The following is a 57,671-nucleotide window of genomic DNA, read 5'->3' on the forward strand; positions in this document are numbered from 1 at the left end:
AGCACAGTTGGACTGAACGAAGCCACTATCAAAAAATATATCCAAGAACAAGAAAAACATGACCTCGCCCTAGATAAATTGAGCGTAAAAGAATACGAAGATCCCTTTAGGGATGATGGCAAGTAATACCAACGCCTCTTTAAGAGGCAAGTGACGAGTCAAAAGCAGTGAGGCTTGAACAAAGTGAAAGCCAGCGTCTTTAGGCGCTGGCTGGNGATGTGGGCTTATAGCCCCTGTTCAAACCACCCGTTAGACGGGTGGTCATGATTAGCGGCATTATTGCGAGCTCATCAGAGTGCAACCAATTGATCAACTGATTTTGACTAGGTCTTGTTAGCTTGAAATTGTTTATAAAAAGGGAAGAGCACTTGATTGTTACCAAGTGCTCAGGAGATTTATGAAAAGGGAAAATAATTTTAGGAGAGATTATTTTCCCAACGGTTTGAGATAAACCGTTGTTTTAGGATGGTTTAAGTATAGTAAAGGAAGCTTAAAAAATTCTTAAATATATTCAGGGATTTTTCTAAAAGTAGCAGCTTTAAAATTTTAGCAATAAATAGGCTTTCATGATATGATAGTAGCATGGAAAAACGAGAATTAAGACAAACGGTTATCGGGGAGCTCAAGGCTCAAGACTCTGATTTGAAAAAGAAAAAGGATAAGCAATTGCTGCAAGAATTGGTGGCGACAAAAGCTTATCAAGATAGTCAGGTCATTGCGACTTACCTGGCTTTTGATTTTGAGTATGATACCAGTCTCTTGATAGAGCAGGCAAAAAGGGATGGTAAGCTAATCGTGGTGCCCAAGACTTATCCCAAGGGGCGAATGATTTTTGGTCTTTATGATGAAAAGGAATTAGCTCCAACACGTTTTGGTTTGAGGGAGCCAGTCAGTGATGAAGCTTTTGACAAAAATCAAATTGATTTGATCCATGTGCCTGGTGTGGTTTTCAATGGTCAGGGCTTTCGAGTTGGCTATGGCGCAGGTTATTATGACCGTTATTTGTCAGACTACAGGGGGACGACGATTAGCACTATTTATGATTTTCAAATGGCTGATTTCAAAGCGGGTACACATGACATTGCTGTTAAGGAGGTGTTAGTCAAATGAAAGAGTTGAAGAAAAGCCCAGTAACCCTATTCTTACTTTCCATGACGACCTTGATTTTTCTTGGCATGCAAATCCTTTATTTTGGACGTGCTAGCTCTAGTCAGGCGGTTTTTGAGTTTGGTGGCATGTTTGGTAATTATGTAAAAGCCTATCCAAGTCAGCTGTGGCGCCTAATTACACCGATTTTTGTCCATATTGGCTGGGAGCATTTTTTCTTTAATGCTTTAGCGCTTTATTTTGTAGGGCAAATGGCAGAGCAGCTCTGGGGGTCAATTAATTTCTTTTTGCTCTATATATTGTCAGGCGTGATGGGAAATGTCTTTACCCTATTTTTCACGCCAGATGTTGTAGCGGCTGGGGCTTCGACTTCCTTGTTTGGCACCTTTGCGGCTATTGCTGTATTGGGTTATTTTGGCAGAAATCATTACCTACGAGAAGTTGGTAGATCGTATCAAGCCCTGATTCTCATCAATCTCCTCTTCAATCTCTTTAGCCCAAGTATCAGCCTTGTTGGCCATTTGGGAGGATTGGTCGGAGGCATCTTATGTGCCATTTTTTTACCAACGGTAGTTGACAAAAGACTTTTTGCTCCTTCAAAACGTTTTTTGAGTTTTCTTGTTTATTTGGCCTTGTTAGGTGGTTTGTTGATTTTCAGCTTGTTAATAAAATAAAAAGATTTAGGAAGCCTAACTTCCTAAATCTTTTTATTTTTCAGATTTACCTTCAAGGGTTTTACCAAGCTGGATGATGTACTGTTTCAAATCATCCTTGACTTGTGGGTGTTGAAGGGCATAGTCAATAGACGTTTTCATGAAGCCAAATTTATCGCCAACGTCATAACGTTTTCCAGTAAATTCACGAGCAAAAACACGCTGTGTTTTATTTAGAGTGTCGATAGCGTCGGTCAATTGAATTTCGTTACCGGCACCAGGCTCTTGTGTTTCAAGAATATCAAAAATTTCAGGCGTCAGCAAATAACGGCCAATAATAGCTAGGTCACTCGGCGCTTCTTCAGGAGCTGGTTTTTCGACAAATGTACTCACACTGTAGCGGCCATCAATACCGTCACCATGAGGGGCAATAACGCCATAAGCTGAAACTTCTTCGTGAGGGACTGGCATGACAGCAATAGTCGAAGCATGGGTTGCTTCATAGTCATCCATTAATTGTTTTGTCAAAGGAACAGCTTTTGGATTAGTGATGTCCATAAGGTCATCGCCAAGCATAACAACAAAAGGTTCGTTACCGACAAAAGCTTTGGCCTGAAGAACTGCATCTCCCAGTCCACGAGGATGACTTTGACGGATAAAGTGGAGGCGAATACCAGTCGTTTCATCTACCAGTTTTAAGAGGTCCGTTTTGCCTTTTGCTTTTAGGTTATATTCTAACTCGAAGTTTGAATCAAAGTGATCTTCGATGGAACGTTTAGACTTACCAGTGACTACCAAGATATCTTCAATGCCAGATTTTAGCGCTTCTTCAACGATAAATTGAATAGTTGGTTTATCAACGATAGGAAGCATTTCTTTAGCCAATGCTTTAGTTGCTGGTAAGAAACGAGTTCCAAGACCTGCTGCAGGAATAACAGCTTTTCTAACTTTTTTCATGACAATCTCCCTTTGTTTATTAGCTACATTATATCATAATTGGCCAAATCATTGCCACTCATTTTCTGACTTAAACTCATTGGACATCATGCCTAGGATGCTTTCTTTAATATCTGCTCCTTCGTAAATCGTTTGGTAAATAGCAGTCGTGATAGGCATGTAAACACCGAGTTCCTTGGATAATTCGTAGGCTACTTTGGTTGTTGAAATACCTTCAATAACCATCCCCATGTTCTTCTCAATATCTTCTAATTTTTCACCACGACCAAGAGCATCACCAGCGCGCCAATTTCGGGAATGAACAGAGGTTCCTGTGACAATTAAGTCTCCAACCCCAGAAAGGCCGCTGTAAGTGAGTGGATTAGCGCCTAGTTTAACACCTAGACGGGTAATTTCAGCCAAACCACGCGTGATAACAGCCGCTTTTGCATTGTCTCCGTAACCTAGTCCGTGTAGAGCTCCGGCACCGACCGCGATGATATTTTTCAGAGCACCAGCTGTTTCTACGCCAATAACATCTGTATTGGTATAGAGGCGAAAGTAGCTATTGCTGAATAATTCTTGAACGTATTTTGCGGCCGTCAAATCTTTAGAAGCTGCAGTGATGAGGGTGATATCGCGAACAATGGTTTCCTCAGCATGGCTTGGTCCTGAGACGACAACAATTTCAGAGCGGAGGTCAGCGGGAATTTCCTCTTCCAAGATAGTAGATAAGCGTTCATGAGTACCAGGCTCAAGTCCTTTAGAAGCATGCATGATGATCACTTTGTGATCTAAGATTTCAGCAACTTGTTTGGCAACCAAACGTGTGACCTTAGTTGGGACTACAAAGAGTACAGCATCAACGCCAGATAGGGCTTCACTTAAATCCAGCGTTGCCTTGATTTTGCTATCAATGACCACATCTTTGAAGTAATGCTTGTTGGTGTGGTCGGTATTTAATTCTTCGATTTGTGCTGGGATGTTGCCCCAAAGGGTGACATCGTGACCATTGTCGTTGAGTACTTGAGCAAGGGCAGTTCCCCATGAGCCAGGCCCTAAAACTGCAATTTTTTGTTTTGTCATCGGCTTTCCTCTTTCTAAACGAGTAAACTGTAATCACTTTATTATAACATACGGACTTTAGAATGTCTTTGACCGGCTGGGAAATAGTTTTGAGCTGAATTTTGCTTTTGCTTGACGAATATTTTATAATAAAGAGACTAAAATCAAGGAGAAAGTCATGTCAAAAATTCGAGGATTTGAGCTGGTTTCCAGCTTTACAGATGAAAAGTTACTTCCCAAACGCGAGACAGCTCACGCAGCTGGCTATGATTTGAAGGTGGCAGAGCGTACTGAAATCGCAGCAGGGCAGATTGTACTTGTCCCCACTGGAGTCAAAGCCTACATGCAGCCTGGCGAAGTACTTTACCTTTATGACCGTTCGTCAAATCCACGCAAGAAAGGTCTGGTTTTGATCAATTCAGTTGGTGTCATTGATGGTGACTATTATGGTAACCCAACTAACGAGGGTCATATCTTTGCCCAAATGCAAAATATCACAGATAAAACAGTCGTATTGGAAGCTGGGGAACGCATTGTCCAGGGAGTTTTCGCACCATTTTTGATTGCTGATGGCGATGAAGCTGATGGCGTAAGGACAGGTGGCTTTGGCAGTACGGGGAAATAGGAAATGGGAGATTGTTTGCTGTCATTGATATGCAGACAGATTATGTTGGCATAGAAAAAGATATATGCCAATGCTATCCCAGTTAAAAAGATTAATGCCAAAATTCAAGGCTACCCAAAAGATAGGGCTAATTCTATCGTCAACTGCTTTTTCTGGAAGCTAACAAGGAAGCCAAAAACTTTTGCTCAAGGGTTGTCCTTGGTCTCCAATCATATTTTTGGAAAGCGGCGAGCATTTTGCTTTACAAATCCAAATTTTTTACAGTTTCTACAAGAAAAAGGTACCACTCTCTTGAATTTGTCGGTGTTGATGGGATGCCCGTGTCAAGTATTACGTTCTTGCTTCCAGCAAGTTGGGCTTTCTAACTAGTGTAGAGTTATCTGCCATTGGTGTTGTCAGAAAGAGAATTTTCCAAAAACTAGGAAAAAGTGGTAAGCAGCAATTGTTAGCATTAAAGGAGAATTATCATAGCTAAGAAAAAATCAACCTTTGTCTGTCAGGAATGTGGCTACAATTCACCAAAGTATTTAGGGCGTTGTCCTAACTGTTCTTCTTGGTCTTCCTTTGTGGAAGAAGTTGAAGTTCAGGAGGTCAAAAACGCACGTGTCAGCTTGACAGGTGAGAAAAGTAAGCCAACCAAGCTCAAAGATGTTTCTTCGATCAATTATGCCCGTGTTAAAACAGACATGGACGAATTCAACCGTGTGCTGGGTGGAGGTGTAGTGCCGGGGTCTCTAGTTCTTATTGGTGGTGATCCAGGTATTGGAAAATCGACGCTCTTGTTGCAGGTCTCTACTCAGTTGGCTGATAAAGGAACTGTACTTTATGTATCTGGTGAAGAATCGGCTGAGCAAATCAAATTGCGCAGTGAGCGTCTGGGTGATATTGACAATGAATTTTACCTCTATGCTGAAACCAATATGCAGGCGGTGCGCAGTCAGATTGAGCAAATCAAGCCTGATTTTCTCATCATTGACTCAATCCAAACTATCATGAGTCCGGAGATTTCTGGAGTTCAAGGGTCTGTTTCTCAGGTTCGTGAGGTGACAGCTGAGCTTATGCAGTTGGCTAAGACCAACAATATTGCTACCTTTATCGTAGGGCATGTGACCAAGGAAGGTCAGTTGGCTGGACCTCGGATGCTGGAGCATATGGTGGACACCGTGCTTTATTTTGAAGGGGAGCGCCACCATACTTTCCGTATTCTACGTGCGGTTAAAAACCGCTTTGGCTCAACCAATGAAATTGGCATTTTTGAGATGCGCTCAGGTGGTTTGATGGAGGTTCTCAACCCAAGTCAGGTCTTTCTGGAAGAGCGCCTAGACGGGGCAACGGGTTCTGCTATTGTCGTGACTATGGAAGGAAGTCGCCCAATCCTGGCTGAGGTACAGGCTCTGGTGACGCCGACTGTTTTTGGCAATGCTAAGCGCACCACAACAGGATTAGACTTCAACCGTGTCAGCCTGATTATGGCGGTTTTGGAGAAACGCTGCGGACTGCTTCTACAAAATCAAGATGCTTACCTCAAATCAGCTGGCGGTGTTAAACTGGATGAACCTGCTATTGACTTAGCGGTTGCGGTAGCCATTGCTTCCAGTTACAAAGAAAGACCAACCAGTCCACAAGAAGCATACATCGGTGAAATCGGTTTGACAGGTGAAATCCGTCGTGTCACTCGCATTGAGCAACGTATTTCAGAAGCTGCTAAATTAGGCTTCACTAAGATTTATGTTCCCAAAAATTCTTTGACTGGAATTGATGTTCCAAAAAGTATAGAGGTTGTTGGTGTGACAACCGTTGGAGAAGTTTTGAGGAAAGTCTTTACTTGAAGTTTTTAAACCTTATAGACGACAAGTTTTGGCTAAAATGGTAAGATAGATGAAAAGTTTGAGAATCACATGATTTTTCAAATTTAAGTAAAGGAGTTGCCATGTCATACTTTGAGAATTTTATAAATGCCAATGCTGCTTATGTGGACCTGCACGGAACAGCTCACCTTCCTATAAAACCTAAGACTAGGGTTGCCATTGTGACCTGCATGGACTCTCGTCTTCATGTAGCGCCAGCACTGGGATTGGCTTTGGGAGATGCCCATATTTTACGGAATGCAGGTGGGCGCGTTACAGACGATGTGATTCGCTCTCTAGTTATTTCTCAGCAGCAGTTGGGGACGAGAGAAATCGTTGTTTTACACCATACAGACTGTGGAGCGCAGAGTTTTACTAATGAAGACTTTGCTGCCCAACTTCAACAAGATCTAGGTGTGGATGTAGAGGGGCAAGATTTTCTGCCTTTTACAGATGTTGAAGCCAGCGTTCGTGAGGATGTTGATATATTAAGACAGTCTCCCCTCATTCCAAATGATGTGACGATTAGCGGTGCAGTTTATGACGTGGATACTGGGCGTATTACGGTGGTTGAATAAGCTTGCTATTTTATTAATGAGTGAACAGCTGTATGAAAGAGTAAGAAAGTTGGACGTTATTAATTTACCTACCTTTTATTGTGAATACAAAATTATAGTAGTTAAAAAAGAAACGCATTTGTAATAAATGTGTTTCTTTTTTAATGAAAAACGCTAGCTATGTAACATTTAATTGTTAAAATATTAAGGAATAAGAAACAAGTAATAAATGCAAATATTCTATTTTTTATCTATACTAGGCTATCTTAACATCGTTAAATTTAACAATACTATAGTATTGCTGAATGGAACTGGTGTTTCATATATGTAATTAGGAGGTTGTTGTGCAAAGATTATTAGGGAAAGCTTTTAAGATAATTAGAGAGTCGAAAGGATTATCTCAGAAAGAGGTTGCGAACGATACTATTTCTGTAGCGCAATTATCCCGCTTTGAGAGAGGGGTTAGTGGCTTATCTGTAGATGCTTTTTATGCTTGTTTAAAAAGTATGAATGTCCCTTTAGATGAGTTTCAGCATGTCTATCATAATTTCACCCAGACAAAAGACATTCAATTTTCAACGGAATTATCCGATGCTTATCTTGAAAAGAATATTTTCAAGATAAAACAAATCCTGCAGAGATGCCTTAGTTTAGAAGAGAAGTACCCGCAACAAAGAACCTATAAACTGAATACTATTGTCGTTAAAGCTATCATTTATTATTGTGATAAGACCGAGGTTGTCCCTAATAAAGATGTTCAATATTTAATGGACTATCTTTTTTCAGTTGAAGAATGGGGACGCTATGAATTGTGGCTTTTTACTAATTCTGCAGGTCTTATGACGATTGCTTCCTTAGAAACATTTGCTAGTGAAATGCTTAGCAGGACTCAGTTTTATCAAGAATTACCCGAGAATAGGAAACGCATTTTGCAGATGCTACTTAATGTTATCAGTGTTTGTATTGAACAGAACCATTTGAATGTAGCTCTTAAGTTTCTTAATTACGTTGAGTCCTTCAAAAAACCTGAAGCTGACCTATATGAACATCTTTTGATTAGATACTATAGGGGTTTTTATACTTTTCGTGCAGGAAACCCTGAGGGACTAAAGGATATGCAGCATTGTGCTGATATCATGACTTACTTAGAATGTTTTGGTACGGCACAGCAAATGAGAGAACAGATTGCCAACCTACAAAGTTAGACTAATCAGATATGTAATAATATTTTTAATTGATTAAAATCAGGTTACAATTACACATTGTAACCTATTTTTATTGGAGGAATATTATGGAAAAGAAAGTCCGTTATAAGTTACATAAGGTTAAGAAGCAGTGGGTTACCATTGCTGTAACAGCCTTATCAGTTGTTGGTCTAGGTGTCGCAGTTGATTCTCCAACTGTTTCAGCGGATACTACAGATGCTGTAACAGTTGTGGTAAATCCAGTTCAGGACCAGGCTAATAGATCTAGTGATCAAGCAGTAGTGACTGAAAAGACAGTTTCAACTGCAGATGTATCAGCTAATCAAGTAACAAATCAAGTTACAGACAATCAAAACCAAGGGGTTGTCACATCTAGTGATAAGTCAGCATCAGCACAAGATAGTGTGGCTAATGATGTCTCAGCTACACCTACAACAGATAATCAAGTCATTACAGATAACCAAGCAAGTCAGACTGATATAAACAGTCAAGTTGTGCCTTCTGATTCTGCAAAGCAGCAAGATCAGACTAATGCTCAGCAAGTAGTTTCAGCGGATGCTGCTAGCAAGGCTTCTCAAGAGCAAGCAGCAACAGCCTTAACTAACGAAGTTGAAAAAGCTAGTGTCACAGAAGATGGAGCTAAGGCCGCAGCTCTCAGTCTAGATAATGTTAAGTTGATTGGCGATTCTTACTATTATGTTGAAGAAGATGGTACGGTTAAGAAAAATTTTGCTATTACTGTTAATGGTCAATTGCTTTATTTTGATAACCAAACTGGCGCTCTGACGAGTACGTCAACTTATTCTTTCACTGAAGGGTTGACCAATCAGACGGATGACTTCACCAGCCATAACAAGGCTTATGATTCTAGTGCAAAAAGTTTTGAAACGGTTGATAATTATTTAACTGCTGATTCTTGGTACCGTCCTGCCTATATTTTGAAAAATGGGGAAACATGGGTAGAATCAACGGCAACTGACTTCCGTCCTTTATTGATGGCCTGGTGGCCTGACAAGGATACTCAGCTTAATTATGTCAACTACATGTCAAAAGCCTTAAATATTGATTCTAGCTATACAGAGAAGACTGATCAAGCGACTTTAAATCAAGCTTCTAAGAATATCCAAATTAAGTTGGAACAAAAAATCGCAGCTCAGAATTCAACGAAATGGCTTCGTGATGTGATGAGTTCTTTTGTGACTAAACAATCTGCTTGGAATAAGGACACAGAGTCTGTCGGGACTGATCACTTGCAGGGGGGAGCCTTACTTTATGTCAATAGTGATTTGACTCAGTGGGCAAACTCAGATTATCGTTTGCTTAATCGCACAGCTACTCGTCAAGATGGTACTGTTCACTATGACCAAGGTGGAGACACGACAGGTGGTTATGATTTCTTGCTAGCCAATGATGTGGATAATTCTAACCCTGTTGTTCAGGCCGAACAGCTTAACCAGTTGCACTATCTTATGAATTGGGGATCTATTGTTATGAAAGATAGCAAGGCTAATTTTGATGGTGTACGGGTAGATGCTGTAGATAACGTCAATGCGGACTTGCTACAAATTTATACCAACTACTTCGAATCTTATTATGGTGTCAACAAATCAGAAGCCCAAGCTTTAGCCCACATATCCATTTTGGAGGCTTGGAGTAATAATGACCCTGTTTATAACCAAGATACTAACGGTGCAGCGCTTGCTATTGACAACTACCTTCGTCTGTCTTATCTTTATTCACTAACCAAGGGATTGGATGAACGTTCTGGTCTAGAACCTCTGATTACCAATTCTTATGTTAATCGTTCTAAAGTAACTTCTTATGCGAATAGCAATGCTAATAATGGTAAGGCAAACTATAACGGTCAAGATACGTCTATCCCTAGTTATGTTTTTGTCCGTGCCCATGATAGTGAGGTGCAGACGATTATTGCTAAAATCATCTCAGAGCGCATCAACCCTAAGACAGACGGTTATACCTTCACTTTAGATGAATTGGCTCAAGCTTTCAAAATTTACAATGACGATATGAACAGCGCCCAGAAGGAATACACTCATTACAATATTCCCGCTGCTTATGCGCTCATGTTGTCAAATATTGAAAGTGTTCCGCGTGTGTATTATGGTGACCTTTACACTGATAACGGTCAATATATGGCAACAAAATCGCCATATTACAAGGCTATTGATGCTCTTTTACGTGCCCGTATCAAGTATGCTGCTGGTGGACAAGCTATGGCTGTAAATTACTATACTGCTGGTAAATCAATGACTGCCAAGTCCTCAACGACAGCTGGTTCAACAGGTATTTTAACTTCTGTACGTTATGGTAGTGGTGTATGGTCTACAAATGACAAAGCGAGCGCTCAAAGTCGTACGCAAGGAATGGCGACTATCATCAGTAACAATCCAAATCTAGATTTGCAAGCTGATCAAGTTATCACAGTTAACATGGGTGCTGCCCATGCTAATCAGGCTTATCGTCCATTACTCTTGACGACGGCCGACGGTCTGCAAGTTTATCCAAATGATGCAGATACAAAACAAGTTAAATATACAGATGCTAATGGTAATTTGACCTTTACAGCAGCTGAAATCAAAGGATATGCAGTTGTTGAAGTGAATGGTTATTTGGCTGTTTGGGTACCTGTCGGAGCTGCAGCTAATCAAGATGTCCGTGTGACTGCTAACCAAGCTAATTACAACAGTGGTGATAAAACTTATCAGACAACAGCTGCGCTTGACTCACAATTGATTTATGAAGGTTTCTCTAACTTCCAAGATTTTGCAACAAAAGATACTGAGTATACGAATAAGGTTATCGCTCAAAATGTCCAATTGTTTTCTGATTGGGGAATTACATCCTTTGAAATGGCTCCGCAATATGTATCTACGACGGATGGTACTTTCCTTGATTCGATTATTCAAAATGGCTATGCTTTTGATGACCGTTATGACTTGGCTATGAGTCAAAATAATAAATACGGTTCTAAGGAAGACTTGGCCAATGCTTTGAGAGCTCTTCATGCCAAGGGAATTCAAGTCATTGCTGATTGGGTTCCTGACCAAATTTATAGTTTGACTGATAAAGAAGTGGTAACAGCAACTCGTGTTAATGATTATGGAGATCCAACACCAGGAGCCGAAATCAATAAAACACTCTATGTAGCCAATTCTAAGAGTAGCGGCAAAGATTATCAAGCTCAATACGGTGGAATTTTCCTTGATGAATTAAAAGCTAAATATCCAGAAATGTTTACGGTTAATATGATTTCAACTGGGAAACCGATTGATTCATCCACTAAGATTAAGATGTGGAAGGCTGAGTATTTTAATGGAACTAACATTCTGGGACGTGGAGCTCGTTATGTTCTTAGTGATAATGCGACAGGTACCTATTTCACAGTTGCCGCAGGTGGTGAGTTCTTACCAAAACAATTATCAGGGGATAATTCAGTGACTGGTTTCTATTATGATGGGCGTGGAATGAGTTATTTTTCAACTAGCGGCTATCGCGCAAAATCAGCCTTTGTTACTGAAGGTGGATATTATTATTACTTTGATAAAGATGGTTACATGGTAACGGGAACAGTTACGATTGACGGTAAATCTTACTACTTCTTGCCAAATGGTATTCAACTTCGTGATGCTATTTACGAGGATAAAGATGGTAATCAATATTACTACGGTAGTCTCGGAAATTTATATAAAGATAATTATTATTCATTTGAAGTGACAGACAAAAATGGCAAAGATACTAAGTGGCGATATTTTGATAAGAATGGTGTGATGGCACGTGGTATCGTGACAGTTCTGGGAGTAACACAATATTTTGATAAGGATGGCTATCAAGTAAAAGCTGCACTTATTACAGATAAGGATGGGAAACTCCGCTATTTTGCACCAAACACAGGTGCAATGGTGGTCAATGATTTTGTCAAAGTTGGTGATAATACTTGGTATTATTTTGGAGCTGATGGTGTGGCAGTGACGGGTGCGCAAAATATTAAAGGTCAAGCCCTCTACTTTGATGAAAAAGGTGTCCAAGCCAAAGGTGTTTTTGTAACCAATGCAGATGGTTCAATCAGCTATTATCATGCGGATTCAGGTCAAAAAGTTCTTGCTACCTTCTTCACAACAGGTGGTAACAACTGGTACTACGCTGATGCTAACGGTAAATTAGTTACGGGTTACCAAATTATCAATGGACAACGTCTTCATTTTGATACTAAGGGCGTTCAAACAAAGGGTCAACTAATAACAGATGAGGCTGGAAATAAATATTATTATGATGCTAATTCAGGTGAACTAGTTGTTAACAAATTTGCTGAAGTTAATGGCGTTTGGTATTATTTTGGAGGAGATGGTAAGGCAGTAAAGGGTGAACAAACGATTAATGGGCAACATCTTTACTTCAATGCGGATGGCAGTCAAGTTAAGGGACAATTAGTCACGAACAATGGTCGCCTTTCTTATTATGATGCTAACTCTGGTCGAAAGGCTATTGCCACTTTCTTCACAACAGGTAATAATACTTGGTACTATGCTGATGCTAGCGGACAACCAGTGACTGGTAATCAAGTTATTAATGGACAACATCTTCATTTCGATGCCAAAGGTGTTCAAATCAAGGGACAACTAGTGACCGATGCTGCTGGCAATAAATATTACTATGATGCAGATTCAGGTGAAATGGCAGTCAATAAGTTTGTTGAAGTTAATGGCGTTTGGTATTATTTTGGAGCTGACGGTAAGGCAGTAACAGGCGAACAAACAATCAATGGACAACACCTTTACTTTAATGCGGATGGCAGTCAAGTTAAGGGACAATTAGTTACAAACAATGGCCGTCGTTCTTATTATGATGCTAATTCAGGTGAACAAGCTCGTAATAAATGGGTGACTTTGCCAGATGGTACAAGTATCTTCTTCAATGCTAGAGGATTTGCTTATTAGCAAGGCGAAGGGAGTCGAGAGACTTCCTTTTCTTGTTTAGAAATTTTTCAAAAGCTCTGCTTTTTTCTTGACTTTTTAAATTCTAATGAGTATATTTGTATTAAATAAATAGAACAAATAGGAGGCTTGTAAGATGGCTGATAATCGAATGAAGTATACAATTGATAGTAACATGCAATTTCCTTTGGTGGAAATTAGCCTAGAGGCTGGCGAGTCAGCCTTTATCCAACAGGGGAGTATGGTCTATCATACACCGAGTGTGACTTTGAACACGACGCTTAATGGCCGTGGTTCCGGTTTTGGAAAACTTATGGGCGCTATTGGCCGTTCTATGACGTCTGGCGAATCTATGTTTGTAACGCAGGCCATTTCTAATGCTGATGATGGCAAATTAGCGCTAGCACCGTCTATGCCTGGGCAGGTCATTGCTCTGGAGCTTGGTGCTAAACAATATCGTCTTAATGACGGTGCCTTTCTAGCCTTGGATGGTTCTGCCCAGTACAAGATGGAACGTCAGTCTGTTGGTCGTGCTTTTTTTGGCGGTCAGGGAGGCTTCTTTGTCATGACGACCGAAGGTCAGGGGACTTTACTTGCCAACGCTTTTGGCTCTATCAAAAAAATTGAACTTAATGGCGAAACAATCACTATTGATAATGCCCATGTAGTGGCCTGGAGTCGCGATTTGGATTACGATATTCATCTTGAGAATGGCTTCCTACAATCAATCGGTACTGGTGAAGGTGTTGTCAATACTTTCCGCGGATTTGGTGAAATCTATGTGCAAAGTCTCAATCTGCAAAGCTTTGCAGGCGTTCTCCAAAAATATATCGTGACAAGTAGCAACAATTAAAGTATTCGATTGGAATGTTAGTAGAAATCAATTACATTATTTCGCGTTTTAGAGGATAAATCAATGTCAGTCAATTATGAGCCAATTACAGAAGCTTTGTTTAATGCCTTGCTGGATAAGGAGGTTGCAGCAGATCAAGAATTGTATAGTCTTTGCTTGCAGGCTAAGCAAGATTTAGATAAGAAGAAGCCTGAAAATCTGGTTTACACCAAGTTAAGTAAAAATTTGTCTTGGTATTTGATGGTGCATGAATACAAGATGCCCAAGTCAGCGACAGCAGTTGCTCAGGCCATCCAGAAGGTTGAACAAACTTATCGCGGTCAGGCAGCCACGGCTTTGATGTTGGGTAATGCCTTTTTTGCAGGTTTGCCTCATTAAAATTATCAATCAGCTCAGAAATGGGCTGATTTTTTGCTTCCAAGTGGCTATCTTGTGCTATAATAGAAATGATTGGCGGCTGACCGTCAGAATGATAAGATATTCTATCATATAGGAGAAAACACATTGGCAAAAGATATTCGTGTGCGTTATGCACCAAGTCCAACAGGACTTTTACACATCGGAAATGCGCGGACTGCGCTCTTTAATTACCTCTATGCTCGTCATCACGGCGGAACTTTCATCATCCGTATTGAAGATACTGACCGTAAACGTCATGTCGAAGACGGTGAGCGTTCTCAGCTTGAAAACCTGCGTTGGTTAGGAATGGATTGGGATGAAAGCCCAGAAACGCATGAAAATTACCGTCAGTCAGAGCGTCTGCCTCTGTATCAAAAATACATTGACCAATTGTTGGCAGAAGGTAAAGCTTACAAATCATACGTTACTGAAGAAGAACTAGCTGCCGAACGTGAACGCCAAGAAGCAGCAGGTGAAACTCCCCGTTATATCAATGAATTTCTTGGCATGAGCGAAGATGAAAAAGCAGCCTATATTGCCGAACGTGAGGCGGCTGGTATTGTGCCAACGGTTCGCCTTGCTGTCAATGAAGCTGGTATTTACAAATGGAACGATATTGTCAAAGGTGATATCGAGTTTGAGGGCGGCAATATTGGTGGTGATTGGGTTATCCAGAAGAAAGATGGTTATCCAACTTACAACTTTGCGGTTGTTATTGATGATCACGACATGCAAATCTCTCATGTTATTCGCGGGGATGACCACATTGCCAATACGCCAAAACAACTTATGGTTTATGAAGCGCTTGGTTGGGAAGCACCAGAATTCGGTCACATGACCTTGATTATCAACTCTGAAACTGGTAAAAAATTGTCAAAACGTGACACAAATACCCTTCAATTTATCGAAGATTACCGTCAAAAGGGTTACTTGCCAGAAGCAGTCTTTAACTTTATTGCCCTTCTTGGTTGGAATCCAGGCGGTGAAGATGAAATCTTCTCACGCGAAGAACTCATCAAACTCTTTGATGAAAATCGCCTAAGCAAGTCACCAGCAGCCTTTGACCAGAAGAAACTTGACTGGATGAGTAATGAATACATCAAAAATGCAGAGCTTTCAACCATCTTTGACATGGCAAAGCCATTCTTAGAAGCAGTTGGTCGTTTGACAGATAAAGCTGAAAAAATGGTAGAACTCTACAAACCACAAATGAAATCAGTTGATGAAATTGTGCCTCTGACAGACTTATTCTTTACTGATTTCCCAGAATTGACCGACGCGGAAAAAGAATTTATGGCTGGTGATACGGTTCCAACTGTTCTTGAGGCTTTCAAAGCTAAGCTTGAAGCAATGAGTGACGAGGATTTTAAATCAGAAAACATCTTCCCACAAATCAAGGCTGTTCAAAAAGAAACAGGCATCAAAGGTAAAAACCTCTTCATGCCAATCCGTATCGCCGTTTCAGGAGAAATGCACGGACCAGAATTGCCTGACACCATTTACTTACTTGGTAAAGAAAAATCAATTGAACATATCGAAAATATGCTGAAAATTATTAAATAAGCACAAACTCACATCAGCTCTTTGCTGGTGTGAGTTTTCTTGTCTTCAGTATAGTTGATTATTTATTCAAAAAAAACGTATAATTTGGAGAAAAATATATTTTTTTGAAAAAATATTCAAAAAAGTATTGACAGACTAGATAGATGTATGTATAATTATACGTGTAAGTTGATAAAAATAAATCAACCAATAAGTTAAGAAAAGAGAAAACCTATGTCAAAAGAAAAAGTTATTTTAGCCTACTCAGGCGGTCTTGATACCTCTGTTGCCATTACCTGGCTCAAAAAAGATTACGATGTTGTTGCTGTTTGTATGGATGTCGGCGAAGGTAAAGACCTTGATTTTATTCATGATAAAGCTCTTAAAGTCGGTGCGGTTGAATCTTACGTCCTTGACGTTAAAGATGAGTTTGCTGAAGAATACGTGCTTCCAGCACTTCAAGCTCACGCTTACTATGAACAGAAATATCCGTTGGTATCAGCCCTTAGCCGTCCAGTCATTTCTAAAAAGTTGGTTGAAATTGCCCACAAAACAGGTGCTACCACAATCGCTCACGGTTGTACCGGTAAAGGAAATGACCAAGTTCGTTTTGAGGTTGCCATTGCTGCATTAGATCCGGAATTGAAAGTGCTGGCCCCAGTTCGTGAATGGAAATGGTCTCGTGAAGAAGAAATTGAATACGCTAGAGCAAACGGTGTACCAGTTCCAGCCAATCTTGACAGTCCCTACTCTGTTGACCAAAACCTTTGGGGGCGTGCTAATGAATGTGGCGTCCTTGAAAATCCATGGAACGAAGCACCAGAAGATGCCTTCGGTATCACTACAGCTGTTGAAGACGCGCCAGACACACCAGAATATGTTGAAATTGAATTTAAAGAAGGAAAACCAGTTGCACTTGATGGAAAAGAGCTGAAATTGGCTGATCTCATTCAAAAACTTAATGATCTTGCAGGGAAACACGGTGTTGGACGTATTGACCACGTTGAAAATCGTTTGGTTGGTATCAAATCACGTGAAATTTATGAATGTCCAGGCGCTATCACACTTTTGACAGCTCATAAGGAAATTGAAGATATCACCTTGGTACGCGAAGTTTCGCACTTTAAACCAATCCTTGAAAATGAACTGTCAAACTTGATTTACAATGCCATGTGGTTTAGTCCAGCCACTCAAGCCATCATTGCCTACATCAAAGAAACGCAAAAAGTGGTCAACGGAACTGCAAAGGTTAAACTCTACAAGGGTTCAGCTAAGGTTGTAGCTCGTAAATCACCAAACTCACTTTACGATGAAAACTTGGCAACTTACACATCAGCTGACAGCTTTGACCAAGACGCAGCCGTAGGCTTCATCAAACTCTGGGGATTACCAACCCAAGTTAACTCACAAGTTAACCATCCCTTTGACAAATAATAAAGACTAATGTGTCGTAAGGAAAGCTTCAGATAAAAGGAGTCAGAGAGCTCCATCTGAGACTCTTTTCTTACTACTAGTACTTAGAGAAAATCTAGATTAGATATACGGGCTATGTTTGGCATTCCAGACGGGAGTCGGTGTTCTGATCTTGATTTTCGAAGAGTATGATTTTTCGAAAAGGTGTCCAGAGAGGCACTTCGAGCTTGAATAAGGCGTCCCAGAGAGTCGCTTTTAGGAAAAACAAGTCCAGAGAGACAGTAGAAGCTAGATTAACTAGCTTTTTTTAGTCAAAAGCTAAATTTAAGAAAAGAGAAGAACTATGTCAACAACAAATCACAAACTTTGGGGCGGTCGTTTTGAGGCTGGCCTGGAAAAATGGGTGGAGGAATTTGGAGCGTCCATTTCCTTTGACCAAAAAATGGCGGAATTTGATCTTAAGGGCTCTATTGCCCATGTGACCATGTTGGGAGAAACAGGCATTATCGGCAAGGATGAAGCCAGTCAAATCAAGCTAGGTTTAGAAGAACTCTTGGCGGAATACCAAGCGGGTCAACTGACTTTTGATGTATCCAATGAAGACATTCACATGAATATGGAAAGTCTTCTGACGGAGAAGATTGGTCCCGTTGCAGGCAAGCTCCACACAGCTCGTTCGCGTAATGACCAAGTAGCAACAGATATGCACCTTTATCTCAAAGCTAAGTTGTCTGAGGTTCTTGATAAGCTGCATAATCTGCGTAGCACCTTGGTGGACTTGGCGGATGAGCATGTTTATACTATCATGCCAGGCTATACGCATCTACAACACGCTCAGCCTATTTCTTTTGGACACCATCTCATGGCCTACTACAATATGTTCACGCGTGACAGTGAGCGTTTCGAGTTTAATGTTAAACATGCGGATCTCTCCCCGCTTGGAGCGGCTGCATTAGCTGGGACTACCTTCCCTATTGACCGTGAGATGACAGCGGAACTCATGGGCTTTGCCAAGCCATACAGTAATTCACTAGATGCTGTGTCTGACCGCGATTTCATCTTGGAATTTTTGAGTAATAGCTCTATTCTCATGATGCATATGAGTCGTATCTGCGAAGAAATCATCAGCTGGTGTTCTAACGAATTTAAGTTTGTGACCTTGTCAGATACCTTCTCAACAGGCTCTTCCATTATGCCGCAGAAGAAAAATCCGGATATGGCTGAACTCATCCGTGGGAAATCTGGCCGCGTTTATGGTAATCTCTTTGGTCTCTTGACAGTCATGAAATCCCTTCCTTTGGCTTATAACAAGGACTTGCAAGAGGACAAAGAAGGTATGTTTGATACGGCTGAGACCATCACGGTGGCCATTGATATCTTGGCAGGCATGCTTAAGACCATGACGGTCAATAAGGAACATATGGCTGAGTCTACTGAGAAAGATTTCTCCAATGCCACTGAATTGGCTGATTATTTGGCTAGCAAGGGACTGCCTTTCCGTGAGGCTCACGAAATTGTTGGGAAATTAGTCCTGGAATGCACCAAGGATGGTTATTATTTGCAAGATGTGCCATTTGAACGTTACCAAGAAATTTCTGACTTGATTGAAGAGGATATCTACCAAACACTCAAGTCACATACAGCTGTTGAACGTCGTCATTCCCTTGGAGGAACTGGTTTTGACCAAGTGACATGGCAAATTAACCAAGCTAAAAAGGCTCTGTAACGGAATTGTAAAAAAGGCCGCAACCTGCAAGGGTTGAGGCTTTTTCGCATTTTGTGGTATAATGGTACTAATTTAGATGTTTGGAGTCGTATTTTGAAGAAAACCTATCGTGTCAAGAGTGACAAAGATTTTCAGGCGATTTTTGATAAAGGAAACAATACTGCCAACCGAAAATTCGTTGTCTATCATCTTGAAAAAAATCAGAAACATTATCGCGTAGGGCTTTCTGTTGGGAAAAAAATTGGCAATGCTGTAACCAGAAATGCTGTTAAGAGAAAAATCCGCCATGTGCTGATGGAGCTGGGACCGTATCTCAAAGCAGAAGATTTCGTTGTCATTGCCCGTAAGGGAGTGGAAGAATTGGATTATCAGGAGGTCAAGAAAAATCTGCTCCATGTTCTAAAGCTCGCTAAGTTATATCAGGAAGGTTCAGATAGTGAAAAGAAAAGTTAAAATAACAAGCATTGGGCTTACGGCTCTCATGCTTTTGTCCGCTTGTGGGCGCGGCGATATTAGCCCCACATCACCAAATGGCTGGGAACAGCTAGTTTATTTTTTTGCCAGAGCCATTCGTTGGCTGTCCTTCGGTGGATTGACTGGACTGGGGATTATTCTCTTTACCATCATTATCCGCGCGCTTTTGATGCCCCTCTACAATATGCAAATGAAGTCTGGGCAACAAATGCAGGACTTGCAGCCAGAACTTAAAGCCTTGCAGGCCAAGTATCCTGGCAAGGACACAGACAGTCGTATGAAGCTGGCTGAAGAAAGTCAGGCTCTCTATAAGAAATATGGCGTCAATCCGTACGCTAGCATGTGGCCGCTCTTGGTTCAGATGCCTGTCATGATTGCCCTTTATCAGGCCTTGATTCGAGTGCCTTTCCTCAGAACGGGAACTTTCCTCTGGGTGGAACTATCTCAGGCTGACCCTTACTATGTACTTCCAGTATTGGCAGCTGTCTTTACTTTCTTGTCTTCTTGGCTGACGAATAAGGCAGCTAAGGAAAAGAACTTTGTCATGACAGCGATGACCTATGTTATGCCAGTCTTCATCTTCTTTGTCGGCTTCCGCTTGGCATCTGGGGTTGTTCTCTACTGGACGGTGTCCAATGCTTTCCAAGTTTTCCAAATTCTCCTGCTCAACAATCCTTTTAAAATCATTGCAGAGCGTGTAAGAGTGGAAAATGAAGAAAAAGAGCGCCAGGCTAAGATTCGTCGGGCTAAGAAGAAAGCGAAAAAGAGAAGAAAATAGGGAGGAATTCTCATGGTTATATTCACAGGTCGAACTGTTGAAGAAGCTATTGACAAGGGCTTAAAGGAGCTAAATTTATCGCGACTCAAAGCTCATATCAAAGTAGTTTCTCGTGAGAAAAAAGGATTTTTAGGCTTTGGTAAAAAGCCAGCTCAAGTTGATATTGAAGGAATCAGTGAGGCGACAGCTCACCGAGCTGACCAGAAGGCAGTACAGGGTGTGCCAGCAGCTGTTAATCAGCAAAATGCTCCTGTATCATCCCAGTTAGATGATACTGTTGAACTCAAAAAAGTCAGCAAGATCATCAAAAAAATGGAAGCCCAAGGCCAAACCGTTGATGATGAGGTCAAAGAGGCCATTTTAGAGAACAAGAAATCACCACATACCATCTTGGAAGAGGCTGGTCAAACTGACATTTTAGAGAAATTGTCAGACGACCAGACAGACCAGCCCAAGTCACCCGTAGCTGCTTCAGTTACGGCAGCTCAGCCATCTACTGACAATGTTAAGGAACAAAGTTTTGAGGAATTTGTCGCTGCTGAATTCAAAGAAGATCCGCTCAGCACGGACATTGCCCAAGCGGCTGTAGAAGTGTCTGATTATGTCAAGAAAATCATCTATGAGATGGATATTGATGCTAGCATCGAAACTAGCCACAATCGTCGGCAAATCAACTTGCAAATTGAGACACCTGAAGCTGGCCGTGTCATCGGCTATCATGGGAAGGTCCTGAAATCATTGCAATTATTGTCGCAAAATTTCTTACATGACCGTTATTCTAAGAACTTTTCAGTCGTGCTCAATGTTCACGATTATGTGGAACATCGCACCGAGACCTTGATTGACTTCACGAAAAAGATTGCCAACCGCGTCTTGGAATCAGGTCAGGATTTCCGCATGGATCCCATGAGCAACAATGAACGAAAGATTGTCCACAAGACTATTACGGCTATTGAAGGCGTTGAAAGCTATTCAGAGGGTAATGACCCCAACCGTTACGTTGTGGTCACTCGAAAAGAAGATTAAAGTCAAAGATGATAAGGAACTGGAATCCTCCAGTTCCTTTTTGCATGCGATGATGTTTAAAAGAACAATATTTGAGTCAACACTACCTACAATGGCAATGGTCAGCAACCGAAGTTTTTGAGCTGGCGTTAGCTAGACAATGACTAACAACTGAATTTTTGACCATTTGCATAAAAAATTGTTGCTGATTGAGGGGCTTTTTTACCGCTTACCCGCCTCTTTCCACCGCTTAGCGCAAAAGTGGTCACAAGACTAGCCTGCCATGCTATGATAGAATCATGGAGGACGAGGAGATGTTAATTGAGACAAAAAACTTAAGCAAGGTTTATGGCGACAAGACGATTGTCAATCAATTAGATTTGAAAATTCCTAGAGAGAGCTTGGTTGCTTATCTGGGTACCAATGGGGCAGGCAAATCCACCACCATCAAGATGTTGACGGGGCTTTTGCAGCCCAGCTCGGGTCAGATTCATCTGGCGCCCAATATCAAGATTGGCATAGTTTTTCAGGACAGCGTGCTGGATGAGGAACTGACGGTTGAGACTAATTTGAAAACACGGGCTAAGCTTTATCGCCATATTGATAAGTCTTGGCTGACTAGGCTGATTGACTTGACAGGCTTGAGTGATTTTCTGCATCAGAGTTATGGCACCCTGTCTGGCGGCCAACGTAGACGTGTGGATATTGCGCGGGCACTTCTTAACAAGCCTGACCTGCTCTTTCTGGATGAACCAACGACAGGACTGGACATTCAGACGCGACGGATGATTTGGAATCTTCTTTATCAGCTTAAAAGAGAAGAGGGGTTGACCATTTTCTTGACTACCCATTATTTGGAAGAAGCGGAAAACGCTGAAGTGACTTACATTATTGACCGTGGCAATATTTTAGCACAGGGGTCAGCTTCTGACTTGGTTAAGCAATATGCTAAGAGTCAACTCTTGCTTAAAACTTTGGATAAAGAAGCTTTGTCTGCCTGTCCTTATGAACAGAGGAAGATGGAGGCGGGGTATCTAGTACAGGGCTTGACCTCGCAGGAGGCTATCGCCTTGCTAGTAGCTCATAAAAAGGCAATTGCTGATTTCCAATTCAAACCAGGCACTATCAGTGAGGCTTTTATGGCTATTACAGGAAGGGGGATAAACTAATGACAGCTTTAATCAGACGACATTTAGCTTTATATTTTAACAACAAGGCTAGCGTCTTTTTCTCACTTATGGGGGCTTGGATAGCTTTTGCTCTATACATTCTTTTCTTGCAAAAAAATATGCAGGACGCTTGGAGTGGCCTAGCTCATCCTGAAAAATTTCTTGATAAGTGGGTTATGGGAGGCGTTTTGGCGGTCACCAGCATTACGACTACTTGGTCTGGGGCAGCGCGGTTGGTGCGTGATAAGGAGAGCCAGAAGTTTGCGGACTTCTTATTGACAGATATCTCGCCCCTCAAGCTCAACCTAAGTTATCTAATCAGCACCAGTATCATCGGTGCTGCCATGCAGCTGTTCATGTATGCCATCATGTCGCTTTATTTTTCTTGGCAAGATGACTTGCGCTTTGAAGCCAGCTCTTTTCCAAAAATCTTGGGAGTTATCCTGCTAAGTGCAGTCATGGCTGCTGTACTTAATGTGATTATTCTGCAGTTTATTCATTCTCTTGAGGTGGCTGAACGTTTGGCGGTTATTATCGGGACAGCCTCAGGTTTCTTGGTTGGGGTCTATATGCCAGTTGGCGGCCTGCCATCTGTTGCTCAGCACCTTATCAAATTGACGCCAGGAGCCTATGTCGCCTCAGCCTTTCGAGAAATTCTCATCGGAAACGGTATTCCTCAATGGCAATCTAGCCAGAATATCAAAGAATATCTGGGCATTAGCCTAAAAGTTAATGGTCATCTGTTGACTCTCTCGCAAGATTTACTTCTGGTTAGTGCTGTTTTGTTGGTTGGTTTGATGCTTCTAGCCCTTCTGCAGCTTGTCAAAAGGCCGCTTTTACGATAGACTAGTGGCAAAGGAGGCGGGGAGACTGGTGGATTATCGTTTTGAAGAGGATAGGGATTTAGAAGCAGGGGTGATTGATGTGCTGGTGCGCAGCCAAAAGATGACGCCTGATGTTCAAAGCCTGATAGATTATCTGTCCATTTATGAGGCAGAAGCGCCAGCCATTCTTCCCATTAAAACCAATGACCGTATCGAGATGCTCAAGGTGGAGGATCTGGTCTTTGTGGATGTTGATGGTAATAGTTTGATTCTGGAGACGCTCAAGGGCCGCTATCTGATCAATGACCGCCTGTACAAGTTTAAGCAGCGTCTCAATAATCCTGATTTTGTGCAGGTATCCAAGCACGCTCTGCTTAATATTAATCATTTGGAAGCCCTAGAAGCCAGCTTTTCAGGCAATATGCTGGCCATTTTGATAGACAAGCGTAAGTTGGATGTCAGCAGGCGTTACTTGGTCAATTTGGAAAAGCGTCTGGGGTTGTGAGGTAAAATCATGAAGATAAATCTTAGAAAAATGATTATTTATTATTTGATTGGTGTCGGTTTCGGTGGGCTAATTTATATTGTTTCTCTGTGGAGTGTTAGCGCTAGTCAGCAGACGGTTGGACAGATTACGAATGTGGTTCTGCTGAGCGGTCTGATTGGTCTGATTTCCATGATTTTTGAGTCTGACAGCCTCCCCTTCACGGTTCAGTTGGTCATTCATTTTGTTTTGGTCTATGCGGTGATTCTGCTAATGAATTGGTTAGGAGGCAATGATGCACTCTGGAATTGGCTTTTCTTTGGTAATTTTATTCTTACCTATCTAGTTGTTTGGGCAGTTGTTTATTATACTTTTTATCGCCGCGTCAGCAATATCAATCGTAAACTAGCGGAAAAAAAGAGAAGTAAACCTTGACAAGCTCTGCCATTTCTTATAAAATGGTATGGTATGTTTAGTAACTGATATCACAATAGCCGGCTAAACGAATACGAAAATCTATGAGGAGGTATTCAAAGTGAAACGTACTTATCAACCAAGTAAAATCCGTCGCCAACGCAAACACGGGTTCCGTCACCGTATGTCAACTAAAAACGGACGTCGTGTGCTTGCTAGCCGTCGTCGTAAAGGACGTAAAGTATTGTCAGCTTAATAATGATAATAAAAAACCAAGGGTGCTCGAGACTCTTGGTTTTTTTCAATTCTTAAGAATGAATACTTTGAAAGTTAACTGAGTCCAGGTTTGTAATAACCGATGAGTTACAGCTGTTGTTCTTGGACGCTCAGATGATGATTATTTTATCAATGATTTGAGCTGCTTATATTAATTTTCTTTGACTGTAATGATAACGAAAAATGCTTTTTAAAAAAGTTTTTATTTAGGACACTGAATTATCAGAATTTTGGTAAAATAGTAGTATGTTTTGAGAGGGGGTGGCAAGGTGGCAAATTCCATTTTAGCAACCATGCAGGGTATTGAAGAAGAAGCCAAAGCTATTTTGGCAGATTACGATGCTCAGATAAAGGAATTGCGTGGTCAGTCAACGCAGAAATTGGAGCAAATAAAATTGGATTGTGACCGTGAAACAGAACTTGAGTTATCCGAACTGGAAGAAAAACTAGCCAAAGAGAAGACTCTTTTACAGGAGACTCTTGAGCAAACGATCGCCAAGAACGATGAGCAGGTGCGTTCCGTTTTATCAGACAAAAAAGATGGTCTCGTTCAGCAGATTGTGGATAAGGTGGTAGAGAAATATGGCAATTAGTCAAATGAAGAAAATCTCTATCGTCTTTGCCAAGGAAAAGTTGGATGCGGTTTTGCAAGGTTTACAGGAACTGCAGATCATTCAGGTGCGGGATTTAACTCAATTGACAGATTGGCAGGAGGCCTTCAAAAGTGAATCTGTTCATTTACCAGATATTCATGTTGAGCGGGAAGACGGTCAGCTACTGACAGGTGAAGAGGCTCTGGGAGCTCTTAGTCAGCGTCAGCAGCATCTGGAACAAGCTGTTGAAAGTTTGAACACTTTCTTACCCAAGGAAGGCACAATATCTTCTCTGCGCAAGGAGCCTAAGTCGCTGACCTTCGCAGAGATAGAGCAGGTTGGTGCCAATGCGGGTGACCTTATTGGACAGGTTAATCAGAAAATTAGTCATCTGCATGCCCTTGAGCGCCAGATCGCGGAGAATCAGGCTGAGATTAGCCGTTTGGGAAAATGGCAGAGCTTAGATGTGACGCCAACCGAACTCAGGCAGTTTGACTTTATCAAGGCAGTGATTGGGACGGTTCCTAAGACGGCAGATGATGCTTACTTCCGCGGTCTATCAAACAATCCTGCCATTCATTATCAGGAAATTTTTCAGTCTGAAATGGAATATGGTCTCCTTCTTTTCTTTGATCGGAAAGAAGAAATTGACTTGTCAGCTTTTCATTTTAAGATTTTTGATTACGATCGAAAGATTTTGCCAGCGCAAGCCATTGAAGAGTTGCAAAAATCAGTTGACCAGTGGTCAGCGGAGCGTGAGGAGCTGTTGCAAGAATTAGCTCATTCTCAGCAAGATTTGCAAAAGCTCAAAGAAGAAACAGATTATATCATGAATTTGTACGCTAGGCAGGAAGTTAAGAAAAACTTGGCAACGACCAAGCATCTGGCGGCCTTAGAAGGCTGGATAGAAGCTAGCCAAATTAATTCTTTGAGACAGGCTCTGATCCAGCGTTTCGGAAGCGGAGTATTTGTTAATGAGGTGGATGTGGCAGAGGAAGATTGGGATGAGGTACCCATTAAGCTGAAAAATCATGCCCTGATTGAACCGTTTGAGTTGGTCACGGAAATGTATTCACTGCCCAAGTATTATGAAAAGGATCCAACGCCGATTTTAGCCCCATTCTATTTTACCTTCTTTGGTATGATGGTGGCCGATCTCGGCTATGGGCTACTCCTTTTTATCGCGACGTTTTTGGTGCTTAAGCTTTTCCATCTGCCCAAAGGAACGCGTCGTTTTGTTAAATTTTTCAATATTCTTAGCGTGGCTGTTTCACTTTGGGGAATTATCTATGGCTCCTTCTTCGGCTACACCATGCCTTTTGTCCTCATTTCAACGACGACTGATGTTATGACTATCTTGATTATGTCAGTAGCCTTCGGTTTTATTACTTTAATCACAGGGCTCTTCTTGGGTGGTCGTCAGAAGGTTCGTTTGAAAGAATATGCTAGCGCTTATAACGATGGCTTTGCCTGGTGTCTGATTTTAATCGGAGTTTTGATGCTGGTCATCGGCATGTTTGTCCCTGGCATGGGGCTGCTTATGACAATTGGAGCTGGGATAGCCATTACTAATGCCATTGGTATCGTCATTGTTTCTGTTGTTCAAGCTAAAAGTTTACTTGGCCTAGGAACCGGACTTTACAACCTTTACAATGCTTCGGGTTATGTCGGCGACTTGGTCAGCTTTACCCGTCTGATGGCTCTGGGATTGTCTGGTGCCAGTATCGGGTCGGCTTTTAACTTGATTGTCGGGCTTTTTCCGCCTGTTGGTCGCTTTACGATTGGTGTGGTACTCTTTATTCTACTACACGCTATCAATCTTTTCTTGTCCCTCTTGTCAGGCTACGTTCATGGGGCACGTCTTATATTTGTTGAATTTTTCGGGAAATTTTACGAGGGTGGCGGAAAACCATTTACACCTTTGAAATCTGCTGAAAAATATGTCAAAATCACTAAATCTCATTCGGAGGAATAATCATGGAACAATTAGCACATTACTTTTCAACATACGGTGGAGCCTTCTTTGCCAGCCTTGGCGTTGCTCTTGCTGTATCGCTTAGTGGTATGGGGTCAGCCTTTGGTGTTGGTAAGGCTGGTCAAGCAGCAGCTGCTTTGCTGAAAGAACAACCGGAAAAATTTGCCTCAGCCCTTATTCTGCAACTATTGCCAGGTACTCAAGGTCTTTATGGATTCGTTATCGGTTTCTTGGTTCTTTTAAATATTACACCAGAATTGACACCCTCAAAAGGTGTAGCGTACTTCTTTGCCTGCTTACCAGTAGCCATCGTTGGTTATTTCTCAGCTAAGCACCAAGGAAATGTGTCTGTTGCGGGTATGCAAATTTTGGCTAAAAAACCTCAAGAGTTTATGAAAGGAGCCATTCTTGCAGCCATGGTAGAAACCTATGCCATCCTTGCTTTCGTTGTTTCATTCATCTTGACACTTCGCGTTGGCTAATCTTCTCTTTAACACCACCAATGATTAAAAGGAGGTAAGCGAGTGAGTGGAACTGAACAATTAAAAGCGTCCGTTTTGGAGCAAGCGCACCAAGAAGGACAAGCAAAATTTCAAGCTGCAAAAAATCAGCTTGAAAGAGAATTCGAGGAGCGTAAGGCGCAGCTATTGACCCAAAAGACAAGTGAGCGCAAGAGCCGCCTCAAAGAAATTAAGCAGACTTTCCAAGTGGAGGCACAGCAAATCAGCAATCAAGAACGCCAGTCAACTCTGGTTTCTAAGCAAAAGGTCTTGAGCGAGCTGTTTGCCTCGGCTCTGGATCGCATGAGAAACTGGGATGCTGATCAAGAGCTGGCCTTTATCAAGGGACTCTTGGGGAAATATGGTCAGGAAAAAGTGACCGTTCAGTTTGGTCAGTTGACGGCTGACAGGCTGACACCTGTCCATCTTGAGGAGCTGCGAACAGCCTTTCCTAATATGACTTTTATGTCAGAATCAATTGAGCAGCAGGCTGGTTTGGTTCTGTCAGTAGGCAAGGTAGATGATACCTATCTTTATGACAATCTGATTGATTCCATCTATAAGGAAGAAAGTTCTCGTATCGCTACCGATATTTTTGCACAAGGTTAAGGAGGTCTTACGATGGATACAACGTTATTCTCACAGATCAACACGACCATTAGTGTTAAAGAGCGGGACTTAATCGGTGTAGAGCAATTTCAGAAACTCATGCAGACTAAGGATAAAGAAGCTCTGGCACTGCTGTTGCAAACTACGCCTTATCACCTGTCTGCCAAGGATTTGTCTGACCTAACCCTGATTGATAAACATTTGATGACCGAGCTGGCTAAGGAGTATGCCTGGGCCTTTGCTGAATCACCTGATCCAACTATTGTTACCCTCTTTTCTTTGAGGTATGTGTACCACAATATCAAGGTTCTCTTCAAGGCGAGGGTGACTAAGCAGGATTTGAGTGCTCTCTTGATTCCCATCGGCGAGGAATCGCTTGAAGCTTTAGAGCACTTGGTCGGGACTTTTTCAGCTGAACGCTTTCCAGCTTTCATGGCAGAGGAGTTGGCTTCTATCTGGGCTGAATATCAGGACTACAAAGATATCCGTGTGTTGGAAATTGGGACTGATTTGGCCTATTTTAGGCACTTAAAGAAAATAGCAGAGCAGTTTGAGATAGAGGTCTTCAGCCAAGCTATTAATCTCATGATTGATTTTTACAATGTCATTACGGTCAAACGTGCACTAGATCAGAAGAAACCACAGAGTTTTATGCTGCAACTTTTGTCTGATGAAGGCAGTCTGCCAGCTAAGGACTTTATTAAACTAGTGCAGACTGGAGACTTGATCTCATGGTTTAATCAAATCAATCCTGACAGCTTCAACACAGCTTTTGCCAGCTTTGAAGAAAAGATGCGTCAAGGAACTATAACAGCTCTAGAACTGGAATATCTCTATGACCTCATGCAATTTCATTTGCTGGATCAAGCTAGATATACCGTTGAAGGACCGCTGGTCTTGGCACGTTACCTGCTGTGCAGAGAGTTTGAAGTGAAAAATCTGCGCTTACTTCTGTCAGCTATCAGTAATAATCTGCCACTAGATAGTGTTAAAGAAAGGGTGAGACCAATTTATGGACAGTAAAAAATATAAAATTGGGGTCATTGGTAACCGTGATGCCATTTTACCTTTTCGAATGATTGGCTTTCAGACTTTTCCTGTTAATGAAGCTCAAGAAGCCATCAATAGGCTTCGCAAGCTAGCGCATGAAGACTATGGTATCATTTACCTGACTGAAGACATTGCTAGAGAGATTCCTGAGACAATAGCCTACTATGACAGCCAAGTTATTCCAGCTGTCATTCCGATACCGACTCATAAAGGGACAGGCGGTCTGGGTTTGCAGCGCGTGCAAGACAATGTTGAAAAGGCTGTTGGTCAAAATATTTTATAGCATTTGAATTTGAAGGATTGATAAAAAATAAGATGGAGGAAAAATCTTGAGCCAAGGAAAAATTATCAAAGTGTCTGGGCCACTGGTTGTGGCATCAGGCATGCAAGAGGCCAACATTCAGGATATTTGCCGTGTTGGGAATCTGGGCTTGATTGGTGAAATCATTGAGATGCGCCGAGATCAAGCCTCCATTCAGGTTTACGAAGAAACATCAGGTATCGGGCCAGGTGAGCCAGTTGTGACCACTGGTAATCCCTTGTCCGTTGAATTGGGACCAGGTCTTATCTCACAAATGTTTGATGGGATTCAACGCCCATTGGAACGCTTCAAGGAAGCAACAGCCAGTGATTTTCTAATTCGCGGAGTTTCTATTCCTAGTCTGAACCGTGATGCCAAATGGACGTTCACCCCAACTGCCAAGGTTGGTGACCAAGTATCAGCAGGTGATATTTTAGGAACTGTTCAGGAGACTCTTGTTGTCGAGCACCGCATCATGGTACCAAATAAGGTCTCAGGAACGTTGACAGCTGTTTCAGCTGGAGACTTTACGGTTGAAGAGATTGTTTATGAGATCGAGCAGGCTGATGGATCTGTTTACAAGGGAACACTCATGCAGACTTGGCCAGTGCGTAAGGGACGTCCAGTAGCGCAAAAACTGATTCCAGTAGAGCCTTTGGTGACTGGTCAGCGAGTCATTGATACTTTCTTCCCTGTGACAAAGGGCGGAGCTGCTGCCGTGCCAGGACCTTTTGGAGCTGGTAAAACGGTCGTGCAACACCAAATCGCCAAATTTGCTAACGTAGACATTGTTATCTACGTGGGTTGTGGCGAACGTGGTAATGAAATGACCGATGTTCTGAACGAATTTCCAGAATTGATTGACCCAAATACTGGTCAGTCAATTATGCAACGTACGGTGCTGATTGCCAATACGTCAAACATGCCCGTGGCTGCGCGTGAAGCCTCAATCTATACAGGTATTACCATCGCAGAGTATTTCCGTGATATGGGCTACTCCGTAGCCATTATGGCTGACTCGACTTCCCGTTGGGCAGAGGCTCTTCGTGAAATGTCTGGCCGTCTGGAAGAAATGCCTGGTGATGAAGGCTATCCAGCCTATCTGGGTTCTCGTATCGCTGAATATTATGAACGCGCTGGCCGTGCCCGCGTACTTGGCAGTCAAGGGCGTGAAGGGACAATAACTGCCATCGGTGCTGTATCACCTCCTGGGGGAGATATTTCTGAACCTGTTACCCAAAATACACTTCGCATCGTCAAGGTTTTCTGGGGATTGGACGCTCCACTTGCGCAACGTCGTCATTTTCCAGCTATCAACTGGCTGTCATCTTATTCGCTTTATAAGGATGAGATTGGCAAGTACATAGATAAGGAGCAAAGCACAGATTGGTCGGCCAAGGTGACTCGCGCCATGAATATCTTGCAGCGTGAATCTAGCTTGGAAGAAATCGTGCGTTTGGTAGGTATTGATTCCCTATCAGACCAAGACCGCTTGACTATGGCAGTTGCCCGTCAAATTCGTGAAGATTACCTGCAACAAAATGCCTTTGACCCTGTTGATACCTTTACCTCCTTCCCTAAACAAGAAGCTATGCTCAATAATATTTTGACTTTCGCAGATGAAGCAGGCAAGGCTTTAAAATTGGGTGCCTATTTCACCGAGATTATGGAGGGAACTGTTGAGGTTCGTGACCGTATTGCTCGCAGTAAATACATTTCAGAAGATAAGATAGATCAGATTAAAGTATTATCAGGCAGCATTGAGGACAGTATCCACCAAGTGCTTGCAAAGGGAGGTATCTAGCATGAGTGTTTTGAAAGAATATCGAACGGTCAGCGAAGTTGTCGGCCCTTTGATGATTGTGGACCAAGTTTCAGGTGTTCAATACAATGAATTGGTTGAAATCAAGCTGCATAATGGTGAAACGCGTCAGGGTCAGGTTTTGGAAGTCCAAGAAGATAAGGCTATGGTTCAGCTTTTTGAAGGTTCTAGCGGTATTAATCTTGAAAAGGCTAAAGTTCGCTTTACAGGGCATCCGCTTGAATTGCCTGTGTCTGAGGACATGGTAGGTCGTATCTTCAATGGGATGGGTAAACCTATTGATGGTGGCCCAGAGCTTATTCCTGAAAAATATCTGGATATCGATGGTCAGGCCATCAACCCTGTGGCGCGTGACTATCCTGATGAATTTATTCAAACAGGGATTTCTGCTATTGACCATTTGAATACACTTGTCCGAGGGCAAAAATTACCTGTGTTCTCAGGTTCAGGTCTGCCCCATAATGAATTGGCAGCGCAGATTGCCCGTCAAGCGACTGTACTTAATTCTGATGAAAACTTCGCCGTGGTCTTTGCAGCTATGGGAATTACCTTTGAAGAGGCCGAGTTCTTCATGAATGATTTGCGTCAGACGGGTGCCATTGATCGCTCGGTTCTTTTCATCAATCTGGCCAATGACCCAGCCATCGAACGTATTGCTACACCGCGTATCGCCTTGACAACAGCTGAATATCTGGCCTATGAAAAAGATATGCACGTTTTAGTTATTATGACGGATATGACCAACTATTGTGAAGCGCTTCGTGAAGTGTCTGCGGCTCGTCGTGAAGTACCAGGTCGTCGTGGTTATCCTGGCTATCTTTACACCAATTTGTCAACCCTCTACGAACGTGCTGGTCGTCTGGTTGGTAAAAAAGGTTCTGTGACTCAGATTCCGATTTTGACCATGCCTGAGGATGATATTACCCATCCTATCCCTGATTTGACAGGTTATATTACCGAAGGACAAATCATTTTATCACATGAATTGTATAATTCTGGTTATCGTCCACCGATTAATGTATTGCCATCCCTATCTCGCCTGAAAGACAAAGGGTCAGGTGAAGGTAAGACGCGTGGTGATCATGCGGCAACTATGAACCAGCTCTTTGCGGCCTATGCCCAAGGAAAACAAGCAGCAGAACTTGCTGTCGTGCTAGGTGAATCAGCTCTGTCAGATACCGACAAGCTCTACGTTAAATTTACCAAGCGTTTTGAAGAAGAATACATCAATCAAGGATTCTACACCAATCGCAGTATTGAAGAAAGTCTAGATCTTGGCTGGGAACTCTTGTCTATTCTGCCTCGTACCGAACTGAAGCGTATCAAAGACGATATGCTGGATCAGTATCTGCCACAGACAAAAGCTGATGCTGAGTAAAGTGAGGTGACTGTCCATGACACGATTAAATGTCAAGCCAACTCGGATGGAACTGAGCAACCTCAAAGAACGCCTCAAAACAGCCACTCGCGGTCATAAATTGCTCAAGGATAAGCGAGACGAGCTTATGCGTCGCTTTGTTGAATTGATTCGTGAAAACAACAGCTTGCGCCAAGAAGTGGAGGAAGCTCTGGTGTCACACATGCAAGATTTTGTCATTGCTAAATCGCTGGAAAATGACCTCATGGTCGAAGAAATGTTTGCCGTACCAACCAAGGATGTGCAGCTTTTCATTGAAAAAGAAAACATCATGAGCGTCACGGTTCCCAAGATGCACAGCCACATTGATAACCCTTATGGTAGCGACGAGGGCGATGTGATCTACAGTTTTCTGGCCTCCAACAGCGAGATGGATGCCACCATTGAAAAGATGAGCGGTTTGTTGGAAAAATTGCTGCGCTTGGCTGAGGTTGAAAAAACCTGCCAGCTCATGGCGGATGAAATTGAGAAGACCCGCCGCCGGGTCAATGGCTTGGAATATTCGACTATTCCCCAGTTGGAAGAAACCATTCACTATATCGAACTCAAATTAGAAGAAGCTGAACGTGCTAATCTGGTTCGCATTATGAAAGTGAAAGATCGTTAAAACAAATCCCTTTGAGAGCAAGCTCTGCTTACTTTCATAGGGATTTTTCTTATAACTTAAGTTAAGGAAACTTGTTATTTTCGCTTCTTTCTAAAGTAGTATCGGATGGAAGCAAATTCCTTTTGGAGCTAGGTTGTAGACAAAGTTTTTATTAAGATTCGCTGGGGTCGTTAGACCATTCAATAGTTATTCTCCCGATAGAGTTTGAAGCTTGTTTGATGCAAAAAAGTATAGTCTATATTCAGTTTGCTCCTGGAAGAGTTTCACTGTTGATTTTAGAATCTCATATAGAGTAAACCTCCGTCAGCAATGTTGAAGTTTTGTCAATCTTTGGAAAGTTATCAATTCAAGCTTTCGTTGTCTGGCTACATTTTGGAAAATGGTTTTCAAGATTTGTTGACGGTTTGCCGCAGTTTAGACAATGTCGCTCAGCAAATTTAACAGTTTCTTGCAACTTTGGTGAGGCTTGTCAGCCTTTAAAAATTTTTTGTACAATAATGGTAGGATTTAGTCACTTGCTGGCTAAGGTGTGTAGCTAAGGAGTTCTTCTAAGGGAGAAAGTAGATTTTGAGTCACTTGAGAAGAGTAGTTATTTGACAAGATTTTTTTTCAAAACTTAAATAATTTCAATGTTGTTTCAATTTTGTTACTTTATATTGTTAAATGAACAAAGAGTAGAAAGGAGAGTGTCTTGTGAGAATATTAGTGGTTGAAGACGAAAAAAGCATTGCGGAAGCTATCCAAGCTATTCTGGAAAGTCAGCAATACAATGTTGATTTGGCCTTTGACGGAGAGGCTGGTCTGGATTATATATTGACAGACCTTTATGATTTGGTACTTTTGGATATCATGTTACCAAAAATGGATGGTGTTGCCGTCTTGAAGCGCGTGCGTCAGCTGGGGATAGAAGTTCCTATCATTTTCCTGACAGCTAAGTCTCAGTTGGAGGAACGGGTGACTGGTCTTGATTTGGGAGCTGACGACTACATGACCAAGCCCTTTGAGGCAGAAGAATTGCTGGCACGCATTCGTGTGCGGACGCGACAATCCTCAGCTGGCAAGGTCAATCATCTCAAGCTGGGTAAGGTTGTTTTAGACGTGGATCAGCGTAAGCTCAGCACGACTGGTCATGAGGTTAACTTGTCCAACAAGGAGTTTCTCCTTATGGAGACCTTTCTGCGTAATCCTCACCAGATTATTCCTAAGAACCAACTGATCCTCAAGGTCTGGGGTCCTATGGATGACTCGGATTACAACCAGTTGGAGGTTTTCATTTCCTTTTTGCGCAAAAAGCTGCGCTTTCTCAAGGCAGATATTGCTATCAAGACGACCAAGGGAATCGGCTATTCTTTAGAAGAGGTTGACCCGTCATGATTGAAAGCTTACGCAAAAAATTTGTCATTGTGACCATGTCGCTGCTAGTCGTTGTTGTAGGTATTCTTTTCATGGTTAGTAACCGCTATGACCGCTACTGGGATGAATACGATACCTATCGGATTGTCAAAATCATCTCAAATAACGGCTACTTGAAGGATTATGCCGATGAGGCTGTCGCTCTGACCACCATTGATTCAGAGCAGAAGGTTACGATTGTAGCTAATGCTACTGAATTGACTAATCAGGAAGTCAAAGAGGTCAGCCTGCAGCTCTTGAAGCATGGCAAGAAGCGCTGGAAATTCAAAGATTATGTTTATAAGCTCAAGGAAAGAAAAGATGGAACATGGCAGCTGACTTTTATTGATTTGGCTAGCTACTCTAACAGTTTGGAACAGACTGTTATGATCATTGTTTTTATGGTCTTTGGCTTTGCCTTGTTGACGGGTGTCAGTATCTACTTGTCACGCTTCGTGGTCAAGCCTGCCCAGGATGCCATTGAGCGGGAGAAACAGTTCGTTTCCGATGCTAGTCATGAACTCAAAACGCCCATATCAGCTATCCGGGCCAATGCTCAGGTCTTGCAAAATCAGATTGAGCATAATCGTTATCTGGATCATATTCTCTCTGAAACCAAGCGCATGGAGCAGCTAGTACAGGACCTGCTAGGACTGGCTAGGTTGGACAACAATCAAGCTAAAAAGAATTTTGATAAGGTCAACCTGTCTGAACTGAGTCAGGAAATGCTCCTGACCTATGAAAGTCTAGCCTACGAAGAAGGCAAGTTAATTGAAGAACAAATCCAAGATGGTGTCTATGTGGTAGGTCAGGAGAAGCAGCTCAAGCAGCTCTTGACTATCCTGCTAGATAATGCCATCAGGCATTCGCTGGATGAGTCTACTATTACATTAAGCCTCAGTCAGGTTAAGAAGAGGGTCATCTTGACGCTCTCAAATCCAAGTAAAATCTATCCAGAGGATGTTATGCACAATCTCTTTGAACGCTTCTATCAAGCAGAGGATTCCCATCATACGACATCTAGTTTCGGTTTGGGCTTGGCTATTGCCAAGGCTATCGTGGTCAAACACAAGGGACAAATTTTCGCTCGGCAAGATGGGAACATTATGACTTTGCAAGTGATATTACCAGGTAAGTAGGAAATAGCAATGAAAAACTTTTTATTACGAACACTGTTTTACTTTCTCATCTTCCTAGTGCTGATTTACTTTTTCAGCTATCTAGGTCGTGGACAAGGCAGTTTTATTTACAATGAATTCTAGAAAGGGCACAGCTATGTTGAACGATATGATTGAAACCATTGAGCGCTATGCTCAGACACAGGCGGATTTTCCCGTTTACGATATGTTGGGAAATATCCACACTTACAAGGATTTGAAAGAGGACTCTGATGCCTTGGCTGCTCATATTGACCGTTTAGGACTGCCTGCTAAGTCACCTGTTCTTGTCTTTGGTGGCCAGGAGTATGAAATGCTGGCAACTTTTGTGGCTCTGACCAAGTCAGGACATGCTTATATTCCGGTGGATCAGCATTCAGCCTTGGAGCGCATTGAGGCTATTATGGAAATAGCAGAGCCTAGTCTCATCATTTCTGTTGGGGCCTTTCCGGTGGATGCTAAGAGTACTCCTCTCATTGAGCTGGCGCAGCTGGAAACCATTTTCGCTCAAAAGACAGTCTATGAACTGACGCATCCTGTCAAGGGAGATGACAATTACTACATCATCTTTACCTCTGGTACAACTGGCAAGCCTAAAGGGGTGCAAATCTCTCATGACAATCTGCTCAGCTTTACCAACTGGATTACTTCGACAGAATCTTTCTCAGTACCTGACCAACCGCAAATGCTGGCGCAGCCACCCTATTCCTTTGATCTGTCGGTCATGTATTGGGCACCGACCTTAGCTAAAGGGGGCACCCTTTTCGCCCTGCCAAAAGAATTAACGACAGACTTCAAGCGCCTCTTTGATACCATCAATCAGATGCCAATCCAAGTCTGGGTTTCAACACCATCCTTTGTGGACATGGCCATGTTGTTACCTGACTTCAATGCTGAAAACTTGCCTGAGCTGACTCGTTTTTATTTCTGTGGTGAGGAGCTGACGGTCAAGACAGCGCAAAAACTCTACGATCGTTTCCCGCAAGCTCGTATCGTTAATTCCTACGGTCCGACTGAGGCGACGGTTGCTTTGTCAGCGGTGGCGGTGACTGGTGAGATGTTGGCAACTTGCAAGCGTCTGCCAATCGGCTACACCAAGCCTGATTCACCGACCTTTATCATTGACGAAGAAGGCAGATGTCTCCCTCATGGTCAGCAGGGTGAAATCATTGTGACTGGACCGGCTGTTTCTAAGGGTTATCTCAATAATCCTGAGCGCACCGAGGCCGCCTTTTTTGAATTTGAAGGGCTACCTGCCTATCATACCGGTGATGTGGGCAGTATGACTGAGGAAGGTTTGCTGCTCTATGGCGGCCGCCTTGATTTCCAGATTAAATTTAACGGCTACCGCATTGAGCTGGAGGAAGTATCGCAGAACCTTAACAAGTCACAATACGTCAAGTCAGCTGTGGCTGTGCCACGTTACAATAAGGATCATAAAGTTCAAAATCTTTTAGCCTATGTGGTACTAAAAGAGGGTGTCGCTCAGCAATTTGACCGAGACTTGGACATTACTAAGGCTATCAAGGAAGATTTGAAGGACATCATGATGGACTATATGATGCCATCCAAGTTCCTCTACCGTGAGAGCCTGCCGCTGACGCCAAATGGTAAGATTGACATCAAGGGGTTGATGAGTGAGGTAAATAACCGATGATTGATTTTCTCCATCAGCTGCCGCATCTAGAGGCTTATGGCAATCCCCAGTATTTTATCTATTTGATTTTGGCTGTTCTGCCAATCTTTGTCGGTCTCTTTTTCAAGAAACGTTTCCCGCTTTATGAAGCGCTGGTTAGTCTGGCCTTCATCGTCCTTATGCTGACAGGTAAACACCTTAATCAGCTGGCTTCGCTTTTAGCTTATGTGGTCTGGCAGATTGTGTTGGTTTACAGCTATAAGTTTTACCGCAAGGCGCGTGATAATAAGTGGGTCTTTTATCTCTGGGTCTTTTTATCAGTCTTGCCTCTGGCATTTGTCAAAATCAGTCCGCTGATTGAGGTGGAAAATCGAGCCTCACTTTTTGGTTTCTTAGGTATTTCTTATCTGACCTTCCGTGCGGTGGGCATGATTATGGAAATGCGTGACGGTGTGTTGACAGACTTTAGTCTCTGGGAGTTTCTGCGCTTCCTGCTTTTCATGCCGACCTTCTCCAGCGGACCAATTGACCGCTTCAAACGCTTCAATGAAGACTATGAAACCATTCCTGAGCGTGCCGAGCTGCTGGACATGCTGGAACAATCTGTTCGCTACATCATGCTGGGCTTTCTTTATAAGTTTATTTTAGCTTATATCTTTGGGCAATTGCTCATGAATCCTATTAAAGAAATGGCTCTACAGATGGGGGGTGTCTTTAATCTTCCAACTTTGGGTGTCATGTATACCTACGGCTTAGATCTTTTCTTTGACTTTGCAGGTTATAGCATGTTTGCGCTAGCCATTTCCAACCTCATGGGGATCAAGAGCCCTACCAACTTTAATCAGCCTTTCAAATCACGTGATTTGAAAGAATTCTGGAATCGCTGGCACATGAGCTTGTCCTTCTGGTTCCGTGACTTTGTCTTCATGCGTTTGGTTAAGGTTATGGTCAAAAACAAGGTCTTCAAAAACCGCAATGTGACATCAAGCGTCGCCTACATCATCAATATGCTCATCATGGGCTTCTGGCATGGGGTGACTTGGTACTATATTGCCTACGGACTTTTCCACGGTCTCGGTCTAGTTATCAATGACTGGTGGCTACGCAAGAAGAAAAAAATCAACAAGGAACGCAAGAACAAGGGACAAGCGCCACTTCCAGACAATAAATGGACCAAGGCCGTGGGCATCTTCATCACCTTCAATGTGGTCATGCTGTCCTTCTTACTCTTCTCAGGGTTCTTGGACCAACTCTGGTTTCCAAAACCACCGATGAAATATTAATCATCGTTGTGCGGACTGCATCCAGTTAATTAAGTGCTGGTTGAAAGCATCCGCGAACGGAAGTGATCCGAACCTGATATTTTCGCCGTAATAGTATTCTTAGCAACTAAACTCTATAAAACAACAAGGGAGAACTAAAAATGGATATTAAATCAGAAGTTATTGCAATTATTGACGACCTTTTCATGGAAGATGTGTCTGACATGATGGATGAGGATTTGTATGATGCAGGTGTGCTTGACAGTATGGGTACGGTTGAGTTGATTGTTGAGTTGGAGGGGCACTTTAACATCAACATTCCTGTTTCTGAGTTTGGACGTGACGACTGGAATACAGCTAACAAGATTGTTGCAGGAATAGAGGAGCTTCGTCATGCTTAAACGCCTCTGGCATATTTTAGGACCTGTCTTTTGTGCTTTGCTATTGGCCCTAGGCCTTATCGCTCTTTATCCAACCAAGGTGAATCACTCTTTGAGGGCGGAAAGAGAAGATGCAGTAGCCCTGACTAAGACTAATTTCAAGAGCAAGTACAAGAAAGTGCGTGCCTTGACCGACCCTAATCATCACTTTGTGCCCTTCTTTGGCTCTAGTGAGTGGCTGCGTATAGACAAGATGCACCCTTCCGTCTTGGCGGAGGCTTACAAGCGTTCCTACATTCCCTATTTGCTGGGGCAAAGGGGGGCGGCATCTCTGACGCATTTCTTTGGTATTCAGCAGATTAGCAAGGAGCTTGATTATAAGCAGGCGGTCTATGTCATCTCGCCTCAGTGGTTTGTGGCTAAGGGAGCCAATGCTGGCGCTTTTCAAAATTACTTTAGCAATGGGCAGCTGATTGACTTCCTGCAAAACCAAACAGGCAGTCAGTATGACCGCTACGCTGCTAAACGTTTCTTGAAGATGTACCCAGATTCATCCCTCAAGGGCATGATGGAAAAGGTAGCCAAGGGACAGAAGCTCAGTGCTGCCGACCGAAAATCGCTAGACTTTAAGGATAAGATTTTCCAAAAAGAAGATGGTCTCTTTAGCCATTTTTCAGTGAGCAACAACCAAAAGAAAAAGGTACAGCCCCAGGCTGATTCTCTACCTAAAACCTTCTCTTATCAGAAACTAGGTGAGATTGCTAGTCAGGATGGTAAGACAGCGACAAGCAATAACCGATTTGGTATTGAAAATACCTTTTACACGATTCGTGTGTCTCACCAGCTGGATAAACTTAAAGGTTCACAGAAGCGTTTTGACTACACCAAGTCACCTGAATACAATGACCTGCAACTGGTGCTCAATCAATTTGCCATGAGCCATACCAATGTGCTCTTTGTCATCCCGCCTGTTAACAGCAAGTGGGCGGCATTTACAGGACTTGACCAAAGCATGTACCAAAAATCAGTCGCTAAAATCAAGTATCAGCTGCAAAGTCAAGGCTTTACCAATATTGCCGATTTCTCCAAAGACGGTGGTAAAGCCTACTTCATGCAAGATACCATCCACATGGGTTGGAACGGATGGTTGGCACTGGATAAGGCCATCAATCCCTTTCTCAGTAAACCAAGTGACGCTCCAACTTACACCATCAATGACCAATTCCTCACCAAAGCTTGGGCAAAATACACTGGCAAACCAGAAGAGTTTGGGAAATAGGTATTTTGGGGGAGAGCTTGGTTGACAAATCAGGCAAATTGAGGCTTAGTCAGTCTCAGTCTAGCGAGCTAGAAGAGAAGCAGCCTGCCTACCAACGACTGCAAGCTGAACTTACTAAATTGCGACAGATGACCAATATTAGCTATCACAACAAGACCACCAAGCTAACCCTTTTCTTGGCGCGTTTGTAGCAGCCTGTTTTGGTAGGGCTGTGCCAACCTTGGGCGTGTAGACCTTTGCCGAGCAGTTAGTTACTGCCCAAAAGGCCTTTGATCGCCTTGATTATCAGAGAGTTTTGGATAAAGAAGAGTTTACTAAGATTAATCTCAAGGAAGTTCGTCAAGATATCTGTGACAGCTACCTTGATTTTTGTGCCTATGTCTGCTTGCGCGCTGAACATAGGCCGGACTCCAACTATGGTCTGCTCTTTGATGTCCTAAATAAGCAACGCCAAGCTTCCATTGACTACCTGCCGTAGAGAAGCTTGGAAAAAACGTAAGGCCAATCAAAAAGTAAAAGAGGAAGACTCACTCAAAAAGTAATCAACTTAAGAAAGACCAATGGTTGCCATTGGTCTTTCTTTTTTATAAAACAAGTATGATGTCGTTTTCAACAGTCAAGAGGTCTTCTGGCAGGTAAGGGCTATCCAGTTCTTGTCCATTGAGGATTAGTTGCGAAAATCCTGATTCTTTGTGGTCAGGGTTTTGCACCGTAATGTGGAGTTTTTTGTCACGGAAAGTCTTGTCCATGGTAAAACTGTCCCAATCCGCTGGGATGGCAGGCTTGAGCTCAAGACCAGTGAGGTCAGGACGCAACCCCAGAATTCCTTCAACACAAGCTACCATGACTGTTGAGGCTGTTCCTGTTAACCAGTGAACGTGAGAGCGGCCAAAGTGCGGACTAGCAGGGCCCTCAGTGAATTGCCCGTAACAGTAGGGCTCTAGTTGTCGGATGTCAGCACGATCATTTTGTGCAGCGGGAGCATTTTCCATAAAGTAAGTGAAGGCGCGATCTCCTTTCCCCCTGAGGGATTCGGCTAAAATCAACCAACCTTGAGATTGGCTAAAGACACCAGCATTTTCCTTGGTACCTTGGTTGTAGATGAGAGCAAGGGCTCCCTCAAAGGCATGCTCATGGTAAGGAGGGTCCATGAGGACAGCACCATAGGCAGTGTTGAGACGGTTGTAGACGTTATCCATGGCAAGTGTAGCTTGTTCCGCACTCGCCAAACCACTGATCACAGCCCAACTTTGAGGGTTGAGCCAGAGATTAGCCTCGGGAGCTTGGCTTTCACCAATACGTTCACCAGCTTCGGTAAAGCCACGGACAAAGCGGTCGTCATCCCAGCAGAGTTCTTGGATGCGCTCGCCCATTTCTTCTTGTTCGCGGTTGAGGAACTCAAGATAAGTATCATCTCCCTTAGCAGACGCGAAGGCCTTGAGAACCTTCAAGGCATAGTAAAATTGCAGAGCAACAAAGGAAGATTCTCCTTGAGCACCGAGACGCAGGCAATCATTCCAGTCAGCATAAAGGCCAGCAGGCATACCGTGTGGACCAAGATGGTCTAGGGAGAATGTGATAGCAGCCTGCAAGTGCTGGTAAACAGTGGCTTCTCCTTGGTTAGCGTAGGGAATGACCTCATCCAGAAAGGCAAGATTTCCCGTCTCAGCCACATATTTGTAAACCGTTGGGAAAAGCCAGAGAGCATCATCAGCGCGATAGGCTGGATGTCCAGTTTCTTTGACGTAAGAAGCATCATCTGGGGTGTCTTCGTGTCCAGGATTGTGGGTAAATTTGACCAGTGGTAGTCCGCCACCATTGTCTACTTGAGCAGACAGCATGAAGCGAATTTTTTCAGCTGCCATTTCCGGTTTGAGGTGAATGATGCCTTGGATGTCTTGGACGGTGTCGCGGTAGCCGTAACCGTTGCGCAAACCACAGTAGACAAGAGAGGCAGCGCGTGACCAAATGAAGGTCATGTAGCAGTTGTAGGCGTTCCAAGTGTTAATCATGGTGTTGAATTCAGGACTTGGTGTTTGCACCTGCAGGCTTCCCAGACGGTCTTCCCATTCAGCGCGCAGCTCATTGACCTCATCTTCGACAGTGGCTTTTGGCTTGTCATAGCTTTGAAGAACGGCTTGTGCCTCCCGAGAGCATTTTTCACCGAGAATGAAGACAAGTGTCTTGGTCTCATTTGGTGCCAGAGTGACCTTGCTTGCGAGCGCTCCGCAGGCATTTTCGTTGTAAGACGTTACGTCACCCAAATTGCCAGCAGCGATACCAGCAGGCTTGTCATAGCTGTTGTAACGTCCGAGAAAGGCTTTCTTGTCCCCACAAAAAGAAGTGACAGGATGGCCAGCTAGGCCAAAGAAACGTTCAGTCACATTCTTTTCATCAACTTGTTCTTCATCATCCAGTGTGTCTAGATTGCCGTGAATCTGCTGCATGATGCGGTTTTTTTCAAAGATCGTACGCGTGATGAAGAGGGAATATTGCAAATTAACTTGATCTTGCTCGTAGTTGCCGTGGTTGGTAAATTCAGCGTAGCCAGTCAGAGTCAGGTTACGGACTTTATCAGAGGTATTAGTAACCTCTAAGGCCCAGACTTCATAGCTCTTGCCCTTTGGCACATAGTAAGTGGCTTCGGAATGAATACCAGCATAGTCAGCTATCATCTTAGTGTAGCCCATACCGTGATGGCATTCACTGTGGTAATCAGCTAAGTCTTTACTGACAGGCTGCCAAGAGGCTGACCAGAAGTCCTTACTGTCGTCATCTCTCAAGTAGATGTAGCGCCCGGGCTGGTCGAAATTGTTAAACACATAGCGTAGAATGCGTCCATTGGCACCTGATTTGGCAAAGCTGTAGCCGCCAGCATTGTTAGAGATGATAGCTCCGTATTCAGGTGAGCCGAGATAGTTGACCCAAGGCATGGGAGTATCGGGTTTGTCAATCACGTATTCGCGATTGCTGTCGTCGAAATAACCGTATTTCATGGAATTCTCCTTAAATTTTTCAATTTTTTGTAATAGTCTTCTCAGCTAGTAAGGTCATAGAGAAAACTATTGTGGGTTGTGGTTGCACTATATTTTACAATTTATCTTAAAATAATGGTGATGGTGTGGTCATCGTCATTGAGTTGGTTGAGTTTGTCTTTAGTGAGGAAGGCGTAGGCGTCATCGGTGATGTCGAGTGCTTGTCCGTCACAGTTGGCTTCTGCGATGATGTAGTTACCAAAATCTTTGTGGGCAGCATTTTCATAGGTGATATGGAATGTCTTGCTTGCAAACTGTGTCGTGATAGTTGCTCTGCCATTGTCATCAAATTGTTCGGCAAGGAGCTTAGGATAAAGCATCAGGTCACCGAACTTACCTTGGACACCGAAAACTTCAGTCACCATGGTCAGCATGTACCAGCTGGCAGCGCCAGTCAGATAGTGGTAGACGCCACGACCATCAGCACGGAAATACTCAGGAATACCTGGGTAAATGCGACTAGTTTCAAAGTTCAGAGAGGTGTCAGCCAAGGTTTTGAGAGCCTTCCAACCTTCTTTGGCAAAGCCACGACGGTAAAGAGCATTAGCATACATGACTGTCATATGTGAGAAAACAGCTCCGTTTTCTTTTTCACCATAGGCAAAACCATACATCCGACCGAGATCCATTTTAAGCTCGTGAAAATCTGTATTGAGGCGGTAGCCACCAATTTCTGGACGATAGAGGTAATGGTCAGCACTCTTAGTCATCTTGCGAATTTGCTCGTCTGTCGCCACAAAATTCATAATTGGGAAGACTTGCCCCGTCAGCATCATGTGAATACGATCGTTATAAGCACCATCTGTCCTGTGACCGCTATTGTCGTAGTAGCTGTTGTACCAACCTTCATCATCATTGAGGTCTAGCCATTCTTTTTGTTGCAGATGCTGGCGCAGCCAAGTCGCTTTTTGAATGAGGTTGAGAGCCAGTTCAGATAAACTAATTTTGACCTTGCGACCATTGGTATTGTGAACGAGCTGGTTAGTGTAGGCATCAAGAATGTGATGCTTGCGACCAATGTTGTCGTAAATGGCTGAATCTTTTTTGAGCAGTAGACCAATTTCTTCTAAGATTTCAACAGAATCAGTTTTAGTTTTGCTTTCAAGTAAACGAATCAGAGCGGCTAATTCCATCAGATTGCCAGAATAAGCGGCGGTAAAGGCGACACTTTCACCGTTTTCGTCAGCCATATCCAGAGCATCATTCCAGTCAGCACCGCGCAAGCGATAAATGTTGTGGTCACCGACTTCATAGAAGCCTGTCAAGTGTTGAATCAGTAAGTGCTCAAGAATGCTACCTGTATAAACGTTGTCAGTTGCAGTTCGCTGCTCATTACCATAAGTCTCGTCCCAATCACTATCAAGAGCAGTGCCACGCTTGACGTGAGAATCTTTAAAGTAGGAAACTTGGCGGGTCAGAATGTCAATGTCACCCGTCTGATCAATGTAAAGCTTAGTCGTGATGAGAGGCCAGAGCGCGTGATCCATCCAAACGCGACTGATACCGTTGCGGTCGGCTAGGAAATTGCCATCGCCCTCACCAATGATGGTGGCATTAGTCCCATCCAAGCGCACGCCCTTGAAGTTATTTTCAATCATGTGACCGACTTGGGTAGGATCCATGAGTAGTAGTGAGAGGCAATCTTGCCAGAGGTCACGCCAGCCACGACCGCCACGACCGTAGTCATGATGAGGAAGGAAAGAACAACCAAAGATACGACGTAAAAATGGTTGGAAGCAGACCCAGCGCATGTAATGATCAAAATCACTATTACCTGTCTTGAAATTCACCGTTACCTTGTCTTGCCAGTAATCTTTGGTTTCTTGCAGAATGTGGTCAACTGTGTCAGGGTCACGATACTTGTTAATGGTTGCCGTGATATTTTCTTCTTTAGTATCAATGCCCAGCAGCACTACAAACTGTTTGCTTTGCCCGGGTTCTAGGTTGAAGGTCTCAAAGCGAAAAGCACCCATAGCTTCGCGCCCTTCAATGTGATAGTCAGCTGCCACACCAGTGCTAGCTGCATAAATAGCTCGCGGATGGATAAAGCTGCCACCCTCACCAATAAAACTTTCCACTGTTGGATAAAAAGCCTGTGGAGTCTTACCAGCATCATCAAAACCAGCGATATAATAAATCTCATGATTGAGCTGGTGACCACGTTCGTCAAAGGACATGGTCGGCTTCACTTGAATACCAGTGTCAGTAGTCTTGATGCGGTGCAGCATAGACGTTACATTACGGTGGTCACGGATGTTATCAGCACTGCGCCCAAAAATTGGAATAGCAGCGTAGGCGGTGATGTCCTGTGCTATATCAGCTGCGTTAGTTACAGTAACGGTCATGATTTCCACATTATCATCGTGTGGGATGAACACAGTCACTTTAGTGTCCAACTTGAGGGTTGTGAGTTCACGACTCACAGTTTGCCACATGAAACCTGCGGTCACCGTGCTTTTTTCTTGGTCAGCGGTGAATTTTTGCGCTTCTTGTTGGGCAGAGGCACCGCTCAGTGACTCGACCACGCCCTCTTGGTTACGCAGCCAGAAGTTGCGCGTGGAGCGGTTGTTGTGCAGATTGTCGACACTTACAGGTTCTAGCAGGAAGTGTTCCTGATCAATCTTGCTATCGCCTCCTAAATTTGGTGTAATAGCACTTTTTAGCCCCGTTTCAGATGCTAGCGGGAAGTATAGGGAACTAATATTTTCAGCTTGGGCAAGAGAAAAGTCTCCCTTGTCATTAAGAAAAGTGATAGGTTTCATTGGAAACTCCTTTTTCTTCGATTTTCGTATGTTTTTATTTTAAAGAAAGCGCTTGTTCCAGAAAATCAAAAAAATCAAAAAAATATCATAAATATGACATTAAAAGGAAATATATCAATAATTTAGTTAGTCTCGCTTATTTTAAAGTGAAATAAGTCCTATCAGAAAATGACTAAAAAGACCTTAATGACGCCGTTATAGCTGAACCTAACTTATTTTTTCTACCATTTAAAGCGAGAAAAAAACAAAAATATCAAAAATAAAAAGTTTTTCAACTCAGGTCATAAATCTGGTATTTTTTTAAAATTTATAATATAACGATTGAGTCAAGCAAGCTATAATACAGTTACAAAAACACGAGGGCGACCTCAAAAAGGAGAAAATGATGAACAAAAAAGTAAGCGCTTTTATAGCAATTGCTCTTGCAGCAGGAACCATGGTGGCATGCTCTAACAAGTCAGGTTCAAGTTCAAAAACAGCCGCAGCCAAGGAAGGCAAGATCATCAACGTCTATTCTTGGAATGATGAATTCCGCCAACGCGTTGAAGCGGTTTATCCAGAAGTTAAATCAACTTCTAAAGATGGTACTGTGACAAAACTAAAAGATGGTACTGAAATCCACTGGATTGTCAACCCTAACCAAGACGGTGTTTATCAACAAAAATTGGACGAGGCTCTGCTTAAACAAGACTCAGCATCAGCTGACGACAAAGTTGATATATTCTTGTCAGAAACAGACTACGTTAACAAATATTCCTCTAAAGAAGCTGGCGCAGCAATGCCTTTGAAAGATCTTGGCATCAATCCAGATAAAGACTTAGCAGACCAATACAAATTCACAAAAGTGACTGCATCAGACGAAGATGGCGTTCAACGTGGTTCTACTTGGCAGACCTGTCCAGGTGTCCTTGTTTATCGCCGTGACATCGCTAAAGAAGTCTTCGGAACAGACGATCCTAAAGAAATAGGTGCGAAAGTTAACAGTTGGGACAAGATGAAAGAAACCGCTAAAGTCTTGAAAGATAAAGGTTATTACGGCTTCGCATCTTACGCTGATACCTTCCGCCTCTACGGTAACAACATTGAAATACCTTGGGTTAAAGATGGTGAAACAACTGTTAATGTTGGACCAGAAGTCATGAACTGGGTTAAAGATTCTAAAGAATGGCTTGACGCTGGTTACTTCAATAAGACTGTTAAAGGTCAATGGACAGATGACTGGAACAAGACCATGGGTTCTGATTCTAAAGTCTTTGCCTTCCTCTTCCCTGCTTGGGGTGTCGACTTCACACTGAAACCAAACTGGGATGGTGCGGATGGACAATGGGCTGTAACCACTCCACCACAAGAATATAACTGGGGTGGTTCTTACATCCACGGTGCAGAAGGAACTGATAATCCAAAACATGTTAAAGATATTATTCTAGCTTTGACAGCTGAGAAGGATAACCTCTTAAAGATTTCAAAAGATTACCAAGACTTTACTAATACTAAGTCTGGTATGAAAGAAGCCGCTAAGGATGACAGCTTTAAATCAGACTTCCTTGGTGGACAAAACGCCTTCGAATATTATGCACCAGTTGCAGAAAATATTAAGATTGCACCATTGTCAGCTTATGACCAAGGTTGTGTTGAATTGTTCCAAAACTCATTCAACGACTACCTCCAAGGTAAAGTAAGCTTCGATAAAGCTAAAACAAACTTTGAAACAGCCATCAAAGAACGTTATCCAGAAATTACAGACGTTAAATGGCCTAAATAATCACTAAGAGGCTAGGACAAAACGTCCCAGCCTCATCTTAAGAGAAAAACGAAAAACACATTTTTCGGAGTATCTCATGCTCTTTATTGTTTTACTATTGCAAAGCAAGTTGCTAGCATTCGTATCACTCTAGAAAAGTAACAAAAAATAAAGAGCCCCTAATTAGAGGAGTAATGAGATGAAACAAAAACGTAAGCGTATCAATTATGGAAAATGGGGCTACATCTTCATTCTTCCATTCTTTCTGAGTTTCTTTATTTTCTCTTTCATCCCACTCGTTGATACGATTCGATACAGTTTTTACGAGTATTATCGGTCAGGGATCAGAGAAATCGGTCCGCGTTTTATCGGGCTGGACAACTATGTTAGCCTGTTGCATTCAGACATGCTCAGGTATGCGGGAAATACCATGATTCTCTGGTTGATTGGCTTCATTCCACAGATTGTGATTGCTCTGCTTCTTGCAAACTGGTTTGTAGATGCTCGACTTAAAATCCGTGGCAAACAATTCTTCAAGGTTGTCATTTATCTGCCAAACTTGATTATGGCATCAGCCTTTGCCATGTTGTTTTTTACCCTTTTCTCAACTAATGGTCCTATCAACTCCATCCTAGAATCTCTAGGCTGGATTAAAGCGCCAATTGATTTTATGGGAACAGCCTTTGGCACACGTTCATTGATTGGAATTATGAACTTCCTAATGTGGTTTGGTAATACTACTATCATGCTCATGGCAGCTATCATGGGAATCAGCCCTGATATCTTTGAAGCAGCAGAAATTGATGGTTGTAACAGTCGCCAACGCTTCTTCTACATTACACTACCAATGATTCGTCCAATCCTTGCTTATACCTTGATTACGTCAATTATTGGTGGACTTCAAATGTTTGATGTCCCACAAATTTTGACAAATGGTCAAGGGTCTCCAGACCGTACCTCAACAACCCTTATCATGTTCTTGAACAACCACTTGAAGAGCAAAAACTACGGTATGGCAGGTTCCTTGTCTGTTTACCTCTTTGTCGTGAGTGCTATTCTTTGCTGGTTTGTTTACAAAATGACTAACAACGAGCTCAAAACGACTAAGCGAAATCTCCAAAGAAAGGCTAAAAAGGTGAAATGATGTCAACAAAAGCACAAAACCTATTACGCACCATTGTGGCACATTTTGTATTAATTACTTTATCCTTTATGTGTCTCTTCTTCTTCTACATCTTGATTATCAATGCGACTCACTCCCATGCTGAATTGCAAAAAGGTTTCTCTGCTCTACCAGGAAGTTATCTCTTTGATAACCTGGAAAAGGTCGCCAACGACGGTAGCTTCCCTATGTTTCGAGGGATTCTCAACAGCCTTATTGTGTCAAGCTTGACTGCAGCTATCTGTACCTATTTCTCAGCCTTGACCGCATACGGCCTTTACGTTTACGATTTCAGACTCAAAAAAATCGCTTTTACCTTTATCATGGCAATCTTGGTTATGCCAACACAAGTCACTTCAATGGGGTTCTTGCGCTTGATTACCAATATGGGCATGTATGACACACTTTTGCCGCTCATTATCCCATCCATTGCCTCACCAGCAGTTTTCTACTTCATGTACAGTTACATGCAGTCATCACTTCCTATTTCTTTGGTAGAAGCTGCGCGTATCGATGGGTCTAGCGAATTTCGCACCTTTAACACTATCGTTTTGCCAATCATGAAACCGGCTATCGCAGTCCAAGCAATCTTCACCTTTGTTGGTTCATGGAATAATTACTTCATTCCAGCCTTGGTTATTCAATCTAAAGACAAAATGACTGTGCCCATTCTTATCGCAACCCTTCGTGGGGCAGACTATATGAGCTTTGACATGGGTAAGATCTACACCATGATTCTTGTAGCTATCGTTCCAATCATTATTGTTTACCTCTTCTTATCAAAATACATTATCGCAGGGATTACCCTCGGTGGTGTTAAAGAATAATTTCATCCTATTTCATTTTTTCAATATCCCAATTTATCTTATGGAGGACTAGAATGTCTAAAAAGAGTGTTTTAAAATGTATTTGCTACGCAACAGTTCTCGCTAGCTTACAAGTAGGACTCAGCACGGTCGCAGCTGATGATACAGCAATAGTACCGGATACTGATTCACAAACTGAACTTACAGCGAGCCTATCTCAACCACCAGTTGCTGAAACGCCAGTAACAGAAGAAGCACCAGTCGCTCAAGGAACACCGGCAACTGAAGCTCCAGTAGTATCAGCTGACGTGGCAACAGCTGACACAGAACAAAGTGATGCAATTGGCACAGCCAATACGGATACAGCAATAACCACAACAGCAGAAGTCCCCACGGCAGAAGAAGCAGCTCTGCCAAGTTCCTATCAGACAAAGTTTGATGCTTATGATGATGCTACCATGGCAAAAGCTGATTGGTGGAACGGCAATCCATTTGGAGCTGTTTGGAAACCAGATCAAGTTAAAGTTGAAGATGGCATCATGACACTCACTATTGATAAAGAAACTGATGGCGAAGCACCTGTTGATTACATCTCTGGTGAATTGCGAACGCAAGAATTCTTTGGTTATGGAAAGTATGAAGTCAGCATGAAGCCAATCAAAAATCCTGGTACTGTAAGTTCCTTCTTCACCTACACAGGACCAAGTGATAACAACCCCTGGGATGAAATTGATATTGAATTTCTTGGTAAAGATACGACAAAAGTACAGTTTAACTACTACACAGACGGTGTCGGTGGTCACGAATATATCTATGACCTTGGTTTTGACGCTGCAGCTAACTTCCACTCTTACGGTTTTGACTGGCAACCAGATAAAATCACTTGGTTTGTTGATGGTAAAGAGGTTTATTCTGCAACGGAAAATCTCCCAGTCACTCCAGGTAAAATTATGATGAATGCTTGGGTAGGTACAGGTGTTGACGATTGGTTGGAACCATTTGACGGCACCACACCACTTGTAGCAAGCTACGATTGGTTCACCTACAGCAAGGCATCGAAAGTCATAACTGCTGATAATAGCACAACGGAACCAGCTCTTGAACCAACACAAATTCAAACTACTAGGCCAGCTACAGCAGAAGTCCCTACCATTACAGCAGCTAAACCTGCTGCAGCAACTCCAGTAGCAACAGTAGCGCAAGCCCCTGCTGCTCTAGCGTCAACAAGTCAAGACCCAGTAGTAGAAGTTCCAGTTGAAAAAGGAGCGGTAGCCGCATTGCCAAGAACAGGCAACAGCGAAAACCGAGCCCTACCACTCCTAGGCATTCTCCTGGCACTAGTCGGCACCATGCTTACGCCATTTAAGAAAAAACAAGACTAATATTACATTTCTAAATGACTTTGGGAGTGTGATAGTCATTTCGCTCCCAGCTTTTTTAAAGGTGGATCGCATGATGAAAAAATGGTTACTACTTGTTACCCTTGTGGCATTAACCACAATTACTACACAAAAAGTGAGCACACAAACAATGCATAATATCAAAACAACACATTTTGGCACAGGCTTTGAACATTACGACGCCAGCTATATGGAGCTGCGCACCGGCTCAAACGGTGAGATGTTTAACTGCCAGTGGAAACCTGACAACGTTGCCTTTCACAATGATGTCATGATACTGAAAATTGACAGTGATGGTCGTGGCGGCTATACAGGCGGCGAATGGAGAACTCGTGACTATTTTGGATATGGACTTTACCAAGTCCGTATGAAACCCATCAAAAACACAGGTGTCGTCAGTTCTTTCTTCACCTACACTGGTCCTAGCGACGGCACTAAGTGGGATGAAATAGACATTGAATTTCTCGGGAAAAATACCACACAAGTCCAGTTCAATTACTTTACTGATGGTGTTGGAAATCATGAAAAGCTCTATGATTTAGGCTTTGATGCGACAGCGGATTTTCATACCTATGGTTTTGAGTGGCAACCTGACCACATCACCTGGCTGGTGGATGGCAGAGCTGTTTATACGGCATATGACAATATTCCAAGTACACCAGGAAAAATCATGATGAATACTTGGCCAGGTATAGGTGTTGACAATTGGTTGGCACCTTACGATGGAAAAACACCTCTATACGGTTACTATGACTGGATAAGTTATGATCCTTTTTGATCATCCATCTAAGTGACGGTCGGTTTAATTCGGCCGATAACACTATCAGAAAGACTATTTAGAAAGATTGATAACATGGTTGAATTAAATCTAAATCACATTTACAAAAAATACTCAAACGCAACTCATTATGCTGTTGAAGATTTTAACATCGACATCAAGGATAAAGAATTCATCGTTTTTGTTGGCCCATCGGGCTGCGGAAAATCAACAACCCTGCGCATGGTAGCGGGTTTGGAAGACATCACCGAAGGTGAACTCAAAATTGATGATGTTGTTGTCAACGACATGGCCCCAAAAGACCGCGATATCGCCATGGTCTTCCAAAACTACGCTTTGTATCCACACATGACGGTTTACGATAACATGGCTTTCGGTCTCAAGCTGCGCAAATACAGCAAGGCTGATATTGACAAACGCGTCAAAGAAGCTGCTGAAATCCTTAGCTTGACCGAATTTTTGCAACGTAAACCAGCTGATTTGTCTGGTGGTCAACGCCAGCGTGTTGCTATGGGGCGTGCCATTGTTCGTGATGCCAAAGTCTTCCTCATGGACGAACCCTTGTCAAACTTGGACGCCAAACTGCGTGTGTCCATGCGTGCTGAGATAGCTAAAATTCACCACCGCATCGGGGCAACAACTATCTACGTAACCCACGATCAAACCGAAGCTATGACCTTAGCTGACCGCATTGTCATTATGAGTTCAAGCAAGAACTCTGACGGTTCAGGAACTATCGGACGTGTCGAACAAATCGGTACACCTCAGGAGCTCTATAATACCCCTGCTAATAAATTTGTGGCAGGGTTCATCGGAAGCCCTGCTATGAATTTCTTCACTGTGACCGTTGAAAAAGACCGCTTGGTCAGCAAAGACGGTTTTACGTTAGGCTTGCCACAAGGTCAAGCTAAGGTTTTGGCAAACAAAGGCTACCTTGGTAAGGAAGTGATTTTCGGTATTCGTCCAGAAGATATTTCTAGTGACCAAATCGTGCACGACACTTATCCGGATGCAACGATTACATCAGAAGTGGTGGTGTCAGAATTGCTCGGCTCAGAAACCATGCTTTACGTCAGGGCTGGACAATCTGAATTTGCTTCACGTGTTGATGCGCGTGATTTCCACAATCCAGGAGAAAAAATTGCCTTAACATTTAACGTTGTTAAAGGACATTTCTTTGACACTGAAACTGAGATAGCCATTCGCTAAGCAACCTCCTAATAAAAGTCTGAGACCTAAGTCTCAGGCTTCTTGATTTAAAAGCTTGATTTTACAATATAAGTGCACAAAAAACGCATAAGATTTCCTAGTAAGATAAACTTAAACGAATATCTTACGGGAGGAAATTTTACAAGTTGCCCTTATGTTACTATAGAAAAAAGAGAGAGTAATTTTATTTACCACATACAAGGGTTAAATTTTTCTCAAACAACGACTTTACAAACCAAAACCCATCCAGTATCAGTTGAGACTTACACCGTCATCCAATAAACGAAAATGTAATTCTCAAGCAGCTTCTTGTATTGTCGAATCACATTGTGGGTGAACAAGGAAACTGGAAATAGACGTCGAATTGAGCTAGATGGCCAAACACTTTTTTCTTGATAATCAATGATCACTTGCGGAAATAGTGGGACGTTTAGAACGTTGAAATAAATGAAACATGCAAATGGCTTATTGGGGAAGTATCTCCAACAAGGAGTGACCTTGTAGATGTGGATGAGGAGGCGATTCAGAACTGGGAAGATAAGCTGAATAATAGCACAAGAAAAAGTCTTAACTGGGAGACACTTTACAGGAAAGTTGCACACTTAATTTGATAAAGCAATGGATAAAAAATTTTCTGAAATTTCAAGGTAATATGGTAGAATAGAAGAATGAAAGGCTTTTCACAAGGCAATAACGTTAAAAAACTAGGAGATTATCATGAATTATAAAGATGAATGGCGACTTGTTGCGACCAGTGATGGCTTGGATGATACGGCTCATCGCCCTTTGACTGAAGAGTTTCACTTTTATCAAGCAGTCTCAACTGGTGATGTTGAAGTTGTTCGAAAAAATTGTGAGCAGGAGCGCTTTACCGAAAAAGATGGAGTTGGTACTTTATCGCGTAATCCTATTACCAATCTCAAGTACCACTTTGTTATCACGACAGCCATGATTACCCGCATGTGTGGACAAAATGGTATGGAGTACGAGCAGGCTTTCCGCTTGAGTGATTTTTATATCCAAAAGCTGGATGATCTTCACACGACACAAGAAGTACAAAATTTACATGATGAGATGGTCATTGATTATACTGAGCGCATGCGACGCATGATTCAGAAAGACATCACTTCTAAGCACATTGCTGAGTGTAAAGATTATATCTACTGTCACATCAAGGATCGTATTACGGTTGAACAGCTGGCGCAGGAATTCGGTGTATCAGCTAGTTATCTCTCTCGCCTTTTTAAAAAAGAAGTCGGTGTAACGGTTAGCACCTATGTCAAAGACAAGAAAATCGAAGTCGCCAAAGACCTGCTGAAATTTAGCGATTTCTCCATGATTGACATTGCCAATCACCTGTCTTTCTCATCGCAAAGCCACTTTATCCAACAATTCAGAGAACATGTCGGCATCACACCAAAAAAATACCGTGACACCCACCACACAGTCAAATGGGATAAAAATGTTGTTAAGGAATAACCCGACAGTTGTTCCTTTTTCGTTTATGTTATAATAAAATCATGAAAATTTTTGATACGCATACCCATCTCAACGTGGATAATTTTACTGGAAAAGAACAAGAAGAAATTGATTTTGCGCGTGAACTCGGTGTAACTAAGATGAACATTGTTGGCTTTGATGAACCAACCATCAAACGTAGCTTGGGGCTATCAGCGGCCTTTCCTGAACTTTATTCGACTATTGGCTGGCATCCGACCGAGGCTGGTTCTTACACACAGGAAGTAGAGGACATGATTGTCAGCCATCTGCATGCCCCAAAAGTGATTGCTCTGGGCGAGATTGGCCTAGATTACCACTGGATGGAAGACCCCAAAGAGGTACAAATTGAGGTTTTCAAGCGCCAGATTCAGTTGTCCAAAGATCACAATCTGCCTTTTGTTGTTCACACCCGTGACGCCCTCGAAGACACTTACCAAGTCATTAAGGAGGCTGGTGTTGGCCCATGTGGCGGTATCATGCATTCTTATTCAGGCTCTTTGGAAATGGCCGAGCGCTTTGTCGATTTGGGCATGACCATTTCATTTTCCGGTGTGGTCACTTTTAAGAAGGCTCTGGATGTCCAAGAAGCAGCGCAGCATTTGCCACTGGATAAAATCCTCGTTGAAACTGATGCGCCTTACTTAGCCCCAGTACCCAAGCGCGGCCGTGAAAACCGCACCGCTTACACGCGCTATGTCGTGGACAAAATTGCAGAACTCCGCGGACTGACTGTGGAGGAAGTTGCAGCAGCAACCTACGACAATGCCATGCGGGTATTTGGATTGAAAGATTAGAGTAAAGCGAGTTCTTGAGAAAACAAGGATACTGTGGTGAAAACTGTTTAACAGAGTACTGGCGACCGAAGGTCGCTCGATAGGACAGCTGCCGCCCTAGCAAAAGTCCTCTAACAACTGTTTGTTAGAGGACGATGAAAACTTCAAGACCTTAGGCTTGAAGTTTAGCAATGAAACCGAAGGTTTGCTTGCGTCCGTGCTACCTCAAGCAAGCTGTCAAGAAAAAGAATTTATGATAGAAAAAATTAAAATACAAGAAGTCCTCATCGTCGAAGGCAAGGACGACACCGCCAATCTCCGTCGTTTCTATGAGGTGGACACTTATGAAACTAGAGGTTCTGCCATTACTGACGAGGATTTAGAACGTATTGACAAGCTCAATGAGCTTCGCGGTGTTATCGTCTTTACTGATCCAGACTACAACGGTGAACGCATCCGCAAGAAGATTATGCAGACAGTACCCACTGCCAAGCATGCCTTTCTCAATCGTGGTGAGGCAGTACCCAAGTCTAAGACTAAAGGTCGTTCTCTGGGCGTTGAGCATGCCAGCTTTGCCGACTTGCAAAAGGCCCTGTCCAGTGTTTTGGGCAGCTATGATGACGACAACCACTTTGACATCACCAAATCAGACCTCATGCGACTTGGTCTCCTCATGGGATCAGACAGCCGCAAACGCCGCGAGTACCTGGGCGAGAAGCTTCGTATAGGTTACAGCAATGGCAAACAGCTATTGAAACGTTTAGAACTCTTTGGCGTGACCTTGGCGGATGTTGAAGAAGTCATGGAACATTATTCTTAAGGAGAGCCCTATGTCAGAAACCACAATCAGACCCGCAACCCTAGCTGATGCTGCGCGTCTGCTGGAGATTTATGCTTATTATGTTGAGTGCACCGCTATTACCTTTGAATATGAGGTGCCGACTTTGGCGGAATTTCAGAACAGAATTTCTACAATTTCCAAGTCTTATCCTTATCTGGTTATTGAGCGTAGCGGGCGCGTTTTGGGCTATGCTTATGCGGGTGTTTTCAAGGATAGAGCAGCCTATAATTGGGCTTGCGAGGTGACCATTTATCTGGACAAGGACGCAAAGGGTCTTGGTCTTGGCAGAAAACTCTATGATGCCTTAGAAGCGGAGCTTAAGACGATGGGCATGCTCAATCTTTACACCTGCATCGGCTATCCAGAGCTTGAGGACCAGTATTTGACGCAAAATAGTGCTAACTTTCATCAGCATCTGGGCTATGAGACAGTGGGACGTTTCCATAAGTGCGGCTACAAGTTTAATCGCTGGTATGATATGATTTGGATGGAAAAGCTGATTGGCCAGCATGAAGACAATCAGCCTATGGTTCGATTTGGTAAAAAATAATCATTCTTCTTCTCTTAAGTGACTGATGATAGCTTGCTGATTAAGCTTATGAAAGGTGCTCGTGACTATATGAGACTTGTCTTGTGAAGATGCTAAAGAAGCTTTTTGTAGATAATATCAATAGCTGTGCGTATTTAGAAGGCTATGCTTGGTGAGCTACCTTGTCTCAAAAATCACGTTAGGTGAATGAAAAATTTATTTTACTCAGAGGGATGATACGATGTTCATTGTAAAATTGACTGGGAACAAAGTAATATAATAACAGTTGATGCCCAAGCTACAGATGTGGTTGATTTGCTTGTGAATTCAAAAGGAGCCATAGAGTAATTAAGGAGGAAATCCTATGCCAGCTTTTTACCTGCTAGTTCCTTTCCTGTTTGTCCGATTTATTTTTCTCTCACTCTTGGATAGGAAAGCAACGGGGCGGGCAGCCCATTTTGCTCCAATGCAAGGGAAAGAGATGCTAGCCTATTATCTTTATCAATTATCAACTCTTATGCTCCTGGTTGTCCCTTTCTTTCTGAAAGTCAGTCTTTCTTTATCTCCTTTTTTCTATTTAGGGTTAGGAGTCTATTTTTTAGGTAGCCTGCTTCTTATTTTGGTCATGAAGGATTTTGCCAAGCCTGATGAAAAAGGATTGAATACCCAAGGGCTTTTTGCGCTGTCTCGTCACCCAATGTATCTTGCTTATTTTGTTTTCTTTTTAGGCATGGCGATGCTTACTCGGTTGCTAGTACTGCTCATTTTCCTAGCTATTTTTCAACTGTCAGCTCACTTTATCATACTGGCGGAGGAAAGGGAGTGTTTCATAAAATTTGGTGCCGCCTATC

Annotated in this window: 52 protein-coding genes and 3 pseudogenes (1 of these 55 running past the window's edge); 51 read left to right on the forward strand and 4 right to left on the reverse strand. The window is 42.7% G+C overall.

Annotation, left to right across the window (positions count from 1 at the left end):
• The 3 genes and pseudogenes from A3GS_RS11715 to A3GS_RS0108070 all read left to right on the forward strand — a co-directional run.
• Positions 1-126, forward strand: a pseudogene (locus A3GS_RS11715) (IS200/IS605 family transposase); the annotation flags it as partial.
• A 456-nt stretch (positions 127-582) separates the two neighbouring features.
• A complete protein-coding gene (locus A3GS_RS0108065; protein ID WP_018364911.1) occupies positions 583-1,110 on the forward strand; it encodes a 5-formyltetrahydrofolate cyclo-ligase in 528 nt (175 codons plus the stop codon).
• Positions 1,107-1,781, forward strand: coding sequence for a rhomboid family intramembrane serine protease (locus A3GS_RS0108070; RefSeq protein WP_018364912.1), 675 nt, complete (start codon positions 1,107-1,109; stop codon positions 1,779-1,781). The genes A3GS_RS0108065 and A3GS_RS0108070 overlap by 4 nt, the downstream gene beginning before the upstream one ends.
• Positions 1,782-1,814: 33 nt before the next feature.
• Here A3GS_RS0108070 and galU read toward each other — a convergent pair whose 3' ends face one another.
• Positions 1,815-2,717, reverse strand: coding sequence for a UTP--glucose-1-phosphate uridylyltransferase GalU (galU, locus tag A3GS_RS0108075; protein WP_018364913.1), 903 nt, complete (start codon positions 2,715-2,717; stop codon positions 1,815-1,817).
• Positions 2,718-2,765: 48 nt separating this feature from the next.
• Entirely contained in the window at positions 2,766-3,782 is a 1,017-nt protein-coding gene (locus tag A3GS_RS0108080; protein ID WP_018364914.1) for an NAD(P)H-dependent glycerol-3-phosphate dehydrogenase, read from the reverse strand.
• A gap of 157 nt (positions 3,783-3,939) precedes the next feature.
• Between A3GS_RS0108080 and A3GS_RS0108085 the strand changes: the two genes are divergently transcribed.
• From A3GS_RS0108085 to A3GS_RS12765, 37 genes and pseudogenes are all read left to right on the forward strand, one after another.
• Positions 3,940-4,386 (forward strand): dUTP diphosphatase, encoded by a 447-nt coding sequence (locus tag A3GS_RS0108085; protein WP_018364915.1) that lies wholly within the window; start codon positions 3,940-3,942, stop codon positions 4,384-4,386.
• A gap of 29 nt (positions 4,387-4,415) precedes the next feature.
• A pseudogene (locus A3GS_RS13340) lies at positions 4,416-4,861 on the forward strand (cysteine hydrolase).
• Positions 4,854-6,215 carry a DNA repair protein RadA gene (gene radA, locus A3GS_RS0108090; RefSeq protein WP_083901881.1) on the forward strand — a complete coding sequence of 454 codons (1,362 nt, stop codon included), beginning with the start codon at positions 4,854-4,856 and terminating at the stop codon, positions 6,213-6,215. Before A3GS_RS13340 ends, radA begins: the two are co-directional and overlap by 8 nt.
• Positions 6,216-6,316: 101 nt before the next feature.
• Entirely contained in the window at positions 6,317-6,811 is a 495-nt protein-coding gene (locus tag A3GS_RS0108095; RefSeq protein ID WP_018364917.1) for a beta-class carbonic anhydrase, read from the forward strand.
• Positions 6,812-7,134: 323 nt separating this feature from the next.
• Positions 7,135-7,995, forward strand: coding sequence for a helix-turn-helix domain-containing protein (locus A3GS_RS0108100; RefSeq protein ID WP_018364918.1), 861 nt, complete (start codon positions 7,135-7,137; stop codon positions 7,993-7,995).
• 86 nt (positions 7,996-8,081) lie between these two features.
• Positions 8,082-12,950 (forward strand): glycoside hydrolase family 70 protein, encoded by a 4,869-nt coding sequence (locus tag A3GS_RS0108105; protein ID WP_018364919.1) that lies wholly within the window; start codon positions 8,082-8,084, stop codon positions 12,948-12,950.
• Positions 12,951-13,083: 133 nt separating this feature from the next.
• Entirely contained in the window at positions 13,084-13,800 is a 717-nt protein-coding gene (locus tag A3GS_RS0108110) for a TIGR00266 family protein (RefSeq protein WP_018364920.1), read from the forward strand.
• Positions 13,801-13,863: 63 nt separating this feature from the next.
• Positions 13,864-14,178, forward strand: a complete 315-nt coding sequence (locus A3GS_RS0108115) for a bacteriocin immunity protein (RefSeq protein ID WP_018364921.1) — start codon at positions 13,864-13,866, stop codon at positions 14,176-14,178.
• Between the two features lie 126 nt (positions 14,179-14,304).
• Complete coding sequence (gltX, locus tag A3GS_RS0108120) at positions 14,305-15,762, forward strand: glutamate--tRNA ligase (protein WP_018364922.1); 1,458 nt, start codon at positions 14,305-14,307, stop codon at positions 15,760-15,762.
• A gap of 213 nt (positions 15,763-15,975) precedes the next feature.
• On the forward strand, positions 15,976-17,175 hold the full coding sequence (locus A3GS_RS0108125; RefSeq protein WP_018364923.1) for an argininosuccinate synthase: 1,200 nt from the start codon (positions 15,976-15,978) through the stop codon (positions 17,173-17,175).
• 322 nt (positions 17,176-17,497) lie between these two features.
• Positions 17,498-18,880 carry an argininosuccinate lyase gene (gene argH / locus A3GS_RS0108130; RefSeq protein ID WP_018364924.1) on the forward strand — a complete coding sequence of 461 codons (1,383 nt, stop codon included), beginning with the start codon at positions 17,498-17,500 and terminating at the stop codon, positions 18,878-18,880.
• A 93-nt stretch (positions 18,881-18,973) separates the two neighbouring features.
• On the forward strand, positions 18,974-19,333 hold the full coding sequence (gene rnpA / locus A3GS_RS0108135; protein ID WP_018364925.1) for a ribonuclease P protein component: 360 nt from the start codon (positions 18,974-18,976) through the stop codon (positions 19,331-19,333).
• On the forward strand, positions 19,299-20,132 hold the full coding sequence (locus A3GS_RS0108140; RefSeq protein ID WP_276107252.1) for a YidC/Oxa1 family membrane protein insertase: 834 nt from the start codon (positions 19,299-19,301) through the stop codon (positions 20,130-20,132). Before rnpA ends, A3GS_RS0108140 begins: the two co-directional genes overlap by 35 nt.
• Positions 20,133-20,144: 12 nt before the next feature.
• Positions 20,145-21,158: an RNA-binding cell elongation regulator Jag/EloR gene (jag, locus tag A3GS_RS0108145; protein ID WP_018364927.1), complete on the forward strand. Its 1,014-nt coding sequence runs from the start codon at positions 20,145-20,147 to the stop codon at positions 21,156-21,158.
• 293 nt (positions 21,159-21,451) lie between these two features.
• Complete coding sequence (locus tag A3GS_RS0108150; RefSeq protein WP_018364928.1) at positions 21,452-22,306, forward strand: ABC transporter ATP-binding protein; 855 nt, start codon at positions 21,452-21,454, stop codon at positions 22,304-22,306.
• Positions 22,306-23,151, forward strand: a complete 846-nt coding sequence (locus tag A3GS_RS0108155) for an ABC transporter permease (protein ID WP_018364929.1) — start codon at positions 22,306-22,308, stop codon at positions 23,149-23,151. Before A3GS_RS0108150 ends, A3GS_RS0108155 begins: the two co-directional genes overlap by 1 nt.
• 28 nt (positions 23,152-23,179) lie before the next feature.
• On the forward strand, positions 23,180-23,635 hold the full coding sequence (locus A3GS_RS0108160) for a LytTR family DNA-binding domain-containing protein (protein WP_018364930.1): 456 nt from the start codon (positions 23,180-23,182) through the stop codon (positions 23,633-23,635).
• Positions 23,636-23,644: 9 nt separating this feature from the next.
• The gene (locus A3GS_RS0108165) at positions 23,645-24,049 is read left to right on the forward strand and encodes a DUF3021 domain-containing protein (protein WP_018364931.1); all 405 of its coding nucleotides are present in this window, start codon (positions 23,645-23,647) and stop codon (positions 24,047-24,049) included.
• A 100-nt stretch (positions 24,050-24,149) separates the two neighbouring features.
• Positions 24,150-24,284, forward strand: coding sequence for a 50S ribosomal protein L34 (rpmH, locus tag A3GS_RS0108170; protein ID WP_000831903.1), 135 nt, complete (start codon positions 24,150-24,152; stop codon positions 24,282-24,284).
• A gap of 289 nt (positions 24,285-24,573) precedes the next feature.
• Positions 24,574-24,897: a hypothetical protein gene (locus A3GS_RS0108175; protein WP_018364932.1), complete on the forward strand. Its 324-nt coding sequence runs from the start codon at positions 24,574-24,576 to the stop codon at positions 24,895-24,897.
• Entirely contained in the window at positions 24,887-26,872 is a 1,986-nt protein-coding gene (locus A3GS_RS0108180) for a V-type ATP synthase subunit I (protein WP_018364933.1), read from the forward strand. The genes A3GS_RS0108175 and A3GS_RS0108180 overlap by 11 nt, the downstream gene beginning before the upstream one ends.
• A gap of 2 nt (positions 26,873-26,874) precedes the next feature.
• A complete protein-coding gene (locus A3GS_RS0108185; RefSeq protein ID WP_018364934.1) occupies positions 26,875-27,354 on the forward strand; it encodes a V-type ATP synthase subunit K in 480 nt (159 codons plus the stop codon).
• A gap of 42 nt (positions 27,355-27,396) precedes the next feature.
• On the forward strand, positions 27,397-27,981 hold the full coding sequence (locus tag A3GS_RS0108190; RefSeq protein ID WP_018364935.1) for a V-type ATP synthase subunit E family protein: 585 nt from the start codon (positions 27,397-27,399) through the stop codon (positions 27,979-27,981).
• A 12-nt stretch (positions 27,982-27,993) separates the two neighbouring features.
• The gene (locus A3GS_RS0108195; RefSeq protein WP_018364936.1) at positions 27,994-29,004 is read left to right on the forward strand and encodes a V-type ATPase subunit; all 1,011 of its coding nucleotides are present in this window, start codon (positions 27,994-27,996) and stop codon (positions 29,002-29,004) included.
• Complete coding sequence (locus A3GS_RS0108200) at positions 28,994-29,314, forward strand: V-type ATP synthase subunit F (protein ID WP_018364937.1); 321 nt, start codon at positions 28,994-28,996, stop codon at positions 29,312-29,314. The genes A3GS_RS0108195 and A3GS_RS0108200 overlap by 11 nt, the downstream gene beginning before the upstream one ends.
• A gap of 46 nt (positions 29,315-29,360) precedes the next feature.
• A complete protein-coding gene (locus tag A3GS_RS0108205) occupies positions 29,361-31,136 on the forward strand; it encodes a V-type ATP synthase subunit A (RefSeq protein WP_018364938.1) in 1,776 nt (591 codons plus the stop codon).
• Position 31,137: 1 nt separating this feature from the next.
• Complete coding sequence (locus tag A3GS_RS0108210) at positions 31,138-32,532, forward strand: V-type ATP synthase subunit B (protein WP_018364939.1); 1,395 nt, start codon at positions 31,138-31,140, stop codon at positions 32,530-32,532.
• Between the two features lie 16 nt (positions 32,533-32,548).
• Entirely contained in the window at positions 32,549-33,178 is a 630-nt protein-coding gene (locus A3GS_RS0108215) for a V-type ATP synthase subunit D (protein WP_018364940.1), read from the forward strand.
• 693 nt (positions 33,179-33,871) lie between these two features.
• Entirely contained in the window at positions 33,872-34,552 is a 681-nt protein-coding gene (locus A3GS_RS0108225; protein ID WP_026216331.1) for a response regulator transcription factor, read from the forward strand.
• The gene (locus A3GS_RS0108230; RefSeq protein WP_018364943.1) at positions 34,549-35,709 is read left to right on the forward strand and encodes a sensor histidine kinase; all 1,161 of its coding nucleotides are present in this window, start codon (positions 34,549-34,551) and stop codon (positions 35,707-35,709) included. Before A3GS_RS0108225 ends, A3GS_RS0108230 begins: the two co-directional genes overlap by 4 nt.
• Positions 35,710-35,718: 9 nt before the next feature.
• The gene (locus A3GS_RS0108235; RefSeq protein WP_018364944.1) at positions 35,719-35,832 is read left to right on the forward strand and encodes a teichoic acid D-Ala incorporation-associated protein DltX; all 114 of its coding nucleotides are present in this window, start codon (positions 35,719-35,721) and stop codon (positions 35,830-35,832) included.
• A gap of 13 nt (positions 35,833-35,845) precedes the next feature.
• A complete protein-coding gene (gene dltA / locus A3GS_RS0108240) occupies positions 35,846-37,384 on the forward strand; it encodes a D-alanine--poly(phosphoribitol) ligase subunit DltA (protein ID WP_018364945.1) in 1,539 nt (512 codons plus the stop codon).
• The gene (gene dltB, locus A3GS_RS0108245) at positions 37,381-38,646 is read left to right on the forward strand and encodes a D-alanyl-lipoteichoic acid biosynthesis protein DltB (RefSeq protein WP_018364946.1); all 1,266 of its coding nucleotides are present in this window, start codon (positions 37,381-37,383) and stop codon (positions 38,644-38,646) included. The genes dltA and dltB overlap by 4 nt, the downstream gene beginning before the upstream one ends.
• A gap of 140 nt (positions 38,647-38,786) precedes the next feature.
• Positions 38,787-39,026, forward strand: a complete 240-nt coding sequence (dltC, locus tag A3GS_RS0108250) for a D-alanine--poly(phosphoribitol) ligase subunit DltC (protein WP_018364947.1) — start codon at positions 38,787-38,789, stop codon at positions 39,024-39,026.
• The gene (gene dltD, locus A3GS_RS0108255) at positions 39,019-40,284 is read left to right on the forward strand and encodes a D-alanyl-lipoteichoic acid biosynthesis protein DltD (RefSeq protein ID WP_018364948.1); all 1,266 of its coding nucleotides are present in this window, start codon (positions 39,019-39,021) and stop codon (positions 40,282-40,284) included. Before dltC ends, dltD begins: the two co-directional genes overlap by 8 nt.
• A 17-nt stretch (positions 40,285-40,301) precedes the next feature.
• Positions 40,302-40,475, forward strand: a complete 174-nt coding sequence (locus A3GS_RS0108260; protein ID WP_156808895.1) for a hypothetical protein — start codon at positions 40,302-40,304, stop codon at positions 40,473-40,475.
• 56 nt (positions 40,476-40,531) lie between these two features.
• Positions 40,532-40,762: pseudogene (locus A3GS_RS12765) on the forward strand (hypothetical protein); the annotation flags it as partial.
• Positions 40,763-40,868: 106 nt separating this feature from the next.
• Here A3GS_RS12765 and A3GS_RS0108270 read toward each other — a convergent pair.
• Positions 40,869-43,280: a glycoside hydrolase family 94 protein gene (locus A3GS_RS0108270; RefSeq protein WP_018364951.1), complete on the reverse strand. Its 2,412-nt coding sequence runs from the start codon at positions 43,278-43,280 to the stop codon at positions 40,869-40,871.
• A gap of 101 nt (positions 43,281-43,381) precedes the next feature.
• Complete coding sequence (locus tag A3GS_RS0108275; protein ID WP_018364952.1) at positions 43,382-46,081, reverse strand: GH36-type glycosyl hydrolase domain-containing protein; 2,700 nt, start codon at positions 46,079-46,081, stop codon at positions 43,382-43,384.
• A gap of 385 nt (positions 46,082-46,466) precedes the next feature.
• On the opposite strand from A3GS_RS0108275, the gene A3GS_RS0108280 reads away from it, so the two are divergent.
• The 11 genes from A3GS_RS0108280 to A3GS_RS0108335 all read left to right on the forward strand — a co-directional run.
• Positions 46,467-47,843, forward strand: a complete 1,377-nt coding sequence (locus A3GS_RS0108280) for an ABC transporter substrate-binding protein (RefSeq protein WP_018364953.1) — start codon at positions 46,467-46,469, stop codon at positions 47,841-47,843.
• Positions 47,844-48,021: 178 nt separating this feature from the next.
• The gene (locus A3GS_RS0108285; protein WP_018364954.1) at positions 48,022-48,966 is read left to right on the forward strand and encodes a carbohydrate ABC transporter permease; all 945 of its coding nucleotides are present in this window, start codon (positions 48,022-48,024) and stop codon (positions 48,964-48,966) included.
• Positions 48,963-49,811: a carbohydrate ABC transporter permease gene (locus tag A3GS_RS0108290; RefSeq protein ID WP_240430904.1), complete on the forward strand. Its 849-nt coding sequence runs from the start codon at positions 48,963-48,965 to the stop codon at positions 49,809-49,811. Before A3GS_RS0108285 ends, A3GS_RS0108290 begins: the two co-directional genes overlap by 4 nt.
• Before the next feature lie 53 nt (positions 49,812-49,864).
• A complete protein-coding gene (gene bglS / locus A3GS_RS13185) occupies positions 49,865-51,172 on the forward strand; it encodes a beta-glucanase (RefSeq protein WP_018364956.1) in 1,308 nt (435 codons plus the stop codon).
• 70 nt (positions 51,173-51,242) lie between these two features.
• Complete coding sequence (gene bglS, locus A3GS_RS0108300) at positions 51,243-51,968, forward strand: beta-glucanase (protein ID WP_018364957.1); 726 nt, start codon at positions 51,243-51,245, stop codon at positions 51,966-51,968.
• A gap of 75 nt (positions 51,969-52,043) precedes the next feature.
• Positions 52,044-53,177, forward strand: a complete 1,134-nt coding sequence (locus A3GS_RS0108305) for an ABC transporter ATP-binding protein (protein ID WP_018364958.1) — start codon at positions 52,044-52,046, stop codon at positions 53,175-53,177.
• Between the two features lie 717 nt (positions 53,178-53,894).
• Positions 53,895-54,656, forward strand: coding sequence for an AraC family transcriptional regulator (locus tag A3GS_RS0108315; RefSeq protein WP_018364960.1), 762 nt, complete (start codon positions 53,895-53,897; stop codon positions 54,654-54,656).
• Positions 54,657-54,694: 38 nt separating this feature from the next.
• Positions 54,695-55,471: a TatD family hydrolase gene (locus A3GS_RS0108320; protein ID WP_026216333.1), complete on the forward strand. Its 777-nt coding sequence runs from the start codon at positions 54,695-54,697 to the stop codon at positions 55,469-55,471.
• Between the two features lie 232 nt (positions 55,472-55,703).
• A complete protein-coding gene (rnmV, locus tag A3GS_RS0108325; protein WP_026216334.1) occupies positions 55,704-56,270 on the forward strand; it encodes a ribonuclease M5 in 567 nt (188 codons plus the stop codon).
• Positions 56,271-56,280: 10 nt separating this feature from the next.
• On the forward strand, positions 56,281-56,841 hold the full coding sequence (locus A3GS_RS0108330) for a GNAT family N-acetyltransferase (RefSeq protein ID WP_018364963.1): 561 nt from the start codon (positions 56,281-56,283) through the stop codon (positions 56,839-56,841).
• Positions 56,842-57,184: 343 nt separating this feature from the next.
• Positions 57,185-57,671, forward strand: the 5' portion of a protein-coding gene (locus tag A3GS_RS0108335) for a methyltransferase family protein (RefSeq protein WP_018364964.1). The gene runs 35 nt beyond the window's last position; 487 of the gene's 522 nt are visible here — the first part of the coding sequence; the start codon lies at positions 57,185-57,187; its stop codon lies off the right edge, out of view.

The sequence above is a fragment of the Streptococcus caballi DSM 19004 genome (assembly GCF_000379985.1).
Classification (GTDB): Bacteria; Bacillota; Bacilli; order Lactobacillales; family Streptococcaceae; genus Streptococcus; species Streptococcus caballi.

What these genes read in the sequence shown, in the direction of transcription:
- A3GS_RS0108315 (WP_018364960.1), top strand. Translation starts at nt 53,895, where the DNA reads ATGAATTATAAAGATGAATGGCGACTTGTTGCGACCAGTGATGGCTTG.
- rnmV (WP_026216334.1), top strand. Translation starts at nt 55,704, where the DNA reads ATGATAGAAAAAATTAAAATACAAGAAGTCCTCATCGTCGAAGGCAAG.
- A3GS_RS0108065 (WP_018364911.1), top strand. Translation starts at nt 583, where the DNA reads ATGGAAAAACGAGAATTAAGACAAACGGTTATCGGGGAGCTCAAGGCT.
- A3GS_RS0108275 (WP_018364952.1), bottom strand. Translation starts at nt 46,081, where the DNA reads ATGAAACCTATCACTTTTCTTAATGACAAGGGAGACTTTTCTCTTGCC.
- A3GS_RS0108185 (WP_018364934.1), top strand. Translation starts at nt 26,875, where the DNA reads ATGGAACAATTAGCACATTACTTTTCAACATACGGTGGAGCCTTCTTT.
- A3GS_RS0108070 (WP_018364912.1), top strand. Translation starts at nt 1,107, where the DNA reads ATGAAAGAGTTGAAGAAAAGCCCAGTAACCCTATTCTTACTTTCCATG.
- argH (WP_018364924.1), top strand. Translation starts at nt 17,498, where the DNA reads ATGTCAACAACAAATCACAAACTTTGGGGCGGTCGTTTTGAGGCTGGC.
- A3GS_RS0108125 (WP_018364923.1), top strand. Translation starts at nt 15,976, where the DNA reads ATGTCAAAAGAAAAAGTTATTTTAGCCTACTCAGGCGGTCTTGATACC.
- dltD (WP_018364948.1), top strand. Translation starts at nt 39,019, where the DNA reads ATGCTTAAACGCCTCTGGCATATTTTAGGACCTGTCTTTTGTGCTTTG.
- A3GS_RS0108150 (WP_018364928.1), top strand. Translation starts at nt 21,452, where the DNA reads ATGTTAATTGAGACAAAAAACTTAAGCAAGGTTTATGGCGACAAGACG.
- A3GS_RS0108155 (WP_018364929.1), top strand. Translation starts at nt 22,306, where the DNA reads ATGACAGCTTTAATCAGACGACATTTAGCTTTATATTTTAACAACAAG.
- A3GS_RS0108285 (WP_018364954.1), top strand. Translation starts at nt 48,022, where the DNA reads ATGAAACAAAAACGTAAGCGTATCAATTATGGAAAATGGGGCTACATC.
- dltB (WP_018364946.1), top strand. Translation starts at nt 37,381, where the DNA reads ATGATTGATTTTCTCCATCAGCTGCCGCATCTAGAGGCTTATGGCAAT.
- A3GS_RS0108165 (WP_018364931.1), top strand. Translation starts at nt 23,645, where the DNA reads ATGAAGATAAATCTTAGAAAAATGATTATTTATTATTTGATTGGTGTC.
- A3GS_RS0108215 (WP_018364940.1), top strand. Translation starts at nt 32,549, where the DNA reads ATGACACGATTAAATGTCAAGCCAACTCGGATGGAACTGAGCAACCTC.
- A3GS_RS0108110 (WP_018364920.1), top strand. Translation starts at nt 13,084, where the DNA reads ATGGCTGATAATCGAATGAAGTATACAATTGATAGTAACATGCAATTT.
- bglS (WP_018364957.1), top strand. Translation starts at nt 51,243, where the DNA reads ATGATGAAAAAATGGTTACTACTTGTTACCCTTGTGGCATTAACCACA.
- A3GS_RS0108080 (WP_018364914.1), bottom strand. Translation starts at nt 3,782, where the DNA reads ATGACAAAACAAAAAATTGCAGTTTTAGGGCCTGGCTCATGGGGAACT.
- jag (WP_018364927.1), top strand. Translation starts at nt 20,145, where the DNA reads ATGGTTATATTCACAGGTCGAACTGTTGAAGAAGCTATTGACAAGGGC.
- bglS (WP_018364956.1), top strand. Translation starts at nt 49,865, where the DNA reads ATGTCTAAAAAGAGTGTTTTAAAATGTATTTGCTACGCAACAGTTCTC.
- A3GS_RS0108085 (WP_018364915.1), top strand. Translation starts at nt 3,940, where the DNA reads ATGTCAAAAATTCGAGGATTTGAGCTGGTTTCCAGCTTTACAGATGAA.
- A3GS_RS0108290 (WP_240430904.1), top strand. Translation starts at nt 48,963, where the DNA reads ATGATGTCAACAAAAGCACAAAACCTATTACGCACCATTGTGGCACAT.
- A3GS_RS0108305 (WP_018364958.1), top strand. Translation starts at nt 52,044, where the DNA reads ATGGTTGAATTAAATCTAAATCACATTTACAAAAAATACTCAAACGCA.
- A3GS_RS0108180 (WP_018364933.1), top strand. Translation starts at nt 24,887, where the DNA reads ATGGCAATTAGTCAAATGAAGAAAATCTCTATCGTCTTTGCCAAGGAA.
- galU (WP_018364913.1), bottom strand. Translation starts at nt 2,717, where the DNA reads ATGAAAAAAGTTAGAAAAGCTGTTATTCCTGCAGCAGGTCTTGGAACT.
- A3GS_RS0108195 (WP_018364936.1), top strand. Translation starts at nt 27,994, where the DNA reads ATGGATACAACGTTATTCTCACAGATCAACACGACCATTAGTGTTAAA.
- A3GS_RS0108280 (WP_018364953.1), top strand. Translation starts at nt 46,467, where the DNA reads ATGAACAAAAAAGTAAGCGCTTTTATAGCAATTGCTCTTGCAGCAGGA.
- A3GS_RS0108230 (WP_018364943.1), top strand. Translation starts at nt 34,549, where the DNA reads ATGATTGAAAGCTTACGCAAAAAATTTGTCATTGTGACCATGTCGCTG.
- A3GS_RS0108330 (WP_018364963.1), top strand. Translation starts at nt 56,281, where the DNA reads ATGTCAGAAACCACAATCAGACCCGCAACCCTAGCTGATGCTGCGCGT.
- dltC (WP_018364947.1), top strand. Translation starts at nt 38,787, where the DNA reads ATGGATATTAAATCAGAAGTTATTGCAATTATTGACGACCTTTTCATG.
- A3GS_RS0108115 (WP_018364921.1), top strand. Translation starts at nt 13,864, where the DNA reads ATGTCAGTCAATTATGAGCCAATTACAGAAGCTTTGTTTAATGCCTTG.
- A3GS_RS0108105 (WP_018364919.1), top strand. Translation starts at nt 8,082, where the DNA reads ATGGAAAAGAAAGTCCGTTATAAGTTACATAAGGTTAAGAAGCAGTGG.
- A3GS_RS0108095 (WP_018364917.1), top strand. Translation starts at nt 6,317, where the DNA reads ATGTCATACTTTGAGAATTTTATAAATGCCAATGCTGCTTATGTGGAC.
- dltA (WP_018364945.1), top strand. Translation starts at nt 35,846, where the DNA reads ATGTTGAACGATATGATTGAAACCATTGAGCGCTATGCTCAGACACAG.
- A3GS_RS0108210 (WP_018364939.1), top strand. Translation starts at nt 31,138, where the DNA reads ATGAGTGTTTTGAAAGAATATCGAACGGTCAGCGAAGTTGTCGGCCCT.
- A3GS_RS0108270 (WP_018364951.1), bottom strand. Translation starts at nt 43,280, where the DNA reads ATGAAATACGGTTATTTCGACGACAGCAATCGCGAATACGTGATTGAC.
- A3GS_RS0108200 (WP_018364937.1), top strand. Translation starts at nt 28,994, where the DNA reads ATGGACAGTAAAAAATATAAAATTGGGGTCATTGGTAACCGTGATGCC.
- A3GS_RS0108235 (WP_018364944.1), top strand. Translation starts at nt 35,719, where the DNA reads ATGAAAAACTTTTTATTACGAACACTGTTTTACTTTCTCATCTTCCTA.